General features: G+C 56.4%; 56 protein-coding genes (2 of these 56 only partly in view). 21 read left to right on the top strand and 35 right to left on the bottom strand.

Features of this window, described 5'->3' with window-relative positions; genetic code table 11:
• From CLOEV_RS13500 to CLOEV_RS13515, 4 genes are all read left to right on the top strand, one after another.
• Positions 1–258 carry the final stretch of a sodium-dependent transporter gene (locus CLOEV_RS13500; protein WP_034444358.1) on the top strand. The gene continues 1,041 nt to the left of window position 1, outside the view, so only the last 258 of its 1,299 coding nucleotides appear in the window; its start codon lies beyond the left edge, outside the window; its stop codon occupies positions 256–258.
• 119 nt (positions 259–377) lie between these two features.
• A complete protein-coding gene (locus CLOEV_RS13505) occupies positions 378–2,666 on the top strand; it encodes a xanthine dehydrogenase family protein molybdopterin-binding subunit (RefSeq protein ID WP_034444359.1) in 2,289 nt (762 codons plus the stop codon).
• Positions 2,650–3,144: a (2Fe-2S)-binding protein gene (locus tag CLOEV_RS13510; RefSeq protein WP_008709528.1), complete on the top strand. Its 495-nt coding sequence runs from the start codon at positions 2,650–2,652 to the stop codon at positions 3,142–3,144. Before CLOEV_RS13505 ends, CLOEV_RS13510 begins: the two co-directional genes overlap by 17 nt.
• On the top strand, positions 3,137–3,991 hold the full coding sequence (locus CLOEV_RS13515) for an FAD binding domain-containing protein (RefSeq protein ID WP_051485105.1): 855 nt from the start codon (positions 3,137–3,139) through the stop codon (positions 3,989–3,991). The genes CLOEV_RS13510 and CLOEV_RS13515 overlap by 8 nt, the downstream gene beginning before the upstream one ends.
• A 104-nt stretch (positions 3,992–4,095) precedes the next feature.
• Here CLOEV_RS13515 and CLOEV_RS13520 read toward each other — a convergent pair whose 3' ends face one another.
• Positions 4,096–4,956, bottom strand: coding sequence for an isocitrate lyase/PEP mutase family protein (locus CLOEV_RS13520; protein ID WP_051485106.1), 861 nt, complete (start codon positions 4,954–4,956; stop codon positions 4,096–4,098).
• A gap of 408 nt (positions 4,957–5,364) precedes the next feature.
• Between CLOEV_RS13520 and CLOEV_RS16210 the strand changes: the two genes are divergently transcribed.
• Entirely contained in the window at positions 5,365–7,485 is a 2,121-nt protein-coding gene (locus tag CLOEV_RS16210) for a S8 family serine peptidase (protein WP_051485107.1), read from the top strand.
• Between the two features lie 105 nt (positions 7,486–7,590).
• Here the strand turns inward: CLOEV_RS16210 and CLOEV_RS16215 are convergent, their stop codons facing one another.
• The 19 genes from CLOEV_RS16215 to CLOEV_RS13620 form a co-directional block, all read right to left on the bottom strand.
• A complete protein-coding gene (locus CLOEV_RS16215) occupies positions 7,591–8,274 on the bottom strand; it encodes a GntR family transcriptional regulator (protein WP_051485108.1) in 684 nt (227 codons plus the stop codon).
• 243 nt (positions 8,275–8,517) lie between these two features.
• On the bottom strand, positions 8,518–9,804 hold the full coding sequence (locus CLOEV_RS13540; RefSeq protein ID WP_008709521.1) for a TRAP transporter large permease: 1,287 nt from the start codon (positions 9,802–9,804) through the stop codon (positions 8,518–8,520).
• A gap of 1 nt (position 9,805) precedes the next feature.
• Positions 9,806–10,273 carry a TRAP transporter small permease gene (locus CLOEV_RS13545; protein ID WP_034444365.1) on the bottom strand — a complete coding sequence of 156 codons (468 nt, stop codon included), beginning with the start codon at positions 10,271–10,273 and terminating at the stop codon, positions 9,806–9,808.
• A gap of 574 nt (positions 10,274–10,847) precedes the next feature.
• A complete protein-coding gene (locus CLOEV_RS13550; protein ID WP_051485109.1) occupies positions 10,848–11,774 on the bottom strand; it encodes a shikimate dehydrogenase in 927 nt (308 codons plus the stop codon).
• Between the two features lie 1,184 nt (positions 11,775–12,958).
• On the bottom strand, positions 12,959–13,864 hold the full coding sequence (locus CLOEV_RS13555; protein WP_034444368.1) for a DMT family transporter: 906 nt from the start codon (positions 13,862–13,864) through the stop codon (positions 12,959–12,961).
• Positions 13,865–13,877: 13 nt separating this feature from the next.
• Positions 13,878–14,786, bottom strand: a complete 909-nt coding sequence (locus CLOEV_RS13560; RefSeq protein ID WP_034444370.1) for a LysR substrate-binding domain-containing protein — start codon at positions 14,784–14,786, stop codon at positions 13,878–13,880.
• A gap of 74 nt (positions 14,787–14,860) precedes the next feature.
• The gene (locus tag CLOEV_RS13565) at positions 14,861–15,859 is read right to left on the bottom strand and encodes a tripartite tricarboxylate transporter substrate binding protein (RefSeq protein WP_034444372.1); all 999 of its coding nucleotides are present in this window, start codon (positions 15,857–15,859) and stop codon (positions 14,861–14,863) included.
• Positions 15,860–15,915: 56 nt separating this feature from the next.
• Positions 15,916–16,821 (bottom strand): shikimate dehydrogenase, encoded by a 906-nt coding sequence (locus CLOEV_RS13570; protein ID WP_051485110.1) that lies wholly within the window; start codon positions 16,819–16,821, stop codon positions 15,916–15,918.
• Between the two features lie 3 nt (positions 16,822–16,824).
• Positions 16,825–18,318 (bottom strand): tripartite tricarboxylate transporter permease, encoded by a 1,494-nt coding sequence (locus tag CLOEV_RS13575; protein WP_034444374.1) that lies wholly within the window; start codon positions 18,316–18,318, stop codon positions 16,825–16,827.
• Positions 18,319–18,331: 13 nt separating this feature from the next.
• Complete coding sequence (locus CLOEV_RS13580) at positions 18,332–18,874, bottom strand: tripartite tricarboxylate transporter TctB family protein (protein ID WP_034444376.1); 543 nt, start codon at positions 18,872–18,874, stop codon at positions 18,332–18,334.
• Positions 18,875–18,968: 94 nt separating this feature from the next.
• Positions 18,969–19,967 carry a tripartite tricarboxylate transporter substrate binding protein gene (locus CLOEV_RS13585; protein ID WP_008709509.1) on the bottom strand — a complete coding sequence of 333 codons (999 nt, stop codon included), beginning with the start codon at positions 19,965–19,967 and terminating at the stop codon, positions 18,969–18,971.
• A gap of 669 nt (positions 19,968–20,636) precedes the next feature.
• On the bottom strand, positions 20,637–20,828 hold the full coding sequence (locus tag CLOEV_RS16955) for a hypothetical protein (RefSeq protein ID WP_156938435.1): 192 nt from the start codon (positions 20,826–20,828) through the stop codon (positions 20,637–20,639).
• A 36-nt stretch (positions 20,829–20,864) separates the two neighbouring features.
• Positions 20,865–21,362, bottom strand: coding sequence for a type III toxin-antitoxin system ToxN/AbiQ family toxin (locus tag CLOEV_RS16220; protein WP_008709507.1), 498 nt, complete (start codon positions 21,360–21,362; stop codon positions 20,865–20,867).
• 290 nt (positions 21,363–21,652) lie between these two features.
• Positions 21,653–22,840, bottom strand: a complete 1,188-nt coding sequence (locus CLOEV_RS13595; protein WP_034444378.1) for a Gfo/Idh/MocA family protein — start codon at positions 22,838–22,840, stop codon at positions 21,653–21,655.
• Between the two features lie 112 nt (positions 22,841–22,952).
• Positions 22,953–24,392 (bottom strand): aldehyde dehydrogenase family protein, encoded by a 1,440-nt coding sequence (locus CLOEV_RS13600; RefSeq protein ID WP_034444379.1) that lies wholly within the window; start codon positions 24,390–24,392, stop codon positions 22,953–22,955.
• Positions 24,393–24,583: 191 nt separating this feature from the next.
• Positions 24,584–26,416 (bottom strand): thiamine pyrophosphate-binding protein, encoded by a 1,833-nt coding sequence (locus CLOEV_RS13605; protein WP_034444382.1) that lies wholly within the window; start codon positions 26,414–26,416, stop codon positions 24,584–24,586.
• Positions 26,417–26,420: 4 nt separating this feature from the next.
• A complete protein-coding gene (gene aroD / locus CLOEV_RS13610) occupies positions 26,421–27,218 on the bottom strand; it encodes a type I 3-dehydroquinate dehydratase (protein WP_051485111.1) in 798 nt (265 codons plus the stop codon).
• Between the two features lie 220 nt (positions 27,219–27,438).
• A complete protein-coding gene (locus CLOEV_RS13615) occupies positions 27,439–28,392 on the bottom strand; it encodes an AEC family transporter (protein ID WP_034444385.1) in 954 nt (317 codons plus the stop codon).
• Positions 28,393–28,439: 47 nt separating this feature from the next.
• Positions 28,440–29,120 (bottom strand): GntR family transcriptional regulator, encoded by a 681-nt coding sequence (locus CLOEV_RS13620; RefSeq protein ID WP_034444387.1) that lies wholly within the window; start codon positions 29,118–29,120, stop codon positions 28,440–28,442.
• A gap of 147 nt (positions 29,121–29,267) precedes the next feature.
• Between CLOEV_RS13620 and CLOEV_RS13625 the strand changes: the two genes are divergently transcribed.
• Entirely contained in the window at positions 29,268–29,558 is a 291-nt protein-coding gene (locus tag CLOEV_RS13625; RefSeq protein ID WP_051485112.1) for a hypothetical protein, read from the top strand.
• Positions 29,559–29,618: 60 nt separating this feature from the next.
• Here CLOEV_RS13625 and CLOEV_RS13630 read toward each other — a convergent pair whose 3' ends face one another.
• The 9 genes from CLOEV_RS13630 to CLOEV_RS13670 all read right to left on the bottom strand — a co-directional run bounded on the left by CLOEV_RS13630 (position 29,619) and on the right by CLOEV_RS13670 (position 37,605).
• A complete protein-coding gene (locus tag CLOEV_RS13630; protein ID WP_156938436.1) occupies positions 29,619–30,860 on the bottom strand; it encodes an MFS transporter in 1,242 nt (413 codons plus the stop codon).
• Complete coding sequence (locus CLOEV_RS13635) at positions 30,857–31,690, bottom strand: sugar phosphate isomerase/epimerase family protein (RefSeq protein ID WP_034444390.1); 834 nt, start codon at positions 31,688–31,690, stop codon at positions 30,857–30,859. Before CLOEV_RS13635 ends, CLOEV_RS13630 begins: the two co-directional genes overlap by 4 nt.
• 37 nt (positions 31,691–31,727) lie before the next feature.
• Positions 31,728–32,357 carry a hypothetical protein gene (locus CLOEV_RS16225; protein WP_051485113.1) on the bottom strand — a complete coding sequence of 210 codons (630 nt, stop codon included), beginning with the start codon at positions 32,355–32,357 and terminating at the stop codon, positions 31,728–31,730.
• 19 nt (positions 32,358–32,376) lie between these two features.
• Positions 32,377–33,666, bottom strand: coding sequence for a TRAP transporter large permease (locus CLOEV_RS13645; protein ID WP_034444392.1), 1,290 nt, complete (start codon positions 33,664–33,666; stop codon positions 32,377–32,379).
• On the bottom strand, positions 33,666–34,163 hold the full coding sequence (locus CLOEV_RS13650) for a TRAP transporter small permease (RefSeq protein ID WP_034444394.1): 498 nt from the start codon (positions 34,161–34,163) through the stop codon (positions 33,666–33,668). Before CLOEV_RS13650 ends, CLOEV_RS13645 begins: the two co-directional genes overlap by 1 nt.
• An 80-nt stretch (positions 34,164–34,243) precedes the next feature.
• Positions 34,244–35,281: a TRAP transporter substrate-binding protein gene (locus tag CLOEV_RS13655; protein WP_051485114.1), complete on the bottom strand. Its 1,038-nt coding sequence runs from the start codon at positions 35,279–35,281 to the stop codon at positions 34,244–34,246.
• Positions 35,282–35,366: 85 nt separating this feature from the next.
• Positions 35,367–35,825 (bottom strand): VOC family protein, encoded by a 459-nt coding sequence (locus tag CLOEV_RS16230; RefSeq protein ID WP_051485115.1) that lies wholly within the window; start codon positions 35,823–35,825, stop codon positions 35,367–35,369.
• A gap of 55 nt (positions 35,826–35,880) precedes the next feature.
• A complete protein-coding gene (locus tag CLOEV_RS13665) occupies positions 35,881–36,699 on the bottom strand; it encodes a sugar phosphate isomerase/epimerase family protein (RefSeq protein WP_034444396.1) in 819 nt (272 codons plus the stop codon).
• 15 nt (positions 36,700–36,714) lie between these two features.
• Complete coding sequence (locus CLOEV_RS13670; RefSeq protein ID WP_051485116.1) at positions 36,715–37,605, bottom strand: shikimate dehydrogenase family protein; 891 nt, start codon at positions 37,603–37,605, stop codon at positions 36,715–36,717.
• Positions 37,606–38,116: 511 nt separating this feature from the next.
• Between CLOEV_RS13670 and CLOEV_RS13675 the strand changes: the two genes are divergently transcribed.
• The 5 genes from CLOEV_RS13675 to pruA all read left to right on the top strand — a co-directional run bounded on the left by CLOEV_RS13675 (position 38,117) and on the right by pruA (position 42,991).
• Complete coding sequence (locus CLOEV_RS13675; RefSeq protein ID WP_034444398.1) at positions 38,117–38,815, top strand: molybdenum ABC transporter ATP-binding protein; 699 nt, start codon at positions 38,117–38,119, stop codon at positions 38,813–38,815.
• Positions 38,816–38,834: 19 nt separating this feature from the next.
• Positions 38,835–39,563 carry a molybdate ABC transporter substrate-binding protein gene (modA, locus tag CLOEV_RS13680; protein WP_034444400.1) on the top strand — a complete coding sequence of 243 codons (729 nt, stop codon included), beginning with the start codon at positions 38,835–38,837 and terminating at the stop codon, positions 39,561–39,563.
• Positions 39,564–39,605: 42 nt separating this feature from the next.
• Complete coding sequence (locus tag CLOEV_RS13685; protein ID WP_008709498.1) at positions 39,606–40,256, top strand: molybdate ABC transporter permease subunit; 651 nt, start codon at positions 39,606–39,608, stop codon at positions 40,254–40,256.
• A gap of 2 nt (positions 40,257–40,258) precedes the next feature.
• The gene (modD, locus tag CLOEV_RS13690; protein ID WP_034444405.1) at positions 40,259–41,095 is read left to right on the top strand and encodes a ModD protein; all 837 of its coding nucleotides are present in this window, start codon (positions 40,259–40,261) and stop codon (positions 41,093–41,095) included.
• Positions 41,096–41,359: 264 nt separating this feature from the next.
• Entirely contained in the window at positions 41,360–42,991 is a 1,632-nt protein-coding gene (gene pruA, locus CLOEV_RS13695) for an L-glutamate gamma-semialdehyde dehydrogenase (RefSeq protein ID WP_008709495.1), read from the top strand.
• Between the two features lie 162 nt (positions 42,992–43,153).
• Here the strand turns inward: pruA and CLOEV_RS16235 are convergent, their stop codons facing one another.
• From CLOEV_RS16235 to CLOEV_RS13715, 4 genes are all read right to left on the bottom strand, one after another.
• Positions 43,154–43,768, bottom strand: coding sequence for a M23 family metallopeptidase (locus CLOEV_RS16235; RefSeq protein ID WP_008709494.1), 615 nt, complete (start codon positions 43,766–43,768; stop codon positions 43,154–43,156).
• The gene (locus CLOEV_RS13705) at positions 43,765–44,532 is read right to left on the bottom strand and encodes an alpha/beta hydrolase (RefSeq protein ID WP_008709493.1); all 768 of its coding nucleotides are present in this window, start codon (positions 44,530–44,532) and stop codon (positions 43,765–43,767) included. Before CLOEV_RS13705 ends, CLOEV_RS16235 begins: the two co-directional genes overlap by 4 nt.
• A 159-nt stretch (positions 44,533–44,691) precedes the next feature.
• Positions 44,692–45,612, bottom strand: coding sequence for a phosphate butyryltransferase (locus CLOEV_RS13710; RefSeq protein WP_008709492.1), 921 nt, complete (start codon positions 45,610–45,612; stop codon positions 44,692–44,694).
• A gap of 116 nt (positions 45,613–45,728) precedes the next feature.
• Positions 45,729–46,349, bottom strand: a complete 621-nt coding sequence (locus CLOEV_RS13715) for a DUF502 domain-containing protein (protein WP_008709491.1) — start codon at positions 46,347–46,349, stop codon at positions 45,729–45,731.
• A gap of 80 nt (positions 46,350–46,429) precedes the next feature.
• On the opposite strand from CLOEV_RS13715, the gene CLOEV_RS13720 reads away from it, so the two are divergent.
• The 10 genes from CLOEV_RS13720 (at position 46,430) to CLOEV_RS13760 (ending at position 56,006) form a co-directional block, all read left to right on the top strand.
• Positions 46,430–47,089 carry a lysophospholipid acyltransferase family protein gene (locus CLOEV_RS13720; protein ID WP_008709490.1) on the top strand — a complete coding sequence of 220 codons (660 nt, stop codon included), beginning with the start codon at positions 46,430–46,432 and terminating at the stop codon, positions 47,087–47,089.
• A 175-nt stretch (positions 47,090–47,264) separates the two neighbouring features.
• Entirely contained in the window at positions 47,265–47,528 is a 264-nt protein-coding gene (locus CLOEV_RS13725; protein WP_008709489.1) for a TM1266 family iron-only hydrogenase system putative regulator, read from the top strand.
• 24 nt (positions 47,529–47,552) lie between these two features.
• Positions 47,553–48,476, top strand: coding sequence for an ABC transporter substrate-binding protein (locus CLOEV_RS13730; protein WP_034444411.1), 924 nt, complete (start codon positions 47,553–47,555; stop codon positions 48,474–48,476).
• Position 48,477: 1 nt separating this feature from the next.
• Positions 48,478–49,704 carry a [FeFe] hydrogenase H-cluster maturation GTPase HydF gene (gene hydF, locus CLOEV_RS13735; protein WP_034444414.1) on the top strand — a complete coding sequence of 409 codons (1,227 nt, stop codon included), beginning with the start codon at positions 48,478–48,480 and terminating at the stop codon, positions 49,702–49,704.
• 314 nt (positions 49,705–50,018) lie between these two features.
• Positions 50,019–50,624 carry a helix-turn-helix transcriptional regulator gene (locus CLOEV_RS13740; protein WP_084482432.1) on the top strand — a complete coding sequence of 202 codons (606 nt, stop codon included), beginning with the start codon at positions 50,019–50,021 and terminating at the stop codon, positions 50,622–50,624.
• A 125-nt stretch (positions 50,625–50,749) separates the two neighbouring features.
• Positions 50,750–51,130: a RidA family protein gene (locus CLOEV_RS13745; protein WP_034444416.1), complete on the top strand. Its 381-nt coding sequence runs from the start codon at positions 50,750–50,752 to the stop codon at positions 51,128–51,130.
• Between the two features lie 25 nt (positions 51,131–51,155).
• Positions 51,156–52,133, top strand: coding sequence for a pyridoxal-phosphate dependent enzyme (locus CLOEV_RS13750; RefSeq protein WP_245591164.1), 978 nt, complete (start codon positions 51,156–51,158; stop codon positions 52,131–52,133).
• Between the two features lie 42 nt (positions 52,134–52,175).
• Entirely contained in the window at positions 52,176–53,633 is a 1,458-nt protein-coding gene (locus CLOEV_RS13755; protein ID WP_034444420.1) for a Na+/H+ antiporter NhaC family protein, read from the top strand.
• Between the two features lie 136 nt (positions 53,634–53,769).
• Complete coding sequence (locus CLOEV_RS16600; protein WP_084482434.1) at positions 53,770–53,907, top strand: GTP-binding protein; 138 nt, start codon at positions 53,770–53,772, stop codon at positions 53,905–53,907.
• A 179-nt stretch (positions 53,908–54,086) separates the two neighbouring features.
• A complete protein-coding gene (locus CLOEV_RS13760; protein WP_034446056.1) occupies positions 54,087–56,006 on the top strand; it encodes a sensor domain-containing diguanylate cyclase in 1,920 nt (639 codons plus the stop codon).
• Positions 56,007–56,191: 185 nt separating this feature from the next.
• On the opposite strand, the gene CLOEV_RS17200 is transcribed toward CLOEV_RS13760, so the two are convergent.
• Positions 56,192–56,626: a hypothetical protein gene (locus tag CLOEV_RS17200; protein ID WP_218915526.1), complete on the bottom strand. Its 435-nt coding sequence runs from the start codon at positions 56,624–56,626 to the stop codon at positions 56,192–56,194.
• Positions 56,627–56,688: 62 nt separating this feature from the next.
• Positions 56,689–56,712, bottom strand: partial view of a BRO-N domain-containing protein gene (locus CLOEV_RS17205; protein WP_218915527.1) — the 3' end only. The gene runs 378 nt beyond the window's last position; the window shows 24 of its 402 coding nt (coding positions 379–402); the start codon falls outside the window, past its right edge; its stop codon occupies positions 56,689–56,691.

Consider the following 56,712-nt stretch of genomic DNA (forward strand, 5'->3'; position numbering starts at 1 on the left):
CCGGTAATGGCGGCCCTGATCTGGCTGAACGCCGTTTCTACGGTCTCCTTCGACCGGTTCGATTGGGTGACGTCCTATATCTTCCTCAACGGCGGCGCGCTGATAAGCTCCATATTCTTCGGCTGGGTCTGGGGACCGGAAAAGGCGCTCAACGCCGCCGGCATCACGAAGCACAGGGAGCTTTGGGCGTTCGCGCTGAAATATGTAGTTCCCGCGGCGCTGCTCATTATCAATATCACAAGCTTCTGCACGCTGTAAAGCGACAGCCGTCCGTTCCCATACAGAATGGGCGCGGCGGAACGGACGGCTTTTTCTCCACGATATCCAGTTATGCCCTTATCGAATCACATCAATCCGGCAGAGACGGGGGATCAGACATGAATAAAGATAAATATGATTTTGTAGGTGAATCATTCTGCATAAACGACGCGGCCGCGAAGGCGACCGGCGCGATGAAATTCGCCTCGGATATGAACCTCTACAGAGAGCTCCATCTGAAATTGATTTTAAGCGGCGTCGGCCACGCGCTGATAAAGAATATAGACACTTCCGAGGCCGAGAGGGTCGCAGGCTACCGGGCCTGCCTCAGCTATAAGGATTACCGCGGGAAGAGGTTCAACAGCTACCGGACTTTCCCCGAGCAGCCGGACTGCCCGGAGGACAGATATATCTTTGCCGAGCGGGCGCGCTTCGTCGGAGACATCGTCGCCGTCGTCGCCTGTGAGACTAAGGCGGCGGCGGAAAGGGCGGCGAGGCTGGTAAAGGTCGAATATGAAGAGCTGCCGGTGATGCCCTCCCCCGCCGAGAGCCTGCGGGAGGGCGCCTTCCCGATCCATGAGGGCGGCAACCTGATCGAGGAGTTTGAAAAGGTCCGCGAGGGAAAGCAATTCGCCGCGGGCGAGGAAGAGGCATTCAGCGTCACGACCCGCATCAGGACACAGAAGATGAACCATGTCGCCATGGAGACGCACTCCTATCTGGCCGACTGGAACGCGCAGGAGGGGATCACGATCTGGACCCCCTCGCAGGGCATCTACGGCATCCGTACCGTAGTCGCCGAGATGCTCGGGCTTCCCTATTCCAAGGTCCGCGTCGTCAAGGTCCCGATGGGAGGCTCCTTCGGCGGCAAACAGGAATTTATATATGAGCCGCTCGCGGCTTTCGCGGCGAGAAAGCTGGAACGCCCCGTCAAGCTCCACCTGACGCGGCGCGAGAGCATGATCGCGACGATAAACAGGACGGACTGCGACACGGAGATAACGACCTCCTTCGACGCCGGCGGGCGGATACGCTCCTGCCGCGTCGACAATCTGATCGATTCGGGGGCCTATTGCAGCTCCGGCCTTGATTTCGCGCACGCGGTGAGCGGCAAGGTCCCGCGCCTTTACCGCTGCCCCGTTTACGAGCATCACGGAAGAGTCTGCTATTCTAACTCCCCCATCGCGGGCGGGATGCGCGGCTGGGGCAGCCCCGAAATCATGACGGCGCTGGAACTCCACATGGATAACGCCGCGCGCAGGCTCGGGACGGACCCCGTCGAACTGCGGCTCAAAAACGTCGTCGAGGCGGGCGACGTCGATATCAGCAGCGGCATCTCGCTCGGCAACGCGCAGATAAAAAGATGCCTTCGGGAGGGCGCGGAGGCCTTTCACTGGAAGGAACGCTTCGCCGCGCCGCACGGAGCGGGCCGCTTCCGCCGCGGCGTGGGGATCGCCTGCGGAGCGCATAAGAACGGCATCTTCTCCGGCTCGCCGGATCTCAGCGGCATGACGCTGAGTATGAACGAGGACGGCACCGTCAACCTCCGCACCTCCGTCCACGACGTCGGCTGCGGCACGGTGCGCTCGATGCAGATCATCCTCGCCGAGGTGCTGCGCATGGACCCCGAGCTCATCTTCGTCACGGAGGGCGACACCAAATTTACGCCCTATGACTGCGGCACCTACGGCAGCAGGACCACCTACGTCGCCGGCGCCTGCGCGAAGGAGACCGCGGAGAAATTCAAAAAACTGCTCCTCGAGACCGCCTCAAAACTGCTCGGCGTCCCCGCGCCGGGGCTGGAACTGCGGGACGGCCGCGTGGCCGGCGAAGGCGTTTCGCCCGGCGGCATCGGCTACAGAGAGATCGCGACAAGGGCGATCAACGAACTGAGCACGGAGATGATCGTCACAAACTCCTATAAAAGCGACTCCAACCCCGGCTCCTACGCGGTGAATTTCGCGGAGGCGGAGGTCGACACCCTCACGGGGCTCGTGCGCGTCACCGATTTTCTCTCCGTCAACGACATCGGCCAGGCGATCAACAGGCAGATGGTATACAACCAGATCAGCGGCGGCGTGCAGATGGCGGCCGGTTTCGCCCTCTGCGAGGACCTGGGGATAAATTCAAAGGGCGTCCCCACGAAGGACTCCCTCAAAAAATACAATACCCTCAACGCGGCCGACATGCCCGCCGTCAAAACCATCCTCGTCGAGGAGGGCGGCGACAAGGGGCCCTTCGGGGCGAAAAGTATCGGCGAGATTTCCACCGTGCCGGGTGCGGCCGCCATCGTAAACGCGGTCAACAACGCGCTGGGCACGGCGATAACGGAGCTTCCGCTCACTCCGGAACGGATAGTGGAAGCCTTTGGACGGAGAGGAGCGGCGAGCGATGCTGATCGAATTTGAACTGAACGGCAAAAAATGCAAAACGGAGGCGGACCCTTCAACGAGGCTGATCGATTTCCTGCGCGAGGAGATGGGGCTCACCGGCGCGAAAGAGGGCTGCGGCGAGGGCGAATGCGGCACATGCACTGTCATCGTCGACAGGAAGGCCGTCCACTCCTGCCTGATGCTGACCGGGCAGATAGACGGCAGGTCGGTGCTGACCGTGGAAGGGCTCGCGGGAGAGAACGGCGAACTCTCGCCGTTACAGGCGGCATTCATCAAACACGGCGCGATACAGTGCGGCTACTGCACCCCCGGGATGCTGATGTCCGCCGCGGCGCTGCTATATGAGAACCCCGACCCGACGGAAGATGAGATAAGGACCGCCATCGCGGGAAACCTCTGCCGCTGCGGCGACTACAGCGCTATCGCGAAGGCCGTCAAAGAGGCGGCCGAGGTCCTTCGGAGGGCGAAAGAGGAGGCCATCAGCCATGAATGACATCACGATGTATTCGCCGCGCAATTTGGACGAGCTCGTGCCGGCGCTGGCCGCGGCGACAGGGCTAAGCAAAATTATCGCCGGCGGCACCGACCTCACGATCGCCATGCACGAGGGCGAGGTCTGCCCAGACATCCTCATCGACGTCAGCCGCACGGAAGAGATGCGCCGGATCTCGGAAAGCGGCGGCAAGATCGTCATCGGTGCCGCCGTGACCTTTACCGAGGCGGAGAACGACCCGACGATAAAAAAATATTTTCCCTCGATAGCGAGGGCGGCATCCGGCGTGGGCTCAAAACAGATACGCAACCGCGGAACGATCGGCGGCAACCTCGCGAACGCCTCGCCGGCGGGCGATATGCTGCCGCCGCTGACGGCGCTTGACGCAAGGGTCGTGACCGTAAATTCAAAAAACGAAATAAAACGCAGGACCGTAAACGACATCGTCGCACCCGGCAGCCCGCAAAAACTTAAATTCGACGAGGCCGTCGTCTCTATAGAGCTTCCCGCGCCGCGCGGAGAAAGCGTGAACACCTTCGCGAAACTGGGCTCGCGCCGGGCCGTCTCCATCGCCCGTCTGAGCGTCGCGCTCAACGCCGGATTCAGCGGCGGCCTATTGACCGCCCCGATCGTGATACTCGGCGCGCTCGGCCGCGCCCCGGTCGACGCAAAGCGCGCCGCAGCCGCGATCGAGGGCGTCCCGCTTACGGACGAAACTGCGGAGCGCTTCGCCGAAGCGATGGCGGAAGAGGTGGACCTGGCGATCCCCGGCCGTTACTCACAGCCGTATAAGCGCGAGGCGATCAAGGGGCTGGCGCTGGACCTGCTCTCACAGCTTCCGCGCTGACGGCGCGGAGCGCGCGGGCGGAGCGGCGGGCATGTGTCTCTCCGCTCCACCCGCTTTACCTTTAATTTAAGCTTCGTCTCCCGCCGCGCCGCCGTTGTCGCAGTCTACTCGCCGCGCAGGAATTCTCCCTCCCACTCTTTGAACTTATCGCCGCCCACCAGCTTCACATAATCGGCGAAGGATATCATATCCGTCTCGGGATTGTCCTCAGTGCCGTATTTTTTAAGCGCGCGCAGAGCCTTAAGCGAAGCCTGCACGCCCGCGAAGAGCGAGGTCATCGGATAGGTGACGATCTTGTAGCCCATGCCGAGGATGTCATGCGCGGAAAGCCCCCGCGTCGCCTCCTGCCCCGGGATGACGCCGAAATGCAGCGGCGCGGCCACCCTTGCGGGGAGCGCCTCCAGCTCCTTCCTTGTCTTGGGAAAGATCTTTATCATATCGGCTCCGGCCTCGATGTAGGCGACGGCGCGTTCCACCGCTTCGTCAAAGCGCGCGTCGGTGCGCGCGATGATCGCAAAGTCCTTATCGCAGCGCGCCATCACCGCGGCTCTGATTTTGCCGACCATCTCGTCGGCGGAAATAACGCGCGGCTCGCGGATGAAGGGGCAGTTGGGGGGCAGCACCTGATCTTCGATGAAGAGCCCCGCCATGTCGGCCTTTTCAAAATCGCGCACCGAGCGGATGACGTTGATCGCGTTGCCGTATCCGCCCTCGGCGTCCGCGAGCAGCGGGATATTCACCGCGTCGGCCATCTTGCCGCAGGCGTCGACCATCTCGTTAAAGGCGAGCATGCCGTTGTCGGGAACGCCGAGGATCGTTCCGTGCATTCCGTAGCCCGTGGTACCGGCGAGCTTGAAGCCCGCCGCTTCGATCATCTTCGCGGAGAGCGCGTCATAGGCGCAGGGCGCTATCAGCGGTTCGCTGCCGGCGAGAAGTTCTCTGAATCTTTTTCTCATAAATTTCATCTTAAGCACATCCTTTTGCAAGGCTAATTTTCCGCTTAATGAAATTAATAACTGTAATACGGAATATAAATACAATAGTCATTTTGACACGGAATGTCAAGCTCTTTTCAGGAGCCTTGATCTCTAAGTTTTCGATCGGGAGCGCGCAGAATAGGCCGGACTGCATACGGCCTGTACAAAGCGGCCCGAACATGACATAATTCTCATGGTATCAGCGTACTAACGATCAAAACAGCTTTTCGCGATATCAACCTAAAGGATAGGAGGACGGCCAAATATTTCACCTTGCATCTGATGACTGCCGTTTTGTTTAATGCTGTGTTGTGCGGCGGCCGGGCCCGGAAACAAATTTGAGAAGCTGGTCCGCACTTGCGCGGACAAATCGATGAATAGGAGACGGATAACGGAATGAAGCGCACAACAAAATATATTTACCTGATATTAACGATATTCCTGCTCGCTTCGGCGGCCTTCGCGTACTCTGCGAACGCCGCGAAGGCCCCAAAGTACGTTGAGGGCGAGGCCCTTGTAGTGATGAAGAGCTCGGCTGTGGCAAGCGCCGCCGGCAACACGGCGCGGACCGCGCAGGCGTGCTCCTCGGCGGCCGCCTCTTTGGCCGCTTCGGTGAACGCTTCGTCGGTGCAGACCTTTGACGCGCTCTCCGCGAGCTCCGGCAAGCTCTTCGCCCATCTGCGCTCGGATACGAAGACGGCGGACGAACTGATCTCGGCGCTGAAAAAGAACCCGAACGTCATCGCCGCATCCAAAAACTATATCTCAAAGGCCGTGAAAGAGCCTAACGACCCGATGTGGAGAGATCAGTGGGGGCAGAAAAGGATCAAGGCCCCGGAGGCGTGGGAGACTACGACCGGTTCCGGCGACGTCGTGGCCGCGGTCATCGATACGGGCGTCACCTACGACCACCCGGACCTCAAAGATAACATGTGGAGGGACGAAGGCGGGGACCGCCGCTACGGCATGATGTTCCACGACAACGGCAGCGCGACGGTCATCACCGGAACCGGCGGCACGGCCAACGCCGCTATGACGGACTGGGAGCGCGTAGGCGACGTTAGCGGCCACGGCACCCACGTGGCCGGAATAATCGGAGCGGTCGGCGGCAACAACACCGGCGTGGCGGGAGTAAACTGGAAGGTCAAAATACTCACCGTCGGCGTATTCTCGTATATCCCGTCCTGGGACGATACCGGCGCGTACGACAGCGACACAATGAACGGATTGAATTACATCGCCGGCCTCAAAAGGAGCGGAGTCAATATCGTGGCCGCGAACATGTCGCTTGGCGGCGCCAGAGAGCTTCAGAGCGACAACAGCGCGTACGGACAGGCGATAAAGGCCGCGAGCAAGGCCGGAGACAAAGGCATACTCATCTGCATGGCCGCCGGCAATGACGGCTATAACCTGGACGAGTTAACGGACGATTACGGCAACGAAATGAGGAACTATCCGTCATCCTACAAGTTCGCCGCCACGCTGTCGGTCGGGGCCACAGCCTCCGATGACAAAATTGCTATATGGTCCCCCCAAGGGTCAAATTACAGTCCCAGCGGCAAGTGGGTGGACGCCTTCGCCCCCGGCTCCGAGATATTGAGCACGTGCCGCACTACTCCCTTAAGCGAATATCCCGCAGGTAATCAGACCTATAATTACGCGGGATATACCTCGATCAGCGGGACGTCAATGGCCACGCCAATGGTTACTGGCGCGGCGGCGATGCTGAGCGCGGCGTATCCGACAAAGTCAGCCGCGGACATCAAAGCCCTGCTCATAAACAACGCGACTGACGTATGCAAATCAGGCTTCAGCAGATATGGACAGATAGACCTCGCGGAGGCGATGAAAGCCGGCAGCGCGGACGTAGTGTCAGTCGAATCCATCGCCCTGAGTCAGGCGGCCTCATCCGGCAGCTCTGCCGGCAAGGCGGCGGCCACGGGGCTGTCGAGCACGCTCTATGTGGACAACACGCTGGATATTCAGTGCACGATCACGCCCGACAACGCGACGAACCAGATCCTGGAGTGGGAGAGCTCAAAAGAGGGCGTGGCCACGGTGGACGCGGACGGCATGGTCACCGCGCACTCCGGCGGGACCACGGTCATCACCGCACGGGCCACGGACGGGAGCAAAATTGGATCTAATCCGTACTCCGTCACGGTAATACCGGTCGAGTCCGTCGCTCTGAACAAATCCGCGCTCAGCCTCGCAAAAGGCGCGTCTGAAACCCTGACGGCGACGGCCAAGCCGGACAATCCGTCCGGCTACAGGGTCGGATGGTGGAGCAGCGACGAGGAAATAGCGACGGTGGACACGGGAGGCGTAGTGACCGCGGTCGCGGCGGGAACGGCCGCTATTACGGCATATGTGGGCGACAAGAGCGCCACGTGCGACGTTACGGTAACAAACGGCGGCTCCGGCGGCGGGGGCGGCGGCGGATGCAGCGCCGGCTTCCCGGGGCTTGCGCTGCTCTTCGCGGCGGCGCTTCCGGCCATTTACATAAAGCGCCGTTAAAAACGACTGCGAAAAAAATGAACTCCCGGCTTAGCCGGGAGTTTTCTTGTCGGGATATTAAGGAAAAGGCTTTTTTCGTACCGGCGTGAATAATTCCAAAGCGCCTCAGCGCTGGATGACGGTGCCGCCCTTTTGTTTGAAAAGATCGACGATGATCGAGAAGTGTCCGTCTATGCACTCGAGCGCCCGCACGTGGTCCGCGTTCCACAACGCGTCGATAAGCGCCTTATGTTCCGCGAGGATGACGTCGGTGTCGCGCCTCGGATAGACGGCGTGCATCACGAGACGCGTCATATCCTCGCTTATCTTCTGCCATAAGGTGTTAAGAATGGATAGGCCCATGAAATGGACGATGGTGGTGTGGAACTCCATGTCATGCTTCATAAAGTCTATCGGCGAGCCCTTCGCCTCCGCCATCTCCTGATAGACGGCGGAAAGCTGTCCGGCCAGCAGCTGCGGCTTGCCTTCGCTGATTATCTTTTTTATCGCGAACGGCTCTATCATCTCGCGCAGCGTGAAAAGTTCCATGATCTTGGAGATGGTGATTTCGGAGACGACGGCACGGCGGCGCTCCTCCCAGTCGACCCAGCCCTCCTGAGAGAGCCGTTTGAGCGCCTCACGCACGGGCGTGCGGCTCACCCCGAACTCCTCGGCGATCGAGCGCTCCATGAGGATGCTTCCAGGCAGGAACTCGCCGTTGATGATCTTGTCTTTGATCGCCTCATAAACCGCGCTTGAAAGATTCTGTTCTTTTTTGGCGGTCTTTTCGCCAGGAAGTACGTTTGCCATTCTCAAAAACACCCTCGCCATCTAAATTTCTTGACCACGGCCAACCGTTATATATCAAAACCAGGCCGCCATATTTACAGCCGCCTGGAATACCGTCTGCTAGAATATCTTATCATATTTCCAAATACTTATACAGTTTCAGAACGCGCGTTTGCCCGGCTGATTATTGACGATCCCAGGCAAACGCGCTCAAAAGGCTCCCGTTGAAACTCCGGCAGAAAAGGCTCTGAGCGCGGCGGCTCCTTAAAGCAGGGCGAGGCTTATCTCGGGTATAAAGGTGATCAGGACCAGCGCGAAGAGGAAGGCGACGATGAAGGGCACGGCCTTTCTGGCTATCTTGACCACCGAGATGCCGGTCAGCGAACTGGCCACGAAAAGGTTGACGCCCATCGGCGGCGTCACAAAACCGATCGCGAGGTTGACGACCATGATGATGCCGAAGTGCACCGGATCGACACCGACGCTTTTCACAAGCGGCAGCAGTATCGGGGTGAGAATGAGGATCGCCGGCGAGGTGTCTATCACCATGCCCACACCGAGCAGGAATATGTTGATGACGATGAGCACGCCGACCTTGCTGCTGACGAAGCTGGTTATCATCATCGCGATCTCCTGCGGAGCCTGCATGATGGTGAGCACGCGGCCGAAAGCCATCGCTCCCGCGAGGATGAAGGTGATCGGCGCGTAGGTCACGACCGCCTCTTTGAAGGTATCGATAACGTCGCGCAGGTTCATCGTCTTATAGACGAAGCAGCAGATGATCAGCGCGTAGACGACCGAAGCGCAGGCGGCCTCCGTGGGAGTGGTAACGCCGCCGTAGATGCCTCCGAGAATGATCACCGGCGTCATCAGAGCCCAAAAGCTGTTCTTAAAGATGTTCCACAGGCCGTCCTTGCGCAGGTTTTGGCAGTAGGCCGCGAGCTTTTCCTTATCCTCGCCGTGCGTTTTGCAGTAATACCAGGCATAGACCATCAGGCAGAAGCCTATCAGCAGCCCGGGAAGGATGCCCGCGATGAACATCGCTCCCACGGAGACGCCGGAGGAGAGGCCGTAGAGGATGAAGGGGATCGAGGGCGGGATGATGACCCCGAGGCCGCCGGAGGTGGCGACGAGCGCGGTGACAAAGGTCTTGTCATAGCCGAGGCCGACCAGCAGCGGGATCGACATCGCGCCGATCGCGGCTACCGTGGCGGGGCCGGAACCGGAGATCGCGCCGTAAAACAGGCAGGTCGTCACGACCGCGCAGGGAAGGCCGCCGGTCTTGTCGCCCGCGAAGTAGGAGAACATATTGAAAAGCTTGTCGGAAACCCCGCCGCGCGCCATGATGATGCCGGAGAGCACGAAGAGCGGCACGGCGATAAAAGGAGTGGAGTCGACGCCGCCGACCATCTGCCGCACGATGAATTCGATCTTGGCGGGAAAGGCCGGGTTGAGGAAGTGCGGGACCATCGCCGATATGCCCATGGTGATCCCGACCGGTACAGTGAGCGCAAGACAGACGGCGAATACGGCGAATACATAACCAAGCATTTTATTTTCCTCCTTTAATATTGATCAAAAACTGCTGGGCGCTGCGGAAGATCGCCAGCGAGAAGCCGACCACCGAAGAGCCGTAGATCACCCACATCGGCACAAGCAGGGCGGGGCTCGTCTGCCCGTTGTTCATCAGCGTCCTGGTGACGTTGACCGCGCCATAGAGCCAATAGGCCATGACGATGATGACGAAAAGGTTGACGCCGGCCAGCAGCATATTGCGCTGCTTTTCCGTAATGGACGTGAGCAGGATGTCTATGCGTATGGAGCTTTGGCGCCTGATGCAGAGCCCGATGCTGAGGAACGCCGACCAGATGAAGAAAAATCTGGTGATCTCCTCCGCCCACGTTGGAGAGTCATTGAACACATATCTCATGACTACCGAATAGGATATGATGACCGTGATAAGAAGCAGAAGCACAGCCATAAGAAATTCCTCAAGATGATCGTCAAGCCAGCGCAGCATTGATACTTCCTCCTTTTGATTTCTCCGCACAGCGGAGGTTTTGTTATTTCAAATTTCTGTTTAGTGGAAACATTAACTGATTATCGGAAACGATTTCAGGATACTGTATATTTTAAGCAAAGTCAATATATTTATCTATAAAGAATATATTTTTATAAGAAAAATACATAGAATCCTTGAATATTTAAGTCGCCGCAAAAAAAGCCTCCGTGAGGGCCTAACGGTGCTTGGTCAGGTGAGTTTTTAAGAGTTTTTACCGATGTGATTTTTACAATGACGAAAAAATCGTCAAAGAATAGCGGGACAAGGGCGGCTTTTCGGCCGCGATAGGGCGGGAAAGGGCGGCTGTACTTAGATACAAATATCTTAAATCATCATAATTAAGATTCTTTTCCGCCCTAAAAATTCCGCTATTTGTTCTCTATTATCAACGACCGCAGGGAATACGCCGGCGCTGACCTGATTGCGATATTTACACTGACATAAAATATCATCGGCCGCCGCGGAAAGGGAGCGGCCAATGTGACTGCATGATGCTTATGGAAATATGGCCGCCGTTCTCCGGCATGGCCGTTTAAGCCGCCCTGTCCGGCTCTGCGCCGTCACCCGGCCTCTTTTGCAGCCCCGCGAGGAATTTTTCGCAGCTCTCGGCCATCGTATCGACCGGCGGCTCCTCTCCGGTCCAGATACGCACGGCCTCGGCTCCCTGATAAACCAACATCCACAGCCCGTCCAGCGTCCGGCAGCCGCGCGCGGAGGCTTCGCGCAGCAGACGCGTTTCGCGCGGGTTATAGACGACGTCGCAGACCAAGTGGCGCGGCTGAAGCAGAGCGGCATCAAGGGCTGCCGCGTCGATGTCGGGCCACATCCCCAAAGAGGTCGTGTTCACGACGAAATCAACGCTGTCAAGCGCCAGTCTGATGTTCCGGCCGTCAAGCGCCGCCGCTTCCGCAAGCCCGCAGCGGCGCGAATTCAAATCCGCGGCAAGCCGTCCGGCCTTTTCCGCCGTCCTATTGGCGATATAAAACTTTTCACAGCCGGCAGCCGCCAACGCCGAGGCCACGCCGCGCGCCGCGCCGCCGGCCCCGACGATGAGGCACCTCTTCCCCTGCGGCTCAAATCCCGCCCTTTCCCTCAGCGCGCGTACAAAGCCGGTCCCGTCGGTGTTGTAACCGATCCTGCGGTCCCCCTTGAAGAGCACCGTGTTCACCGCGCCGGCCCCGGCCGCCGAAGGGTCCAGTTCGTCCAGCAGCTCCATGACCTTTACCTTATACGGTATCGTCACATTGCAGCCCATATAGCCCATCGCCGCCATCGCCCCGACCACCGCCGCCATGTCTCCGGGTTCTACCGAAACCGGAAGGTATATGGCGTCAAGCCCCATGGCGGCGTACGCGCCGTTATGCATCCGCGGCGAAGCCGAATGACCGAGCGGCCAGCCGATGAGCGCCGCTATCCTCGTATCAACTGAAACTGGTATTTCTCTCTTCTGATATGTCATTATACGATCTCCCCTATCCTGCGTAAGTTAAGCCAAATGTTGAAAAACGGATATTCACGGCAGCGCAAGCGATCCTCCGGCAAACAAAAAGACCGCCGCCCCTGCGGGCGGCGGTCTTGAAGTATTTTCTTGATCTTTATCCGGTCAGAATCACTTCGCGAAAAACGCCAAACACCCCGAGGCATCAAACGAGCGGGGAAAAGTAAAAAACCAGTAAAAGTAAAAGTTTTTATTCAACAACGCTTTTCCCATAACGTGAGCCCTCTCTTTCGCGGACGTGACCGTCCCTGATTTTCGTGAGGTGAATGATACCGCGCCTTTCTGTTTATGTCAAGCCGGCGCGCGGCGGTCCAGAAGCGTCGATTCATATGTACCGCCGCTCATCGCCACTCGCCTATCCGCGCCAAAGTTGCATATTATCGAGGCACCTGCGAATAGGTCAAGCAACGTGCCGTTGGACAGCATCCGGCTGCGGCTGAGGGCGTACTTGAAAAAGTTATCCAGCCTGTCAACCGTCAGCTTGCTGTCACAGCAGTTGTATTTGACTACTTCGCTTACACCTTTGCAACAAACATTATGAAAAATAGAATGAGCGCGAAGATCATCATTGTTATTACCGCCGCAATTAGGATCAGTATTACTCTTCTCATGATTTATTATTCTCTCTCGTTGAATTTTAATAACTCGTACAAGCGGTTTCTTTCTCAATCCCAGAAAAACAGGCATAGAGTGATCAAAAAACAGATCAGGGATAACATGATAAGGAACAGAGGCATACTTTTCAGCCTTATTTTCGCAGGCATAAAATCAACTCCTTCCGAGGCAAGAGATACCTCACAACCTATTTTTATAATTATTTACTAATAAATAACAATAACATTTAGGGCGATTTTTCACAAAAATCTTTTATTTCTTAAAAAGAAATTTCATTTATCACTTATTCCCGTAAGGAAAACATCGGCGTGGTTTACCCTCACCGTTGGATCACGCAAAAGATGCCGCGCGGGACGGCACGAAAAGTATATTTATAGGAAATTCAGACGCCGAGAGCCCCGCGTCGGGAATGACGCGGGGCTCTCGGTCCGGCCGCTATGATGTTTTATCTATCGTGCGGATATTACCGCGTTTACGAATGTCTCACAAAAATCTTTAGACGCCCGCCGCCGGTCTTTCACGGCGCGCCGTTACCCTGCTCTATTTTTCCGCATCGTAGCGCAGGCGACCGCGGCCATTATAATCGCGCAGCCCGCCAGTTCGCAGCCGGTCGGATATAGACCGAGGACGAGCGGAGTTATGATGAGCGCAAAGACCAGTTCGAGCGTGCAGATGAGGCTGACCAGCGAGGCAGAGATGAATTTCAGCGCGTTGAACATGAAGCCGAACCCCAAAAGGCCGGCGCCCAGCGCGGAATACTGCATCAGGGCGAACACCGCCCCGTCGACCGCCTTGAGATCGGACCATCCCATCAGCGCCGATTTCCCGGCGATGAGCATCGCGCCGCCGAACAAATGTATGTAAAAGAGCTGGATCAGCGGATTGGTCGCGCCGCCCTTCAGTATTCTCCGTGAGACGAGCGTCTGTCCCGAGAGGCCGATCAGCGAGGCGGCGGCCCACAGCAGGCCTGCCGGTGAGACGGAGAGCATTCCTCCCTCCGTGCCCATGAAGCCGACATAGAGGCCGCCGATTATCATGAAGCCCGCGGCGATCTGCGTTAGGGAGGGTTGTTCGCGGGTTATGAAGTAGGAGCCGGCCATCGTCACAAGCGGAAAGGTATAATGGATCATAAGGGCCTGGGGGACGGTAAGATAAAAGCAGGAGACCATGAAGCCGCAGGCGTTCATGACGACGGTCAGGAAACCAAGCAGTATATATATACGCATAAGGCGGCGATCTATCCTGTACCAGCCCGCGCCGAGGCTGTGCCGGAGCCACGCGGACATCAGCAGCACGACGAGCACCGCGCGGTAACACATCACGGAGACCATGCTTACCCCCTGATTCCCGATAAACTTCGCAAGCGGGCTCATGCCGCCCCAGAGCACGGCGGTGCCGAGAGCCATCAGCACGCCGCGCGTATAGTTGTTTTTCATTTCTTCACCCTTCTTATCTTTTGAATTCCGCGATGAGCCCCTGTTTTGAGCACAGTTTTATGTGATTCATGAAGCGGATCGCCGCCGGAGGCAGATACCTGTTCACATTATGGGCCATGTAGAGCGTGCAGTTCGCGTGGACTCCGTCGATCCTCAGGGTCCTGACGCTAAGTTTTTTCAGGGCGTCGGTGACCGCGACGAAGGCCACCCCGAATCCGGCGGAGACGAGGGAAAATATCGCCTCTTCATCGGGCGCCTCGTAGGCCACCTTCGGAGACACTCCGGCGCCCTTCAGTATCTTCTCCACGAGCCTCCTTAGCCCCGATTCCTCGTCATAAAGTATGTAGGGATAGGGGGCTATCTCCTGAAGGCATATGCTCTCCCTCTCCGCGAGAGCGTGGTCCGCGGGGACGATGACGGCCATCTCCTGTTTGAAAAGGGGAAACAGCGCCAAATCGGGCAGCTCCTTCTCGGTGGTGCAGAAACCGATGTCGAAGAGCCCATCTTTGAGGCCGTCTATTATCTTCGGAGAGTTCAGCTGTTTGAAGTTGAAGACTATCTTCTCGTTCTCTTTCCGGCACAAAAAATCGCGCGCGAGCCGCGGTACGAAGCCGTAGCTCCACGGTGGATTGTAGGCGACGTTGATGTCGCCCTCCGTCTCGCTCGCCAGCCGCTTCATCTTTATGTTGATCGCGGTGAGCGATTCGAGCATCGGCGTTATCTGCTCATAGTAGAGGCGGCCGTATTTTGTAAGGGCGATGCTGCGCTTTTCGCGCTTAAAAAGAGGCACGCCGAGCTCGGTCTCCAAGTTGGAGATCGAGATGCTGATAGTAGACTGCGAGATCAGCAGCTCTTCCGAGGCCCTTCGGAAGCTCAGCAGACGGGCGACGGCACAGAAATATGTCAGCTGCTGCAGCGTCATGACGGACACGCTCCCCCCTTGAGACAGTACGGAGGCGGCCTCATGAGATGAGAAGCCGCCTCCGTTATTATAGCCTATTTATGAGCGGGACGCGGGATGCCGAATTTCTCGGGCGATTCCTTCGCGCCGCCGGCGTCATAGAGCAGCCAAGAGCTGACGGACTGGTTCTGGTTGATGTATTTGCGCGCCGCGTCGCCCGTGAGGCCCAGCTTCACGCCGCCCATCGTCTTCGCGAATTCGTCGAACTTCGGATCCTTGTAAGCCTTGAGGTATGCCTTCTGAAGCGTGTCATAGGCCGCTTTCGGCGTACCTTTCTTTACAAATACCCCGAAGAAAGCTCCCCAGGGAAGGTAGGGCTTATATTCCTTGGCGTAGAACTCCGTGATCGCGGGGACCTGCTTCACCGCCTGCACGCGCTCCGGCGAGATCACCGCGAGGGCGCGTACGTTGCCGGCGTTGATGAAGTTCGCGCAGGAAAGGAGTCCGACCGCGACGGCGTCTATATGCTTGCCCATGATCGCCGTCACCGCGGGACCTTCGCCGTCGAACTGTATCTGCGGGAATTTCACGCCGTGCACCTTCTCGATCATCGTCGTCGCGACGAAGGGCAGGCCTCCGGGGCCGGTGGAGCCCATTTTGACCGTCTTGCCGGACTTCGCGGCGTCGATAAGCTCTTTAAAGGTTTTGTAGGGAGAATCCTTCGGGACGACGACCACGCCGACGTTGGCCATCATCAGCAGCACGGGGTCAAAATCGGCATAGTCTATCTTCGCGAGCCCCGTGACCTTGTAAAGGTTCGGGTTCTCCGCGCCGAAGAGCAGCGTGTAGCCGTCGGCGGGAAGGTTGTTGACAAAGGTCGTGGCTATCGCGCCCGTCGCCCCGGTCTTATTCTGCATGATGACCGTCTTTCCGAGCTCTTTGCCCGCTATCGGCGTTATCGCGCGCGCGACGTTGTCCATCGCTCCTCCCGCGCCCCACATAATGATCCCCTGGATGTTCTTCTCAGGATAGGCCGCGAAGGCCGCCTGCGCCATGAGTGCCGCGAACAGCACCGTCAATAATAACTTTTTCATTCTGGTATTACTTCCTTTCTATAGCTTTACAGGTGGTATATTATACAACTATTATTTCAATTATGCTTTTGCAAACCTTCGAGAAAACGTTCGCAGCCCGCGGCCATCACGTCGACCGGAGGTTCGAGCCCAGTCCAGATGCGGACGGCCTCCGCCCCCTGGTAGACGAGCATCCACATGCCGTCAAGCGTCCGGCAGCCAAGCGCGGCGGCTTCGCGCAGAAGGCGCGTTTCACGCGGGCTGTAGACGACGTCGCAGACAAAGTGCCGGGGTGACAGCAGCGAGGTGTCAAAGGCCACCGTCTCCTCGTTCGGGCGCATTCCGAGGCGCGTCGCGTGGACGACGAAGTCAGCCTCCGCGAGAGCCTCTCCGACATTTTTTTCGTCAAGGACCAGCGGAGCGGTCGTACCGTGGCGCAGCGCGTTCATATCATCCGCGAGACGCTCCGCCATCTCATATTCCTCCGCCCTGTTGGCGATAAAGAATTTCGCGGCCCCAGCTATCGCGAGAGCGGAGGCGACGCCGCGCGCCGCGCCGCCCGCGCCGATCATCAGGCACCTTTTGCCGGCCGGGTCAAAACCGCCCTTCTCCTTCAAAGCGTGGACGAAGCCGGTGCCGTCGGTATTGTAACCAACCTTGCGCCCCTCTTTGAAGAGCACGGTGTTCACCGCCCCCGACTCCGCCGCCGAGGGGTGCAGCTCGTCCATGAGCTCCTTCACGACGACCTTGTGGGGAATGGTGACGTTGCAGCCCATGAAGCCCATCGTCTCCATCGCCCCCACCGCCTCTTCGACGTTCCGCGGCTCCACGGGCAGCGGAAGATAGAGAGCGTCAAGCCCCATCGCGGCATAGGCGTCGTTGTGCATCTCCGCGGAGGCCGAATGGCCGAGAGGCCACCCAATGAGCGCGGCGAGTTTCGTATTTACGGAAATCGGCAGCTCCCTGTTTCTATAGGGGCTCATGGCTCATGCGATCCCGCGCCATTTCTTGTATGTTTTCGTCTGCGTGAAGATCATCAGGAAGATGAAGACGCAGAGCGTCAGGCTTATCGGGCTCGTGACGAATCCCTCGAGGAACGGCACAAGTTCGTTCTCCGCCCCCTGCATCGCCCTCCTGTAGTTCGCGTCGAGCATCGGACCAAGGATTATTCCCAGCACCATCGGGCCCGTCGCGTACCCGTACAGGCGCATGAAGTAGCCCAGCACGCCGAATCCTATCATGTAGAAGATGTCCACCACGCTGTTCTGGATCGCGTAGGTACCTATCACGGAGAGGATTATCACTATCGGCATGATTATGCTTTTGGGGATCTCTATTATTTTCGCAAAGGGCTTGACGCTGAGCAGGCCCAGGACGAAGAGCGCCACGTTCGCCACGACTAGAAGGCTCACTATCATCCAGAAGAGGTGCGGCGTCTCTATCATCAGCATCGGTCCCGGCTTGAGGCCGTGGATGAAGAGCCCGCCAATGATGATCGCCGTGATCGCGTCTCCAGGGATGCCCAGGGTCAGCATCGGGATGAAGGCCCCGCCTATGGCTCCCTTGTTGGCCGTCTCAGGGGCGACTATGCCTTCGTAAGCTCCCTGCCCGAAGGGCGTCTCGGGATTGCGCGTGGTGCGTTTGGCCTGGTCGTAGGCAAGCAGCGCCGCCACGTCCCCTCCGGTTCCAGGAAGCGCGCCGATGAATACTCCGAGCAGCGCGGAGCGCAGGCCGAGCGGTAGGAATTTAAGGAAGGTGGAGAGGTCGGGCACGATTTTGCTGAGGTTCTGTTTCGGCGGGTTTTCACCGCCTCCTCTGAACTGGGTCAGCGCCTCGGAGATGCCGAAGAGTCCGATCATCGCCGTGACGAAGCTGATGCCAGCCATGAGGTTGAGGTTCCCGAAGGTGTAACGCAGTTCGCCCGTCGACGGGTCCATGCCCACCATGCTGATGAGGATGCCTATGGTTCCCGCCATGATGCCTTTGATGGGATCTCCTCCGCCGATGCTGCCGATAAGGAGGATGCCCATCAGCGCGAGCAGGAAGAAGTCACGCGGCGAGAATTTGAGCGCGAAGTTGGCGATTATCGGCGCGGCGCAGGCCAGCACTGCCACTCCAACCATTCCCGCAAAGAGCGAGACTGTCGTGCAGAGGCCGATCGCTTTGCCGGCTTCGCCGCGCTGCGCAAGCGGGTAGCCCTCCATTCCCGTGGCGATCGCCGCAGGCGCTCCAGGGATGTTGAGCAGGATCGCCGTTATCGCTCCGCCGTAGACCGCTCCCACAAATACTCCGCACATGAGCGCGAGCGCGTTGTTGAGCTCCCACGAGAAGGTGAAGGAGATGAGCAGGGAGACCGCCATCGTGCCGGAGAGGCCAGGGATCGCTCCCACCCAGATGCCGGCGAAGACTCCGGCCCAGACCAGGGCCATCACCTGCCAGTCCATGAAGGGAATCAAAAAGTATTGAAGATTCTGTAACATATCGGTATACCCCCTACGGAAGGATCACAAGGAAGACGTAACGGAAGATCGCGACGAGCACCGCCATCGCGGCCGCCGAGATGACGAACGACTGCCAGATATATTTGCCGCGGTGCAGGTAGATCATGCCGGCCACCATAAAGACATAGGAGGAGGGGATGAAGTGCAGGCGCGGGAGCGCTATGCAGTAGGCCAGCAGAAGTGCGAGGATGACGATGACGTCTCTGGGGAGAAGGTATCTGAATACGCTGGGAGAGTCGGCCGCCGGCGCCTCTTTTTTGCATGATTTATAGATACATATCGCTCCGCAGATTATGATTATGGTCGAGGCCAGCTTCGGAAATACCGAGGGCGAGGAGAGGTTTTCGCTGGTCATGCCAAGCGCGAAGTAATACCCCAAAACTCCGAATACTGTCGCGATTATCGCAAAGGCCGTCTCTCCTGGCTTTCTGTGCCTCTCCGGCACGTAGCTTGAGAGATCGCGCGCCTCTTCATTATCTATCTCCGCAACTGCCTCGAGATCCTTAACTGCCTGATTCTCTTCGGGATTGCTCATTTGATCATTAAACCTCCGTCTTTTGATACTCTATTCCTAAAAAAGCCGCCCTGCAGCGAAACCGCGCCGTAAGGCGGCCCTATAAGGTCGGATCTTATTTAGGCTGCGTGATGTTGAATTCCTTGGGAGATTTTTTCGCTCCGCCGGCGTTAAAGATGAGCCAGCTCGCCGTCGATTCAAACTTCTTCGTGAAATTCGCCGCCTTCTGCCCGGTAAGTCCCATCTTGAAGCCGCCGGAGTTCGTCACGAACTCGGTGAAGCGCGCCTCGTTATAGGCCTTTGTAAAGGCGTCCGTGAGCTTCGCCACGACATCCTTCGGCGTACCCTTCTTCACGAACACTCCGTAGAAAGGTCCCCAGGGAAGATACTGCTTGTATTCGGGGTAGATCTCCGTGATCGCCGGAACGTCGGGAAGCTGCGGGACGCGCTCTGTGCGCAGCACCGCGAGACCGCGCAGGCGGCCGGCTTTGATGTACTCGACCGAGGTCGAGAGCGCAAGCGGCATCACATCGGCGTGTCCGCCCATCACCGCCGTCGCTCCGGGGCCGTCGCCGTCAAACTGGATCATGTTGAACTGGATATTGTGCAGGTTCTTCATCATCGCGCCCGCGACATAGGGAAGCCCGCCCGTGCCGGAGGTGCCCATCTTGATCTTGCTGTTCTTCTTCGCCGCCTCGACAAGGTCCTTCATCGTCTTGTAGGGCGTCTCGGGATTGACGCAGATGACGACCGCGCCCTCTACGGGGATGATGATGGGTTCAAAATCGTTGAAGCTGAGCGGGGAAAGTCCGAGCACCCTGTAGGTGGCGGGATTTTCCGCCGCGTAAAGCAGCGTGTAGCCGTCCGCGGGCATGTTAGCGACCATCGTCGTGGCGACCGCACCGGTAGCTCCCGTCTTATTCTGCAGGATGATCGTCTTGCCGAGATGCTTCTCCGCAAGCGGGGTTATGGCGCGAGACACGCCGTCACAGCCGCCGCCTGCACCCCACATGATGATGCCCTGAATGTTTTTCTCAGGGTAGGCCGCAAGCACCGACGTCGCCATACACATTACGATGAAAAGAGAAAGACCCAACGCTTTGAAATTCTTCATTACAAATGTACCCTCCTTGAATATGTTTTTGAAAAAACAGCCACAGCGCAACAGTGGGAGAAATATAAAAACTCCGGTGGCGTCGCTGTAAGGCAGATGCCTTCAATAATAGTTTCCATTTCATGGAAAAATCATCCGTTATTAGAAATTATCCATACAATACTTTGAAAGATTTCTTTTGTCAAGTTTCCGTTCTTTGAACGTTATTCTCGAATACTAGGAAAATATGCATAATTTTCAACTTAATATACTAAATATTATTTTAAGAAATACAATTTTAGTATCATTTTATCCTAACTTTGCATTGATATAATTCAGAAAGTCGACTTTATACCTGACATTAATAAATATTAAACATCAATAGTATTGATCGAATGATTTGGTAATTGATATACTCACTTTTTCTCATCCTGCCGGTTTATTTATCATTAGATTTTATTAATCATGATCGGTCACAAACGCTGCATAAAAGGCTATTTTAGAGAAAAAATCCGAAATATCGTTTGATAAAATCTATCAATACATATATTTTTTATACGGTGGAAACCACACATAACCGTCTATTTTGGCGGACACCGCTGCGTCATGACGGACGCACTCCGCATTAAAAATGGTACGGAGGCGGGATCACCCACTTGGTATAAAACCTCCGTAGTTTTTGTTTCGCTTCTAGCAACGCGCCTTGCCGGCCGTCCAGACGCTTGAAAGGAGGTGCCGGCAGTCCAGTTCTCCGGCTGCGACGGCGATATTCGGTTCGTATTCGCTGACGTCGACATCGTCAAGAATGCGGGCCAGCTCGATGTCGTGTATTTTTACGCCCGTATCCCTCATCGCCTGTTTAGCCTGGCGAAGCAGTTGCATATCCTCCGACAGATCGTAATTCGGCTCTCCGGGACGTCAGCGAAACTCCAGGCTTTTTTCTTCAAGCAGGGCAAAGTCGCAGCAGCGTGCTTTGAGGTTTTGCGAGGCAAGGTCTTTTGTGATTATCGTGTGCAGGCGCACCGCGCGGCGGACGATCATGGATTCATGGGCGTTGCACCAGTCAAGCTGGTTGTTCAGCAACTCTTTATAGTTTCGCGCGGCCCTGTCGTCCGAGACTGATATTTTCATATCGACAGGCAGCAGAGAGGGAAAATCAATGGGGATCATGTTATTTAAATTTATTGCTCCCCATACGCCCTCGTTGATTTTTAAAAAATCCGGAGCGCTGGCGATGAGCAGGTGCTTCGGTTTAGGCGAGCTTAGAGGCGCGAAATATTTAAAAAAGCGCACTTCAAATAGGATCCCGATGAATGGCCTCCCCTCTTTGCCGCTTCCTATCCATGGGACTCTTGTATCAAACTGCCGCAGATAAGCGCAGTAGCGCACTCCGGCGTTATAGAACTTCAGGCTCATCCATATCACCCTATAAAAAGAGAGGGGATAAACCCCTCTCTGCTTTTTCAGCTCCCACTTGCGGTAGGGTCCACCAACTTTTTCAGCTCCCACTTGCGGTAGGGTCCACCAACTTTTTCAGCTCCCACTTGCGGTAGGGTCCACCAACTTTTTATATTTTTATACTACCATAACGCGGCCTTTTGTCAATGTCCGCCCGGGAACGCATGGTAAGGCCGCCAAGAGCGCGCCGCCGATGGCGCTGCCTAACGAGCCCGCTCCGAGAATTACCGTCCGCATCCCGCGCACCGCTAGAGCCCGCGGAACGGAAGTTTCCGTCCCTCTTCCGCCGAGAGGTAGGCGGCGTACATCAGCTGCGCCGTCTCGCAGGCGATGTCGATATTGGAAAGCGGCTCGCGGCCGAGGGCGACGCATTCCATGAAGTCCTGGAACTCCTGGATCTGTCCGCGGAACCACTCCTCTTCGAGCATGACGTACTGATAGCCGCGTTTCGTCTCGACGTTGCCGGTGACGTAGATATCCTTCAGCGTCTCGTCGTTCGCGGCGTAGGAGACGAGCGAATTGTTCTGGCAGATGTTGCAGTACATGTTGCCGCCCGTGGTGTTGACTTCGACGGTGTTGCGGATGCCGCCCGGTATCGCGTCGGAGGCGAAGACCGTCGCCTTCGTGCCGTCGCCGAAGGTCAGCTGCATCATGCCGGTGTCTTCCACGTCCCTGGGCTGCGCTACGATCGCGCCGCGCTCCGCGCCGGAGAGGTTTTTCAGCGCCGTGCCGACGTCGCCGTAAACGTCGTGGACGGAATATGCCTCGCCGCGCGCCGCCGTCTCTGTGCGTTTGAGGAAGAGCACCGCCGAAAGCGGATGACAGCCCTGACGGATCAGCGCGCCGCCGCCGGAATTTTTCCATTCGTCGGCGAGCCGCGTATGCGCGCCGCTGTGGCTCTCGTCTGCCTTCATGAGCATGATCTTATCCTTTGAGGCGCGCAGTATCTCGGCTGTCTTAGCCACCGCGGGGGCGTATATCCAGTTCTCCGCGTACATGAAGAGCAGGCCGCTCTTTTTTACCGCCTCACGCAGCCGTTCGAGGCGCGCCGTCACGACGTCGTACATCTGCCTCCGGCCCACCTCGCCGACCAACTGCGGATCGCCGGGTTCACCAAAGTATCCCGTCAGCGGTTTTTCACATATCACATGCTTGCCCGCCGCGAGCGCCTCTTCGATCATCGTATGGTGCATGTTCGTCGGCGTGCAGAGGTCTACAACATTGATAGTATCGTCTCTGAGAAGCTCTTTAAAATCCGCGCAGATACGCGGGATGCCGTATTTGGCCGCGACAGCTTCGGCAAGCTCGCGGTTAGGTTCGCAGAGGACGCTCACCTGCGCGTCGACGCCATAGGCGCGGTTGATGCCGTAGGCGTGGAACTTCCCCGCGAAACCGGCTCCGCAGAGCCCCACGCGGACCTTCTTATTCTCTGACATTTCTTATTTACCTCCGTTGAATAAAGACTCCTATATAAAATAATGGCGGTCTTCATAAAAGAAAACCGTCATTATTATCGCTGATAATATTATATCCGGCACAGGATATCCCTTAGAACTTGATGACTTCGCCCTGTTCTTTTGTAACCGAGGGATCGAAGAACTCTCCGAAGAGGACGTCCTCTGCGGGCTGGTCCTTCATGATCGGGCGCGCCACCCAGGTGCTGTTCATGTAGTGTTTGAGCGCGATGTTCTCGGAGACCTGGTTGCCGCCCCAGGTGCCGCAGCCCATGCTCGAAGTCATCGGCATACCGTTTTCGGCGGAACCGGCGTTGGCCTTCGACTGCGGCTGGCGCACCATCACGCGGGTGACGGGGGCGCGCAGCGCGAGGCGCTGGATGTGGTCCTCGTCGAAGCTGTAGATGCCGCAGGAGTGTCCGCGGCCGCCGACCTTGTATATCTCATCCATCATCTTGAGCGCGTTCTCAAACTCGCCCTCGTACTTATAGATGGTGAGCAGGGTGGTGAGCTTCTCACCGGAGAACTTGAATTCTTTGCCGATGCCCTCGCTGTGAACCATGACGAACTTGCGGTCCGCCGGGATCTCGAAGCCGGCCTTGCGGCAGAGCTCCTGCGGCGATACGGCGACGGTGGCGACGATGCGGTGTCCCTCTTCGTCCCACATCGCCTTCTTGAGCAGGGCGCGCTCTTCGTCGGTCGCGAGGTAGCCGCCCTCGGCGATGAGAGCCTTGACTGTTTCGTCGTAGATGGCGTCGCTGATGATGATGTTGCCGTCAGCCGAGCAGCCGGAGCCGAAATCGGAGGTCTTGCTGATGCGGGTATTGCGCGCCGCCTCGGCGGGGATCGCCGTTTCGTCGTAGATCATCGTCGCGTTGCCCGCGCCGGAGCAGTAGGCGGGTTTGCCTGAGCTGTGGGCCGCCTTGGTCATCGCGGGACCGCCGGTGGCCATGATCAGGTCGCAGCGTCTCATCGTCTCGGCGACGAGGTCCATGTTGACCTCATCCACACACTGGAGGAAGTCGGGATTCTCGCCGATGGAGACGAGCGCGTCGCGCATGATCTGCACGACCTTGTTGGTGGTCTTCACGGTACGGGGATGGGGGGAGAATACGACGACGTCGCGCGCCTTGAGCGCGTAGATGGCGGTGACGATCGGGGTCAGCTCGGGGTTGGTCATCGGGATCAGCGAGGTGATGATGCCGGCCGGCTTCGCGTAGCGAGTGATGCCCTTCTCGGGGATCGTCTCGATCGCGCCGACGCTCTTCTGACGCAGCGCGTCGCGGAGCACGCCGAGGATCTTGTGGCGCTTGCCGAAACGGCCGTTTCTGTCGCCCGCGCCCGCTTCGTCCACGCCCATCCAGCAGATCTCCTGGAAGGTCTTGGGGTTGCCCGCCGCCCAGGCGACACAGCGGACCATGCGATCCACCTGCTCCTGCGTATAATTTTCGATCACTTTTTCCGCCGCTCTCGCCTTCGCGAATATTTCGTCAAGTTTTGCCAGCTGTTCAGGGGTTACTTCATGCTTCGCCATAATAAAACACATCTCCTTAAAAGATTTTTTATTATTTTTCCGTTATACGGAATACATAACTGTTTATCGGAAACAAGTATAAGATAAACCTCTTTTATCTACTTGTCAAGTACCGTATATCAGAATTTATTTCCATTATACGAAATTCAGAAAAATCCGCCCCGTTTGACAGGGGCGGAAATATACTCGACCTACTTTTTCGTCTTCTGCTCACGCAGCTCGGCCATGTACCAGGGCGTGGTATCTTCCCACTGCCACTGTCTCCAGGGCTTTTCTTCGCCGCGCTTGCGGTAGATGTCGTTGATGTTCCAGCAGCCCCAGGTGACGACGGGAGCGTTCTCCATGCGCACATCGATTACGCATGGCTTGTTGGAGGCAAGCGCCTCTTCAAGCATCGGCTTGAACTCTTCGGCCTTCGTCACCTTGTAGCCCTTGATGCCGTAGGCTTCGCCGATCGCCGCGAAATCCGGGCTGTACTGCTCGCCGTTTTTCTTCTTAAAGAGGGTGCCGAACTGGTGGTCATAGTGCTGACGCTCAAGTCCCGCGATCGTGCCGAAGGCGCAGTTGTTCATGACGACCCAGACGACCGCGACCTCGTCCATCGCGCCCGTCGCGAAGGGAGATACGTTCGTGCCCATGCCGCCGTCGCCGATGAGCGCGACGACCTTCTTATCGGGGTTCGCAACCTTGACGCCGATCGCCGCCGAGGGGCCGTAGCCCATCGTGCAGAGGCCGCCGGGGGCGACGAAGGTGCCGGGCTCGTAGATCTCAAACTGCTGCCCGACGCCGTTCTTGTTCCAGCCTACGTCCGCCACCACATACCCGTCCTTGGGCAGCGCCTCGCGGAGGTCCTTGAGGATGCGTTCCGGACGCATCGGGTACTGGGCGGAGTTCTGCGCCTCGACGAGCGTAGCCTTGTAGGCCGCCTTCGATTCGGCGATCGCCTTGACGATCTCGGGGCGTTTGACGCCGTTCGGATACTTCTTCTTCGCCGCCGCGAGGATCGCCTCAAGGGCCTCCTTCGCGTCGCAGATCGCGCCGACGGCGGTCGGGAAGTTGCGCCCGATCTCCTCCTGATTGATGTCTATATGGATAAGCTTTGTCGGCGGCACGTCGAAGGTCTCTCCCTGATACCATGAGCTGCAGTCGGCCTCGGAGAGGCGCGTGCCCACCGCCATCATCACGTCGGCCTTCATCGCCGTGGTGTTGTTGAATTCAGTGCCCCAGAAACCGGTCATGCCTACCGCGAGCGGGCTGTCGTCAGGGATGGAGCCCTTGCCCATCAGCGTGTAAAGGACAGGGATCTCAAGATGCTCCGCAAGCTCCGTCAGAGCCTTCGCGCCGCCGGATGAGATCACACCGCCGCCGGGATAGAGGATCGGGGCCTTGGCTTCGGCGAGCATCGTCGCGACCTCTTCCGCCGCGGCTTCGCTTAGCCCGGGCTTCGGAAGTTCGGGGAAGTTGTGCATACGCTGCTCAAAGAAGCGCGTGTCGATCTCCATCGAGAAGATATCCATCGGGATCGAGACGAGCACGGGGCCGGGGCGTCCGGTCACGGCAAGACGGAATGCCTTGTCCATCACCTCGGGGAGCAGTTCCGGACGGTCGACGCGCCAGGCGCGCTTCACGAATGGACGGTAAATCTCATACTGGCTCGCGTCGGCGTGCATGTTGACCTCCTGATGGGGGTGACGGCCGAAATAGCATGAGGGCACGTCGCCCGCGATGACGACCATCGGGATCGAGTTGAGGCCGGCCTCGGCGACGCCGGTGGTGGCGTTCGTCAGTCCGGGGCCAAGGTGCGTCATGACGACGCCAGGGACCTTGCAGTCTTTGCCGCGCGCGTAGCCGTCGGCGGCATGCGCCGCGATCTGCTCGTGGCGGACTGAGATATAACGAATTTTGCTCTCCTTGAGCGCGTCAAGGAAACCTATCACTGTGTGGCCGCAGAGACCGAAGATATTTTCGACGCCGCGTGCCTCAAGAAACTTGACCAGCTGAAATGCTACCAGATCTTTTGCCATTTTATTACGCCTCCGTATGTGTGGGATGGATTACGCTGAAACACTGACGAAGCTCCGCGACGGGGATCTGTCCCGGGGCCGATGACTGCGACCCCACCGCAAAGGTGAGATCCGATCCGAAGAGGCCGCCTACGAGGCGCGTCACCGCGCCGGTCGGGCCCATAGACATAGTGATGATGGGAATGCAGGGGAACTGGCGGCGCACCTCGAGCGTCGCGGAGAGAACGTTGAGGACGTCCTCCTCCTTCTGCGGCATCGCCGCGAGCTTAGCCACCTGCGCGCCCGCCGCGATCTGCTGCTTGAGTATCGAGACCAGCTCGTCGCGGGCCGGGGTCTTTTTAAAATCATGGAAAGAGACGATCAGCGAGGTCTGCGTGCCTTCAAGCGTTTCGAGGACCTTTTTTATCTTCTCTTCGCCGTATATCAGCTCCACATCGATAAAATCAACGAGCCCCTCCTTCACCGCGGCCTCATAGATACCGAACTTGGCCTCGTCGCTCACCTTCTTGAAGCCGCCCTCCCAGTCGCCGCGGCAGGTAAGGATGACCGGAGTCTCGCCGACGACGGCGCGCACCTCTTTTATCATCTCTGCCGAAGCCGTGACATCCTCGACAAAGTCCCACGCGTCGATCCTGAGCTCGATAATATCCGGGGCGATCGAGGGAACATTCTTCGCCTCGGCGATCATCCTTTCGTGATCCTTTCCCACCAGCGGGATACAGACCATCGGCTTATCGCCGCCAAGAAGACCGTTCCGCGCCTGGATCGGGTGCCTCGGCTGCAATCGTTTTACCTGCTTCATAAAAAAGCCCTCCTGTTTTATCATATTCTTTTCGTTATGCGGAAACCGCGACTATTCTAAGGAAACGCATATACATTAACCCGATATTCCAAAATTGTCAAGATACCATTTGACAGATTTTCTTTCTGTTCTGTGGAATTAATAATAATGGCACATTTGTAAATGATGACGCTGAATTTATTTTTCAGAAAAGAAAGATCAGATGTTATGCGACAAAAAATTACACGCCGAGAAAGGCAATCCACACCGGGATGGTGACTGCGGATAGGAGCATCGTTATCACAGTCAGCTCGGCGGCGTGATCGCCGTCAAGGCCGATACCGCGCGCCAGGACGAAGAGTGTCGCCGCGGTCGGCGTCGCCGTCACAAGCACGGAGACGTTTTTCAGCGACAGCTCAACTCCCGCTGCGGTAAGGCAGAAATAGAGCATCGCGGGATGAACGAAAAGACGCGCGGCGATTTCTCGCCAGCAGGAAAGGAGCGCGCCGCGTGCGTTTTTCACATCGATTGAAGCGCCGAGGACGAGAAGCGACATCCCGGTGGCGGCGCTGCTCACCATGTGAAGCGCCTTGTCAAGGCTGTCGGGGAGGCTCTCCAGCCCAGCGAATACCAGCAGCATCCCGCATAGCGGCGCTACTACCATGGGGTTTTTTATGATCCTCAGACATGTGTTTTTCAGAAAAACTTTCAGGCTGTCCCTGCCCGCGAGAATGATTTCGCTGGAAAGCGGCGACAGCAGATTGTAAAGCGGTATCGCGACTGCGGCATAGAGTGAGAGCAGCACGACGAAGGGCGGGCCGAATACCGACTCCACAATAGGAAGCCCCACGTAGATGGTATTGGGTCTCACAGAGGCCGCCGCTGTCAGCGCCATCTTACGCGCGTCACGTTCTTTAAATATAAAACGTTCAGTAATATAGGCGAGGAGCGCGGTAGCGAGCGCGGCGGCGACAATGGCCCCTACGAACGGAAGATGCCCCCTAAGGCCACCCTCTATATGGAAGGCGTTGCGGAAGAGCAGCGCTGGGGAAATTATCCAGAAGAGGAACTTGGATATAGCCGCGATGTCGGATTTTGTTATGAATCCCCTGACGGAGAGGATATTTCCGGCAGTCAGCAATATCGCCAGCGGCGATATAAGGATGAAGCCTCTCAGCAGTTGGCTAAAGGCCATAGATTGTTACGGACAGTTTCTGCATGGTTTCGTTTTTGCTCTTCGCGTCAGTTTTCTTTTTTTGCGGTGTGCTTCAACTGATAAACCTTCAGTATCTGCGCGCAGTGTTCGCTGATACATTCGAGCGCCTCGCCGACGTCGCCGTTCCAGAAGGCGTTTATGAGGCGGCGGTGCTCGGCGACGATCAGGTCGGCGTCCCTTTTCGGATAGATCGACTGGACGTCGAGGCGCATCATGTCGTCGTAGATCTTGGACCAGAGCGGCGCCAGCTTCGTGATCCCGAGCTTGTCCACGATCGCGCTGTGAAATTCCATATCCTTCTTCATAAACTCGGTGGGCGAATCCTTGAGCTTTTCCATTTCGTTCGTTATCGGGACGAGCGAACCGGCAAGCACCTGCGGCTCGCCCGATTCTATTATGCTCTTGATCGCGAAATGCTCTATCATGTCCCTCAATTTAAAAAGCTCGATGACGTCGGACTCCTTTATCTCGGAGACCACCGCCTTGCGGCGCTCCTCCCAGACGATCCAGCCTTCCTGCAGCAGGAGTTTCAGCGCCTCGCGCACCGGCGTGCGGCTGATCTTAAAATCCTCGGCGAGCGTCCTCTCCATCATAACGCTTCCGGGCAGAAGTTCGCCGTTGATTATCCTCTGCTTGAGCGTCTCATAAACCATTGAGGAAAGGCTCTGGTCTTTTTTATGTTCATCCTGATGCTTTGCGGCGTCCATGATCGGCGGCTCCCATCTTTGAATATTTTTGACATTCCAAATGATAGTTAAACATTTTCCAACTAGACAAAAAATACCTTAATATGTATAATATACCCATATTCTACACACTATACTTACATCTGTCAAATTCCGGAGGCCAGAAAAATGATCACGATTTACGGCAGCGACCAGTGTCCCAAGACGGTAAAGATCCTCGAACTCTGCAAAGAGCGCGGGATCGAGGCGAACTACAGAAATTTTGAGAAAGAACTGAAAAGCATCTGGGAGTTCGTCGTCATACGCGACGAAGATTCAAACTTCGACAAGACGAAAAAAAGCAAAAGGCTCGGCATCCCAGCCATCGTCTGTGAAAACGGCCACACCTTCGACGGCGGCGAGGAGCCCTTCGACGCGGAGGCCGTCATGCGCGTGATCGCGGAAAACGCGAAGGACTGACGATAATTTCCCCCAAAAAAGAGCCTCGGCAGAACGCCGTGGCTCTTTTTGCATTCTGTTTTATTTATAAAAGGCCCGGACCTTCGTTATCTGGTAAAAACTCCAGCCCTGAATGAGCAAAATAACGCCAAAACCGAGAAGAAAACCTTCTTCTTTATAATATCCGGCCGCTCCGGCGGAAAAGAGATCGAGCACCGCGCCCGTGCCCCACTGGAAAACTATCACGCCGAGGTAGATGAGCATGTTTATCACTCCGATGATCCCAGCGTTTTTATCAAGCGGCGCGAGGGCGCGCACCGCGTTTCCCGTAAAGACGTAGCCCGCGCCGTTGAAAAAACCTATCGCGAAGCCCGCCGCTCCGAAAACGGCGGCGGCGTCTCCGAAACGCGGCGCGGCCATCCACAAAAGCCAGCTTAGCTGATTCAGCACACAGCACCAGAGAAAGGCCCTTTTTTCATGGCGGGGCGGACAGCGTTTGAAGAAGAAACCGCCCGCCGCCGGACCGACGACGAGCCCGACGCTTATCAGCGTGGCGCAGAGGCGCGCCGAGGAAAGCTCCGCGCCGGCCGCGCTCTGTATCCAGCTGACCGCCCACAGCCCCTGCAGCGCGGCGATGGCCGCGGCTGTCGAAGCCCAGGTGAGCATGACGACGCGCAGCGGAAAGAGCCGCCACGATGTTTTGGCCGTCGCGACAAGCTCCGAGACCACCTCCTTGACGGCGAGCCGCCGCGTTCCTGCGGAGAAGGCAAGGCGCGGATCGCGCTCTTTGAAGGCCAGCAGGATGGCGCCCAGCAGAAGCGCCGCGAAGGCAAGGGCGAAGAATACGCCGCGCGGCCCGGCAAGGTCGAGGCACCAGCCCAGCGGGGCGACCGCCGCCACCGTCCCCGAATGCCCGACCACAAGGCACATTCCCACCAGCGCCGGATAATTTTCCCGGGAAAAGGCGTAGGCGCAGTACATCAGAAGCGCCGTGAAGGCGCTCGCCATCCCCAGGCCGCAGAGAGCGCGCCCCGCGCCGATGGCGAGGGCCGAGGCGGAGGCTCCCATCGTAAAACAGCCGGCGGCGGCCAGCAGCAGCGACGCTCCGCAGCAGACGAAGGGCCCCCTATTGTCCACCAGTACGCCCCAAACTCCGTAACTCGCGCCGTAGGTGTAGAAAAAGAGGCTCGAAAGAAAGGCGACGGCGGCCGCGGAGAGTCCCATCGACACGGCGAGCGGCGGCAGGACGACCACGCCCGAGACGCGCATCAGGTTGCTCATGAAATAGGCCGCCAGCAGCACGGCAAGGAAGAAATACTTCATCTCACCGCGCACCGCGCCGGGCAAAAGATATTACTCAAGTACGCTATCCCATCGCGCGCTACGCTGTCCTCGTCGGGCACGGGACGGCATTCTATCGTCACCCAGCCGTCGTAGTCGATCGAGCGCAGCGCCGCCGCCGCCGCGCGGAAGTTGAAATGCCGGTCGTCGGGCAGCAGCCGCCCGCAGTCCGAGACGTGGAAAAGGCTCATCCGCTCCTTTGCCAGCCGCAGCGCCGCCGCGACATCCCCCTCCTCGCTGATCATGTGATAGGTGTCGGCGTTGTAAAAGAGACGCTTTGAGCGGAACTTTTCGATGAAGCGCAGCGTCTCCGCCGTCGAATTATAGAGGTCGCCGTCGCGCCGGTTGATCTGCTCGAAGCAGATGCGCCCGTCGATCTCGTCGGCGTATTCGATTATTTTGTACATGCTTTCGGAGAGGCGCGATTCGTACTGCTCCGCGGTGTCGTCGGCCTCCATGCGGCCGCGCAGAAAACCTATCAATATCTGGCTGTCCAGCTCGCGCGCAAAATCCAGCTGGCGTTTGAGCCGTTCCACCGTCTTCGCGCGTACCGAGGAATCCTTCGCGCTCATATTGTGTCCCTCGAAGAGGTAACTGAGGCCGGTCGTCACAGCGGAGGCGCGCATCCCGTAACGTTCCAGGCTCCTGCGCACCGCCGCGTAGTCGTAATCGAGCGGGTTCTGTATCTGCAGCTCGATCGCCTCGTACCCGAACGCGGCGGCGCGCCGCGCGCACTCCTCATAGCTGCCGCGCAAAGGGAACGGGAAGTCTGCAGGCAGCGGAATATCCACTGCTATTATGCTGAATCTCATTATTCTCAACTCTTTTTGTCTTAGTTTATTGTAAAAATCAGCGGTCGATCTCGATCGGCATATATACGCAGTCGGTGATGCTGTGATATTGGTGCCACGGATAATAGCCGGTCTCGTCGTAAAACTTGTCGTGGACTATGCCCGGGGCCATGATGACCTCCTGGTAGAAGGTCTCGTCGCTGTTTTCGGTGAACTTCTGCATCTTGCCGAAGCCGAGTATCTGCGCGTGTACCTCGTCAAAATCGGGCGTGTGCGTCTGATGCTTCCCCGACGGCGCCATCGGTTCGGCGTAACAGAAATTTATCCTCCTGCCGCCGACCGTTATCTGCGGCGATTTGTAATAGGGAATGCCGCGATGGCGCTCGAAGCCCGAGACGTCGAAGAGCGACGGCCATGTGCTTTTCATAGATGCCCAGAACTCCGGCTTTCCAGCGTCTTTGTCGTAATCCCTGACGACGAGCGCCTGCTTTATCCGCATGACGGCAACGTTCTGCACTACCGTGCCCTTCAGCGGAAGGAGCGGGATCGTCTTTACAAAGATATTCTCTCCCCCGTTCACCGAGAAGTTAAAGACGAGGCTCTTTTCCTTTATAAAATATTCCGCTTCGTTTTCGACATATTCGACGTCAAAGAACGGACGCGCGAAATCGAGTTTTGTTATGCTCATTTTAAGACACTTCCTTTCGTTAATTGCCAATCAGGCAGAGTGTGACCTGCGGGACATAGGTTATGATTATAAGCGCGACGGCGAATACCGCGAGCAGAGGCACCGCTTTTCTCGCGACGGTCATGGCGGAAAGCTTCGTCATCGCCGCGGCCACAAAGAGATTCATGCCCACGGGCGGCGTCACGAAGCCTATGGCGAGGTTCACGACCATCAGCACGCCGAAGTGCACCGGATTTATTCCCGCCATCATGATCACGGGCAGGAAGATCGGCGTCATGATGAGGATCGACGCTCCGGTGTCTATAAGCATTCCTATCACAAGCAGGATCGCGTTTATTACGACCAGCAGCAGAATCTTGTTTTCCACGAGTCCCCCGAGGGTTTCCGCCACGAGCTGCGGGACATGAAGAACGGCCAAAACCTTCGCGAAGGCCGCCGCCGCGCCGATTATCAGCACACAGGGAACGAGAGTCCGCGACGTCTGTACAAGAATTGGAACGATATCCCTGTATGTGACCGTCTTATAGACGAAGAGGCTGATAAAGAGCGAGTACAGCACCGACACGAGAGCCGCCTCCGTAGGCGTTACGATCCCTCCGTAGATGCCGCCGAGAACGATGATCGGCGTCATCAGCGCCCAGGAGCTGTGGCGCAGTATCTTCCAAAGTCCCTGCGCGCGCAGTTTGTCGACTGATGCGTTGATCTTTTCCTTATCCTCTCCGTGCTTCTTGCAGTAGAACCAGGCGTATCCCATTAGCATCGCACCAATAAGTATCCCGGGCATCACGCCGCCGACAAACATGTCGCCGACCGAGACGCTGCTGCTGTTTGAATACATTATGAATGGGATGCTCGGCGGGATTATCACGCCGAGGCCGCCGGCGACGGCGACGAGTGCGGCGCAGAAGCTAAGCTCATAGCCAAGGCTCACGAGAAGCGGGATCGTCATCATCCCTACCGCCGCGGTGGTGGCGGGGCCGGAGCCGGAGATCGCGCCGTAGAAGAGACAGGTGACGACGACAGCGCAGGGCAGGCCGCCCGTGCATTTGCCGATAAAGAACGAAAAGACGTCGAAGAGCAGCTTCGATATCTGGCCGTAGCCCATGATTATCCCCGAAAGCATAAAGAGCGGGATCGCAAGCTGCGTCGTCACGTCAAGCCCGGACACCATCGCCATGACTATATACTCAAGGTCGACGATAAATTTCGGGTCCAGAAAGCTTGGTATCGAAGAGGCGATTATCAGTGTGATGCCAATAGGCACGCCCACTAAAAGCAGCGCGATGAATCCGACCGTAAGCAAAAGCATTACTTCGTACCTCCTCTATTTTCAGAACCACAGGCAAGCATCCTGATAGTAACATATCCGAGCTGTGCCAATCTGATCATCGACAGGACTATCGAAAAAACGATCGTCCAGTATATGAGGTCAAGCGAATATGGCAGTGTCGTCGCCGCCGTGTGCCCCATCCGTTCCGCCAGAATCGTGGAAGGACGGATCAGGATCGTAAAATATACGAGCATCACGCCGTAAGACACAAGCGAGAGGATCATTTTAGCGCGCTCTGAGATAAACTCCATCACCACGTCGAGTTTTATCGCGATATTCTCCTTTATTGAAAGGCTGATCCCCAGAAATGTTATGCAGACGAAGACGTGACGGCACAACTCCTCCGACCATGAAAGGAATGAGGAGAAAAAGACGCTCAGCGTTATCTGCGCCGTCATTACGACGACGAGAACCGCGATGCCAAGGGATATCAGCGATACCTCAAAATACTTGTCCAGCCAGTGCAGCAGTTTCATTATCCGACCCCCATAATCTTTATTGATTCCGGGCCGCCCATGGACGGGCGGCCGTTGAACACCGTAAAATTATTGTCCGTTTAGTCTTTTATGCCGCATGTTTTAAGATATGCTTCAAGCAATTTCGGATCGACCTGCTTTGCGGCGCGCTCCCTGGCTCCCTTGAGCGTGGCTTTGCGAAGCTGGTCCCTGAGGCCGGGAATTTTGTCAAAGTCAATAAACTTCATGCCGCGCTCTTTGACAAGCTTGTCGCGGAAGCCCTCTTCCGACTTATCGGAATATTCGCATATCATCTTTGCCGTCTCATTGGCCGCCTCCGCTATTATCTTCTGCGCCTCGGGCTGCAGCGACTTCCATGTCGCCTGTCCCGTAAAGAATATTATATTGTGGAAGATATGGTTGCTGTTGGTCACATACTTCTGGACCTCGTAAAGCTTCTTGTCATAGACCTGGCTGTACGGATTCTCCTGCCCCTGAAGCATTCCCTGCTGCAGCGCAAGGTATACCTCTGAGGCGTTGAGTGGCGTCGCCTTCACGCCCAAAGCTTCGAAGAAGGCGATATGGTTTTTGTTTTCCATCGTGCGCAGCTTCATACCCTTGAAATCGCCGATGCTCTTGATCTCCTTATTAGTCGAGATGATGCGGAAGTTGGAATCTGTCGTCGAGAGCAGATGATATCCGGCCTTCTCATATTCCCTGCCTATCACCGCGAGCCACTGAGGGTCGGCCAGAGCCTTCCTCGCGGATTTGACGTCCTTGAAGGTAAACGGGATGTCATAGACGGCAAGCGCGGGGATGACGTTGACGACCATCGCGGGAACCGTGACCATGAAGTCCACCTTGCCGACCTTCATCGTTGAAAGGCAGTCGATATCCGTGCCGAGAATATTCTGTCCGAATACGTCGACCTTAAGCTTCCCGCCGCTCTTTTTCTCGACCAGTTCCTTAAAATTGTTGGCAAAACGCGCGTTCGTACAGTCGAGAGGCCCCGCATAGTGAAAGACCATCGTTCTCGGCTTGATTTCCGCCGCGGCGGCCGCGCCTCCGAAAATACCGCCGAATACCATCGAAATGACGGCTGTCGCCGTTAAGATCACGCCATAAATATTCCTCTTCATAAATCCATACCCCTTTACAATTTTATTTTTTCAATCGTTTATGCCGATTGACGTTTCCGTTCGTTTTATACCGCGGCGGGGAAGGTTACTCCGGCTTCTTCGTCACGACTTCGATGAAGGTCCCCATCTCTTTGCGGCAGTCGTAGTAGGCAAACTGCGTCAGCGCCCCGATACCGTTGAATGTCGGATCGCCGTATCTGCTCTTCATATAGGCGTTCAATTCGTCGAACGGGATATCGTCGGTGTCAAAACAGAGATGGTGAAGCCCCTCGCCGCACTCTTGCAGAAAATCATAATAGATGCTCTGGTCGTCGAGCGGCTGCATCAGCTCGATCTGCACACCGTTAAAATCCGCCACGGCCATGCTCGATTCGATTCGATGGGGACGCCCGTTCTTAAATACCGGGCCGCATGTGCCGCGTGAGGAACTCAGGAAAAATTTCCGGAACTCCCCCGCGCCAAGGCCGACCCAATGCTCAATTGCCTTGTCGATATCCGTCACCACCATGCCTACCTGCTTCAATCTTTTTGCCGCTATCTTCATGATATTCACCTCAAGTTGTAAGTTTTTAATCTATATGACGCCGTCCAAAACCGCGCTATGCGATGCCGTGCTCCGCAAAATATTTCTTGGAGCGGCTAAGCACCCGTCTTACATGCTCCTCCGCCCCAAGCCGCTTCGTGCGTTCCGCGTGCGGTATCTCAAGGCCCAAGACAGTCTCCGGCGGCAGCGCCGCCGCGTACTCCGCGACGGGCAGCGCGCCTTCGCCCGGATAGAGCCTTTCATTGCCGGCCGTGTACGCAAGGCCTCGCGGGTCGATCTCGGCGGGCGCGTCGCAGATGTGGGCCACCGGGGCGATCAGTTCGCGCGGGCAGGCGGCGACCTCCTCCGGCGTAACGCCGGAACGGAAGGTGTGGAGCAGGTCGAAGGCGACGCGCGTGTTCTTCCTGCCAGTCTTTTTTATGAGCGCGAGGGATTCTTTCAGATCCTTAACGTCGGACCAGGTTACAAATTCCAAATTGACCGACATCTCAAACTCGGCGGCGAGATCGCAGAGCCCGGCAAACTTTTCTTCGTAGAACGAGACGTTCCCCGTCCAGATATTCGTCGTCAGGTTCCTCACACCGAGGCACGCCGCCGCCTCAAGGTCGGGCGCGAACTCGCGGATATCCTTTATAGAATCGTTGATTTTTATCAACTCGATATCGATGATGGGAACGCCAGTCTCCTTCACCGCCCGCTCCGTAAGCGCGAAAAGTTCCCTGTCGGAAGCGATGTCGTGGACCAGCTCCGCCGGCGCGCCGCGGTTGATCGTCCGCGGACTCACATAGTCGTAGCCCGCGGCGGCCGCGTTATATATCATCTCCGGCAGCGTCCAGCACATTCTTGTCAGATGTACGAGCGAATACTTTCTCATCCCTTTTCTTCGCTCTTATGATTTGAGCCGGCCCTGCGCGCGCAGGAAATTCATCTCGGCGAGATACATGAAATCGGCCGGGGCCTCAATGCCGAACCAGAGGCGCATCTGCTCTATCGCGCCGTTGATATTCATCCAAAGGCCCGAAAGCGTCGCGCAGCCGCGCGCCTTCGCCTCGGCAAGCAGCTTCGTCTCCGCGGGAACGTAGACAACGTCGCAGACCGTGTGCGCGGGCGAAAGCCACTCCGTATTGAAAAGTACCGCGTCCGACTTAGGGTACATCCCGACCTTTGTCGCATGGACGACGACGTCGTAGTCGGCGAGATTTTTCTCTATCGTTTCGTCATTCATATAATCAACGGTGCAGCGGCCCGGATAGAAGATCTCTATTCTGCTTTGCAGCTTCTCCGCGAGCGCGAAGTCCTCTTTGATGTTGAGCACCTTCAGGTCCTTCGCGCCGCTCTTTGCGAGGGCCGCCGCCACCGCGCTCGCCGCGCCGCCCGCGCCGAGAATGAGGAACTTATGCTCGGCGATGTTCATACCGCAGCGCGTCTCAAAAGCCTTGACACAACCGGAGCCGTCCGTGTTGTACCCGATGAGCCGTCCCTCCCCGTCGACGACGATAGTGTTGACGACCTCCGTACAGCGCGACGATTCGTCAAGGCCGTCCAGGTACTTGTAGACGACAGTTTTGAAGGGCATCGTCACGGAGGCGCCGCCGAAATGGAACCGCTTGAGATTCCTCACGACATGCTCGAGGTCCTCCATTTCAATTTCGTACGGCGCGTAAAAACAGTCCATGCCCAGCGCCTGATAGACGCTGTTGTGCAGATATGCCGCCGCGCTCTGCCCCAGCGGATTGCCGAAAAGCCCGATAAATTTTGTGTTGACTGTCGAATTGAACATTTTTAGATCACTTCTCTCTTTTGGATTTGCTGTTTCTGTTTCACTAAAATTATTTTTAGGCCTTTTCGTCATGATTTAGATATCCGCAGGCTTTATTTCCACCTGCTTAACGCGCTTTGCCGGTTTCTTCATGCCACACCACTCCTTATATAAAAATTTCTAATATATATAACGCACACTTATTTATATAAAATATTTATTAATCTTAATAGGTATACCTTAATTAATATGGTGTGGATTGTCAAGCACCAGAATGGTACTTTAAAAAGTGCCATACGGGGGCGATGCTCCGCCGGGAGAAAACAAAGTGCTGTCGGAGTTTGCGCCGGGCAAACGTGTCAACGAAGATCAGGACATAGACGCTCCGATGGCCGCCGGCGCGGCCGGCTTTGCCGTTTGCAGCGGCGTGTGCTTTGGCAGAACGCAGCGCGCGGCGGCGGTCCTGAAGAGGCGCGCCTTTTCTGCTATAATGCAACACAGTTAAGTTGCGTTTTTATTTGAGGTGGGGCGGATGTTGGAGATCGATGTCGTAAAAAGGCTCGGCGGCTTTTCGCTCGAGGTGAGGGCCAATATCGCTGAGGCGGGGATCACGGCGCTCGTCGGGCCGTCAGGCGCGGGAAAGAGCACGGCGGCAAAGCTCATGGCGGGGTTGCTCGCGCCCGACCGAGGCAGGATCGCCTTTAACGGGACTGTATTCTTCGATTCCGCCGCCGGCGTGAACATTCCCGCCGAGCGGCGCGGGATCGGTTTCGTCTTTCAGGAGCACCGACTCTTCCCCCACATGTCGGTGATGAGGAATCTCGCCTACGGCTCTTTTGCCGGAGGCAGGCGGACGAAGGCGGATCTCCTGCGGACGGCGGAGATTTTCGGCATTTCGGCGCTGCTCGACCGCCGCCCCGACACGCTCTCGGGCGGCGAGAGCCAGCGCGTTTCGCTGGCGCGCGCGATATTGGCGGCGGAAAATTTCATTATTATGGACGAGCCGCTTTCGTCGCTCGACGAGGCGCGCAGGGACGACCTTATGGGCTATATCGAGAGGATACCGGGACATTTCGGCCTCCCGATAATTTATATAACGCACAGCAGGGAGGAGGTAATGCGGCTCGCGAAAAATGTGATTTTGATCGAAGAGGGCCGGGTGAAGGGGCGCGGAAGCCCCGCTGGATTGATGGGGAGAGGCGGCAGTGCCTCTCGCGAATGTCAGGAATAATGAAAGGATGGATTTATCGATGAAAAGGTTACTTACGGCGCTGCTCGTCCTGCTGGTTTTCTGCGCGGAGGCGCGCGCCGCAACGCCCGCCGTCACCACGGGAGCAGGCTATATGAAGATGGTCCAGGAGTTGGCGGCGGCCTATAAGAGCGATACCGGCAAACAGGTGCAGGAGGTATACGGCGGCAATATCGGCCAGATGCTCGCGCAGATCGAGGCCGGCAACGGCGTGAATGTCGTGATAAGCGACAAGGGAGCGCTGAAAACCGCGAAGTCTGACGTGAGGATCGCGAAGATGCAGCCGCTTGGAGCGACTGTGCTGGTCCTGGCCTGGCGCAAGGGGATAGAACTCTCTTCGCCGAACGATCTGACGGGCGATAAGGTGAAGTCGGTCGCCTATCCCGATCCGAAGGCGGCGATCTACGGCCGCGCCGCCGCGAAGTATCTTGAAACAACCGGCCTCGGGGCGAAGATAGCGCCGAAGGTATCGCAGGTCTCGACCGTACCGCAGGTCTTTTCTTATCTGGTATCGGGCGAGATGGACGCGGGCTTCGTGAACCGCGTCGTCGCGCGCGCGGGCAAGGATAAGATCGGCGGCTCGCTGGAGATCCCCTCGGGCTATCCGCCGATCGAGATGGTGGCCGCCGTCGTTGAAGGGGCGGAGAACGACCCGGCCGTCGCCGATTTTCTTAAATTCCTCGGCGGTAACAGGGCGGGAGCCATAATGAAGAAGCACGGCGTGCAGTAGCGGGGAGAGATCCGCATCAAAGGGCTTTTTTCCCCCGCTCTCTTGTTTTCCATAAGGCTGACGCTGACGAGCTGCGGCGCGGCGCTGGCGCTCTTTCTCGCGCTGGGGCTGCCCGCGGCGTACTGGTTCAGCCGTTCGCGTTCGCCGGGCGCGAAGGCGGCGGCCTTTTTTATCACGCTGCCGCTCGTCTTCCCGCCGATCGCGCTCGGCTATATGCTGCTTCTGCTGCTCGGACGCAACGGCCCTCTGGGGGCTCCGTTCGAGCATTATCTGGGACTGCGGCTGGTCTTTTCGACCGGAGCGGTGATTTTGAGCGCCTTTGTCGCGGGGCTGCCGCTCTTTGTGCGCCCCGTGCAGGCGGCATTCCAAAGCCCGGGGATAATGAAGCTCGAAGAGGCTTCCCGCGTGCTGGGCTGCGGCCCCGTCAAGACGTTTTTCTTCGTGACGATGCCGCTCGCAAAGCGGAGCATCCTCTCGGGACTGTTGCTCGCGGTGGCGCGCGCCTCGGGAGAGGTCGGCGTCACGATGATGCTCGGCGGCAATATCGCCGGGCGCACAAACACGCTGTCGCTGGAGATTTTCAACAGCGTCTCGCGCGGCGATTTCGACGAGGCGACCAGCCTCTGCCTGCTGCTGGGCTCGGTCAGCATGGCGATCTATTTTATTCTGGACAGACTGCAAAAGGAGAGCTGACGATGTTTTATATTTCCGACGGTTATATCGACGGGCTGATAGGCGAGGACCTGCAGCTCATGGACCTCACGACGATGTCGATGGGTATCGAGGAGGCGCCGGGACTGGTCGAATGTTTCCCCAAAAGGGAGTGCGTGCTGGCCGGAGTCGAGGAGGCGGCGCGGATCTTTGAGAGGTGCGGCGCGCGGGCCGAAGTGCTGAAACCATCCGGCACGCGCGCGGAGGCGCGCGGGATATGCCTCCGCGCGCGCGGCACGGCTGGGCGCCTCCACGCCTGTTATAAGCTCGCGCAGAACGTGATGGAATATTCCTCCGGCATCGCTACGCGCACGGCGGAGATGAGCGCGGCGGCGCGCGCCGTAAATCCCGCCGTCCACGTCGCGGTGACGCGCAAGCACTTCCCCGGCGCCAAGGCGCTCTCGCTCAAGGCCGCGCTCGCCGGCGGAGCCTCGCTGCACCGCCTCGGCCTCTCGGATTCGATACTGGCCTTCGACCAGCACCGGATCTTTGCCGACGATTTCATCGCGCTGATCCCGAAAATGGCGGCGGCCTTCCCCGAAAAGAAGATCGAGGCGGAGGCGGAGAGCCCCGAGGAGGCGATGGGCTATCTGCGTGCCGGCATCGATATGGTGCAGTGCGAACGCTTCGCGCCGGCGGAGCTTGCTGCCTTCGTTAAAGAGGCAAAGGCGGAGTTTCCGCGGGCGGTCATCGCCGCCGCCGGCGGCATAAACGCCGCGAACGCCGCCGAGTACGCCGCGACGGGCGTCGACGTACTCGTGACCTCCTGGGTCTATTTCGGCAAGCCGGAGGATATCAAGATGAAGTTTTCGCGCGCGTAGGCCGGGCGAAACAAATATAGAGAAACCTATACGGATAATGGACGCCGCGCCGTAAACCCCGGGAGGGGCAGGCGCAGGCGTCCTGTTTTATCCGCGAAGCCAATATGACGGATTCCAAAACTGGTGTTTTTTTCCTTATTAATCACTAAAATGACCGATTTTGTTCATTTTTACTTTATTATGATATTTGAATCGTGGGATATATCGTGATATTATATTTATGCAACATGGTTGCGTTTAATATTTTTCAAAAGGAGACACCAAATGAACAACGCTCTATTCAAATTTGCAAGGCCGGAAAATGAACCCTCACTGAGCTATGCCCCCGGATGTCCCGAAAGAGAGCTGCTCAAAGAGGCTATCAGGCAAATCGAATCCGAGGTCGCCGAGATACCCCTCGTCATAAACGGCGAATTTATTTACACCGGCAACACCGGCAAGGTCGTGATGCCGCACGACCACGCGCATAAGCTGGCCGTCTATCACAAGGCGGGAGCGGAAGAGATGGAGCGCGCGATCGCGGCGGCGACCGCCGCCCACAAGAGCTGGAGCGACATGCCCTGGACGGAACGGGCCTCCATCGCGCTGAAGATAGGCGAGCTGATAGACAAAAAGTATCGCTATATATTGAACGCCGCCACGATGATGGGGCAGAGCAAGAGCGTATGGCAGGCCGAGATCGAGGCGGCGAGCGAAACGATAGATTATTTCCGTTTCGGCGTCCATTGCATGAACGAGCTCTACGGCGACCAGCCGGCCTCCGAGGAGGGCGTCATCAACCGGCTTGAGTATCGCCCGCTCGAGGGTTTTGTCTACGCCATTTCACCGTTCAACTTTACGGCGCTGGCGGCGAACCTGCCGATGGCCCCCGTGATGATGGGCAACACCGTCGTCTGGAAGCCTGCGACGACCTCGCTGCTCTCAAGCTGGTATCTGATGAAGATATTCATGGAGGCTGGCGTCCCCGCCGGCGTGCTGAACTTCATGCCCGGCCCCGGTTCCGTCGGCAGCAAGGTGGTGCTGAACAGCAAGGATCTCGCCGGCATCCACTTCACCGGCTCGACGCAGGTCTTCAACAGCCTCTGGAAGGGCGTCGCCGAGAATCTCTCGACCTACCGTTCATACCCGCGGCTGGTCGGCGAGACCGGCGGCAAGGATTTCCTGTTCATCCACTCCTCGGCCGATATAAAGGCGGCCTCCACGGCTTTGATCAGGGGCTCTTTTGAATATCAGGGACAGAAGTGCTCGGCGACGTCGCGCGCCTATGTGCCCGCGAGCCGCTGGGGAGAGCTTCTGGCCGAGTTCAAGGCGATGATGCCGGAGGTGCGCATGGGCGACCCGCGCGATTTCCGCAACCTGGTCAACGCCGTGATCGACGAGGCCTCTTTCGACAACTGCATGGAGTATATCGAGTATGCGAAAAATTCCCCCGAAGCGGAGATACTCTTCGGCGGCGCCGGCGACAAGAGCGTCGGCTATTTCGTGCAGCCGACGGTGATCAAGACGACGAATCCGCGCTTCCGTTCGATGGAGGAGGAAATATTCGGCCCCATCCTCACCATCTACGTCTACGACGACGATAAATATATCGAGACCCTCAACCTCTGCGATGAGACTTCCCCCTACGCGCTGACCGGCGCGGTTTTCGCAACCGACCGCGACGCGATAAACAAGGCGGAGAGCATCCTTAGATACGCGGCGGGGAACTTCTATATCAACGACAAGACGACCGCCGCCAGCATCGGCCTCCAGCCCTTCGGCGGCGCGAGAGCCTCGGGAACGAACGACAAGGCCGGCAGCAAACTCAACCTGATCCGCTGGTGCTCGCCGAGAACGGTCAAAGAAAATCTCCTGCCCCCGCATGATTTTAAGTACCCCTACATGCTGGAGGAATAGAAAAGCGGCCGGAACGGCATGTTCCGCCGGTTAAAAACGCTTATACCGCTCTCCCAACTGGATAACGCCGTATCTGAGCAATGCGGCGACATGAAAAAGCCGGCGCGCCCACGCCGGCTTTTTTATATTGTCATAGGAAAATGTTTGATATTTGCGCGCGTTTCAGCGTTTTGGCGGCGTGCCGTCTTTGGGCAGATACTTCAGCGGGTCCAGCGGCGTACCCTTCGCGTTGCGCACCTCAAAGTGAAGGTGGTTCGCCGTCGCGCGGCCCGTCCGCCCCACTTTGGCGATCACGTCTCCCTGCTTGACCCGCTGCCCGACCTTGACGTCGTTGGAGGAATTATGCGAATAGAGGGTCCATAGCTTGCCGTCGTGGTTTATGACGACGACTTTGCCGTATCCGCGGAAGCCCGCCCCTCCGTTTGAAACGACCTCGACGATGCCGTCAAGCACGGCGCGTATCGGGGTGCCCTTCGGGGCGAGAAGGTCCACGCCGGAATGGTTTGGCCTCCGGCGGCTGAATCCGCGGCTGAAGGCGCCGCCTTCGAGCGGCCATTTCATGTTTTTTATAAAATCAGGCGCTCCGCCCGAAATCATCTCTTCTTTGTCCCACTCGACATCTCCCGGCGAGGCAAGCTTTCTTATCGCCGTCTCAAGCGGGTCCTCCTGAAACTCCTGGTAGTCGACCCCGTCTGCGTAAAGCGGCGCGGGGGCGAACAGCATCAACAGAAGCGGCAGCGCGCGGAGAACGGCGCGCGCCTTTGGGAACAACTTCATTGACCAGTCAACATGGAGAGCATCTCATCCATGATCTTTGAATCATGTCTGCCGTTGCGCATTTTCATCGAATGGTCAGCTCCTTCTATCACGAGATATTTTTTATTTTCTTCGGGTATGTTTATCGCCGCGAGCAGCGACCGGCAGGCGGCGTCGGAGAAGATACCGTCGTTCGTGCCGCGGAAGGCCACCGCCTCTTTCGCCCTGACGTCGTCAAGCATGTCGGGATCGATGGTCTCCCGCAGCGTCGAGAGGATCGGCAGCGACATCATCGTGCGTTCCGCCTCGGGCATCGAAACGAGCCCCGTGCCGCTGACGATGACCTTTTCGATCGGGGCCCCGCTGCCGCAGGCAAGCGCCAGCGCGATTATGCCGCCGAGCGAAAAACCCCAGATCCACAGCTTCGCGGGAGACAGGGACTCCACATGGCAAAGCGCGGCGGCGCAGTCGTCCAGTTCATTCTTAAAGTTTTTGCCGCGGAAAGCGTCCATCGCCCAGCCCGCGATATTGTCGTTGTAGTCTTCGCGGTCCACCGGCCGCCTGCTCGTCTCGCAGAGCCAGGGAGTGAATCCCCGCTCCGCCAGTATGCAGGCAAGATGGCGGAATTTATTGTGCGCCGACAGGTTTGCGCTGCTGTGGACGCCGTGGAGCAACAGCACATGCGTGCCGTTTTCCGTCTCGGGATAGAGGCGGCTCAGCTTCACTTCCCGGGTGCCGAAGCTGCCGGGCAGGATGGTCACTTCATTTTTGAATCTGTCTGCCATTATTTTTATTGTGCGGGAATTTTCGCCAAAGGCCGAATGATCAGCAGGGATCAGAGATGCCAGTTGCCTGAATAGCTTTGGGTCCGCCGCGCGCGGCCGCGTAACGATACGGCGCGGGAGCGGCAAACCCAAAGTTAAGACGCAAATGACGTTATATCTCTATTTTCCCTGATGTGCGGCAAGCGCGCAGGCCGAGGCGATCGAAAGGAGCTTCGCTTCCGCGGAGTCGGCGCGGCTCGTGAGCACCACCGGGGCTTTGGCTCCGAGGACTATGCCCGCCGTCTTGTTTTCCGCGAAGTAGACGATGGCCTTGGCAAGCATGTTGCCGGACTCGATCGTCGGGACGTGGAGGATGTCGGCATATCCGGCGACGTCTGATTTGATCCCCTTGTGGTGCGCCGATTCGGGCGAGACGGCGTTGTCGAGCGCGAGGGGGCCGTCGATGAGGCAGCCCTTGATCTGGCCGCGGCGGTTCATCTGCGTAAGGATCGCCGCGTCAATGGTCGGCGGCATGTCGGGGTTGACAACTTCGACCGCGGCTAGGGCGGCGACCTTCGGGCAGGCGACGCCGAAGGCGTGGGCGAGCTCGACGACGTTTTTGACGATGTCGATCTTTACCTTAAGTTCGGGATACATGTTGAAGGCCGGGTCCGAGATAAAGAATACGCGGTCATAGCCCTTCACCTGATGGATGTAGACGTGCGAGAGCGTCTTGCCGCTGCGAAGCCCCTTCTCTTTGTTGAGGACTCCGCGCAGGAAGTTGGCGGTGGCGACCATGCCCTTCATAACGATCTGCGCCTGGCCGCTGGAGACGAGTTCAACGGCTTTGAGGGCCGAGGCGGCCTCTCCGCCCTTTTCGTCGATGACTTCATAGTTGGCGAGGTCCACGCCGAGTTTGTCGGCGACTTCTTTGATTTTATCGGCGTTGCCGACGAGGAATGCGTTCGCGATTCCGGCCTTGCGGGCGTTCTCCACCGCTTCCATCACTTCCGTGTCTTCGGCGCAGGCGACGCTGATCTTTTTCGGTCCGACTTCCTTGGCGTATTCCAAAAGCTGATCGAGATTACGAATCTGTTCCATCTGTAAAAAACCTCCCTGAATTTGCGGCCCGGTGTTGGAGCCAGAGCTTACTAAAGATATGTGATTCATTATACACTTAAATTTTTTATTTGTAGAATCTTTTAGCGCAATTAACCTTACGATTTTACGCCGAGCGATATTATTTTCGTGAAGGCCTTCTCGGGGGTCATATCCAAATATTCGACCTCCTCTTCGGGGAAAAAGAAGACCAGCCCCGTCGTGGGGTTGGGCGAGGTAGGGACGAAGACCGTCAGCTGCGCCGTGCCGTCCGCCAGCACCTCGCGCCGCGAGACGAAGCCGATGATGTAGCCGCCGGCCACAGGGACCTTCGCCGTGCCGAGGTAGCTGTTTTCACCGCCGCGCGCCGTGAAGGTCTGAAGGATGTCGCGGAAGGTCGTATACCAGCCGCCGACCACGGGGATCTTCGTGATGATGAATTGTTCCAGCAGGTTCAGGATCGACCTTTCGCGGCGGCGCAGCTTCCTGCCGATGTAGATGAGGAGGAAGACGAGGAAGACGCTGATCGCCACCGTCGTCCTGCGCGACTGGGTGATGCCGAAGATCACGGAGCCGATAGATTCAAAGAAGTATATCAGATAATAGAAGAGGAAGATGAAGAGCGCGAGCGGCAGAAAGGCCACACAGCCAAGAAAAAAGTCGCGCCCCAGCCTGCCCATAAAACTCACATTGCCTTTATCAGGTTTTTTTGCCGTGTCGTTATTTTTATCCGGATCCATTACAATCACTGCTCCTAGGCTTGTCAATTACGCCCGCTCTGCGTTATTCTATCGTCAGAAAAACAGAGGGAGGCGTCCGCGTGAAAACTCAAAGAAACTGGGTCTATTGCATAACGCGTTTTTTAGTGTCTATATATTTTACACTCTACCACAGATTGTCGATATACGGGAAGGATAAAATCCCGCGGGACCGCACGGTCATCGTCGCGCCGAACCACGCGAGTTACCTTGATCCGCCGCTGGTCGGCTATGCCTTCTACCCGGAATATCTGAAATTCGTTGCCTGGGCGAAGTTGTTTTCCTTTCCGCTCTTCGGAGCTTTCCTGCGCGCGATGGGTTCCGTGCCCGTCTCGCCGGACAACAAAAACAGCTCCGCCGCGCTGCTGCGCCTCGTGATGGGCTTTCTTGAAGAGGGCTACAACGTCTTCATCTGCCCCGAGGGACACCGGACCGAGGACGGGCGTCTGCAGCCGCTCGAGGGCGGCGTCGCGATCATGTCGCTCAAGACTGGGACTCCCGTGATCCCGACATACGTCTCCGGCACCTACCGCGCGCTGTCGCCGCGGATGAAATTCCCGCGTCCCCGCAAGCTGACGGTGACCTTCGGCGATCCGATCGATCCCGCCTCGCTGCCGGAAGGGCTGACGGAGAAGGAAAAACGCCGCTGTATCCTCGACAAGATAGAGGAATTTTACAAGGCGGAGGATGCGAAGGATAAGGAGAAGTATCCGCTGGACTAGCTTGTTTTTGCGCCGGTTTGATTTATAATATTGGAAATGTTTCAATTTATAGAGAAGGCTTCCGCTCCCGGGGAAATGTTCCGCGGGAGGGGAAAGGACGGCCGCATTCGATTACAGAAAGAGCCCTTTCCCGTGGGAGAGAGGCTCTTTTATTTTTTAAGGCGGAGGTGATGTGATGGACGGGGAAAAGAGAGAGGAAAACAGGATCGGCGTCGCAGCGATCATCGTCGAGGACCCGGAGAGCGTCCGCGAGGTGAACGAAGCGCTGCATAATTTCAGCGGCCTCATCGTTGGGCGGCTGGGGATACCTTACAGGGAGCGCGGGGTGAACGTCATTTCGGTGGTATTCGACGGCGTGCCGGACCAGATAAGCGCGCTGACGGGGAAGCTCGGCAAAATCAAATCGGTGACGGTCAAGGCCGTCATGTCAAAAAAATAGTTCAGCAGAAGGAGCAGATAAGTTATGAAAAGGATGATAATGGCATTTCTCGCGACACTGGCCTTCGCGGCCGCCGCCGGCGCCGCGGACTACCCCGCGAAGCTAGCCGTCACCTACGTAAAAGCGCCGCTCAACGTTCCCTCGATCGTCGCAAAGTACAACAAGACCTTTGAGGCGGCCTATCCCGGCGTGGCGCTCACATTTCCCGAACTCACGGAGGGGCCGAAACAGACCGCCGCGCTCGCGGCGGGAGAGATAGGCATCGCCAGCTGCCTCGGCTCCACTTCGGCGCTGCTCGCCGCCTCCGAGGGACTCGACATCAGGATCGTCGGCGTCTACTCGCGCGCGCCGAAGGCTTTCATGATCGTTGTCAAAGATCCCGCGATAAAATCTGTGCGCGACCTTAAAGGCAAAAAGGTCGCCGGGCCCAAAGGAACGATCCTTCACCAGCTGCTCGCCGCCGCCCTTGAAAAAGAGGGAATGAGCGTAAAGGACGTCCAGTTCGTGCAGATGGACCTCCCCTCCGGCGCTAACGCCCTGTCAAACGGCAGCGTAGACGCCGCCCTGCTGGCGGGACCGGCGGCCTACAACACGCTGGCCTCCGGCGCGCGGATGCTCAGGAACGGCGAGGGGCTGGTCGACGCGACGATCGTGATCGCGACTACCGAAAAGTTCATGAAGCAATACCCCAAGGCCGTAGAGACCTTCATGGCCGCCCATAAGAAAAGTATCGAATGGATGAAGAAAAACCCCCAGGCGGCGAAAGAGATGACGCAAAAGGAGACCGGGCTGCCGATGGCCGGCGTCGAAGCGATGTACCCGTGGTATGACTTCGACCCGCGGATACGCAAGGCCGACATCGAGGAGCTGGTGCGCACGCAGCAGTTCATGCTCGACAACGGCCTTCAGCGCAAGAAGATCGACGACGTCAGGAAGCTGGTAAAGTAAGATGGCGCTCATGGAGACGCCGCGTTCAAACCGGCTGCATATCGCCTTCTACGGCAGGCGCAACGCGGGCAAATCAAGCCTTATAAATATGGTTACGGCCCAGCGGACGGCGCTCGTTTCAGAACACGCAGGCACGACGACCGACCCCGTGATAAAGAGCATGGAACTGCTGCCGCTAGGCCCGATCGCCGTCATCGACACCGCCGGCCTCGACGACACGGGCGAGCTGGGAGCGCTGCGCATCGAGCGTTCCAAAGAGATGATGGACCGCACGGACCTCGCGCTGCTGGTGATAGCCGCGGATGAAACGGCGGACCTATCGTTTGAGAAAGAGTGGCTGGAAGAGCTGCACGCGCGCAAGACCACCGTCATCGGCGTCATGAACCAGATCGACAGACTGGACGCGGCGGAGATCGAACCGCGCCGCGCCGCGCTGGAGGCCGCGCTCGGCATCCCCTTCACCGCGGTCTCGGCGACAGACAAGGGTTACCGCGCCGCGCTGCTCTCGGCGATCGTCAAGAACGCGCCGACGGACTTTGAGAGCCCGACGCTCACCGGCGATCTATTCAAACCCGGCGAGGCCGTCGTGCTCGTCGCGCCGCAGGATATCCAGGCCCCCAAGGGACGCCTGATACTGCCGCAGGTACAGGTGATACGAGACATCCTCGACAACAAAGGCATGGCGCTCACCTGCACCGCCGACCAGCTTCCCGGGATGCTCGCCGCGCTCAGAGAGCCGCCGGCGCTCGTGATAACCGACTCGCAGGTCTTCGCGCGCGTCAACGCGCTGCTGCCGCGCACGGTACCGCTCACCTCATTTTCGATAATAATGGCGCGCAGCAAAGGCGAGCTTTCGGCCTTCGTCGAAGGGGCGAAGGCGATCGAAAAACTCAAACCGACGGACAAGGTGCTGATCGCCGAGGCCTGCACCCACGCGCCGCTCAACGAAGACATCGGCCGCGAAAAACTGCCGCGCTGGCTCCGCGAAAGGGCGGGCGGGAGTTTGACGGCGGAGATAGCCACCGGCCTCGACTTTCCGAAGAATCTCAAAGAATACGCCCTCATCCTCCACTGCGGCGGCTGCATGTTCACGCGCAAACAGCTGATGAGCCGCATCATCGAGGCGCAGGAGGCCGGCGTGCCAATCACCAACTACGGCGTCGCCATCGCGCAGCTGAACGGCATTCTGGAACGGGTCACGGAGATGTTCGCTCACAAGCCAGCGTAGGCAAGTGCAAAACAAAAAGAACGATTGGCGAGGAAGATTATTGAATAAATCTTTCTCGTTTTTTTGTAAAACTGCTTTTTCTTATCATTTCCAACCTTTAACACATGATCATAAAATATAATTCAATTATTAATCCATATTTATAAATAAAACCCTGCAATATTTTATAATAATGCCACATTGTGATAGACAAAAAATTGGTAGACAAAAAATTATTTTTATGCTAAATTTATGTCGGTACATAAATACTATGAAATGGGGTAATTACCATATTCCTATATAAAGAAGATATCAAGTCTGCACTGAGGCCCTTCGTGCCTATCGTCGATACTATAGCCTCTCAGTTTGGAATAAATTGCGAGGTAGTACTACATGACCTTAGTATGCCACAAACATCCCTGGTGGCAATTTCCGGGGAGATAACAAAAAGGGCTTTGGGCGCTCCTATAACAAACTATGTGATAGACTTGTTGAAAAAACATGGCGACGGCGTCTTGGATTCGTATATTTATCCGTCCACTACAAAGGATGGCAAGAACCTAAAATCATCGACAACGTTTATACGTGATCGTAAAAAACATATAATCGGCTGTCTATGTATAAACTATTGCCTGGATAATATCTCCGCAGCCATCCATTCACTTGAGGAGCTAATGGCTATTCCCGAATCCGCAAACGCGACAAAAGAGGAATATACCAACGACATCAATGAGATGGTGGGAAATATCATAGAAACAGCACTCGGTAAAGTAAATAAACCTATAGCTCAAATGGAGAGATCAGAGAAGATCAATTTTGTAAAAGAGTTGGATGCCAGAGGATTATTTCTCGTAAAAGGCAGCGTCGAAATGGTCGCAGCCAAACTCGATATATCAAAATATACCCTTTATACCTATATAGATGAAATTAAAAAAGCATAAGTTTAAGGATTGAGCGCAACAAAATAGGTTCAGACACACATAGTTGCTGAGACAGGGTCAGCGCGCGGCTCTGACAGCGGAACAAGACGTAAAAATCTATACGGATAATATGGAGGATAACACTTATGAAAACGGTAATAAAAACCCCAACAGCACCAGAAGCTATCGGCCCGTATTCACAGGCGATATTGGCAGGCAATTTGATTTTTACATCAGGACAGCTGCCCATCACACCGGCATCGGGCGCTCTGGTGGAAAATGATATCACCGCCCAGACTAATCAGGCAATAAAAAATCTCGAGGCAGTCCTCCTCGCAGCGGGGGCTTCTCTGTCTAGCGTGGTAAAGACATCCGTTTTTATTGCGGATATGACGCTTTTCCCCGTCGTCAATGAAGTATACTCAAAATATTTTGCCGAAAATGCGCCAGCAAGATCATGCGTGGAAGTTTCAGCTCTGCCTAAAGGGGCATTGATTGAAATTGAAGCGGTCGCAGTGAGGCAATAGGTCATGTAAAATGCAAACTTTAAAAATGCCAAGAGTCCGGCTACTAAACAGCCCGACGGCGCTTGAACCACTGGTAAGGATTCAGGAAGAGATAGGGTGCGGTCCGGTCTATATAAAGAGAGACGACTGTATGCCGCTAGGCCTGGGAGGCAATAAAGTCCGGAGCCTCGAATTTTGGATGGGGGAAGCTATAGATAAAAAATCCAACGTAATCGTGGTTGCGGGCGCACCCGTCTCCAACCAATGCCGCCTTGCCGCGGCAGCCGCCGCAAAGCTGGGTATAAAATGTTTGATACTGCACAGCTCTGACCCTATAGATTTACCGTCCGGAAATCTTCTCCTGAATTATCTGCTGGGAGCTGAGATCCGTTTTATTGGAAAGGTCGATGAGGATAAAAGAAATCAGATCGCAGAAGATGTAATGACGCAGCTCAAAAAGGACGGGCACACTCCATATTTAATCGGAGACCCCACCGTCGGTGCAGCAGGGTATATACAGGGCGCGTTTGAACTCTACGAGCAATCACAGAAATACGATGTTGGGCTCAAACATATCTTTATACCAGGATCCATGGGAACTACTGAGGCAGGTTTTTTAATTGGGAACACGCTGCTGTCTTCTCCGTTTACGGTACACATAATAAGCGTAGAATACAAGAGGCAAGTTCTCTCGAACATAATTCAGAACATCTATAAAAAAGCGTCCGAATACTTGAAGCTGGACACTCCGCCTGACTCTTGGAGGGAGCACACCGTAATTTACGACGATTATCTGGGAAATGGATATGACGTTCCAACAAAAGAGTCAACGGAAGCCATAAAAACAGCGGCATCGCTGGAAGGGTTTTTTCTGGAAAATACTTACACAAGCAAAACATTCGCCGGAATGCTTGACCTGCTCAGAAAAAAAACCTTTAAGCAAAATGAAGTTTCATGTTTCATCCATACAGGCGGCGTGCCCGCACTATTCTCTCAACAAAACTATTTAAAAGAACTATTTTAAAAATACCATAATAATCTATATAATTTAAGGAGGTATACGACTATGGCAGCCTTGTTAAAGCTTACGCCTATTCTTGCTCTCGTTGCGATGCTTTTAAATGGAATGGATATACTGATAGCTGCTCCGATTGCCACCGTATTCGCTGCCGTTTTGGCAATTGTCTTGGACCACAAGGGTGTTCAAGAAACAATAGATGCCGCTGTTGAAAACGCCAAAGGGCTGATGATGATATTTTTTCTGCTGATGGTAGCCTATGCCATGGGAGAGGTTTTCATGGCGACAGGGGTAGGGGCCTCGATAATAAACATTACAATGAACCTTGGCGTAACAGGAAAAACTGTCGCAACGGTAGCATTGATTCTGACATCGGTTCTGTCTGCGGCAACCGGCACATCATGGGGAACCTTTGCTGCGTGCATTCCAGTTTTCGCATGGCTCAGCCACATAACAGGCGGAAGTCCCATCCTTACTGTCGCCGCCATTGCCGGAGGTTCGTGTTTTGGCGATAATATCGGGCTCATTTCCGATACGACCGTTTTAAGCTCTGGCATTCAAGATGTCGAGGTCATTGACAGAGTTCGCCATCAGGTAGTATGGTCGCTTCTCTGCCTCCTTGTGGCGGCACTGTGTTTCTATTTTATGTCAAGCGCCATGGGACTTTCAAATACTCCGTCCGATGCGACAAAGGCAGTATCTGCAATTCCCCCGGAAATATGGGATGTTCTAAAAACTAAACGGCCTTCCGCGGTAGCTCTTTTGGAACAAGTTAAAAACGGTGTTCCTATGTATATGATAGTACCGCTTATTCTTGTCATCGGAATGGCCGTATACGGAATTTCAACACTGCCGTGCCTTTTCGTTGGATTGTTCTCTGCCTTGTTGTTCGGTTTGATGGCCGGGACAATTCCATCAATATCATCATATCTGGCTCTTGTCACAAAAGGCTTCGCCGATGCGGGGTCATGGTCTGTCGCAATGTCAATGTGGACCGGCGCATTTGGCGGTATAATGAAACTGATGAATGCTTTCGAGCCAATCTCAAAATTAATTCTGCTCACCGCGCATAATGTCAGAACCCTGATATTCAACAACGGCATTCTCTGCCTCTTATGCAATGCCGCTCTGGGAGATTGTACAGGGCAAATTGTGACGGTAGGCCCAGTCATAAAAGAAATGGTCGAAGAAAACGTACAGGGAAGCGAAAAAGATCTCTACACACTTCGCCTGCGCAATGCAACCATGTCCGATGCGTTCGGAGTTCTTGGATCCCAACTTATCCCGTGGCACGGCTACATGATTTTCTTTACAGGGCTTGCAATGGCAGTTTATCCCTTGTATAACTTCACGCCTATGGCGATAATTTCCTATAACTTTTACCCTATGATAGCTTGCGTATCAATGATGGTGCTAACTATCACAGGATGGGATAGGTACATACCGCTATTTAAATTGCCCTCGGAACCAGAGGTCCAATTAAAAAAGAATATTGCCAAACAATGATAATGATTAGCTGTTCGCCGCACCATCTGTCAATTTAAATGGCCGATATGACACAAACACTTTTTTATCAAGTTGTTTGTGTCATATCATATAGAACAATTACAATCCGACACATACCACCACGTAATACAGCTGCATGTTCACGCGCAAACAGCTGATGAGCCGCATCATCGAGGCGCAGGAGGCCGGCGTGCCGATCACCAACTACGGCGTCGCCATCGCGCAGCTGAACGGCATTCTGGAACGGGTCACGGAGATGTTCGCTAAGCGGTGACGCCAGGCGCCGAGGCCGTTCCATGAAAAGGGCGTGAGATGCCTCACTCCCGCCCTTTTCAGCATGTTCGCCTGGTATCCATATATATACGTAGTGTATAATGGCCCAAATCAAGCGGAACTGCCTGTTTGTAAAGAATGCCGGATCACGCCGCCGCCGAAGGGAACATGGGATATCGTATGAAGAAGCATCTGCTGCTCCGCACAAACCTGATAATCTGCACCCTGTTGCTCTCCGGTTTCGTGATCGTATCGCTGATCGGCTATCACTCCAATACCGGGGCGATGAAAAAAAGCCTTGAGCATGTCTCAACTCTCACGGCGGAGAGTATCTATTACCAGATCAACTCCTTCTTTTCCAGGCCGCTGAACGTGTCGCTGACGATGTCCAACGACAGCCTGCTGAAGCTGCTCCTCACCAGGGAGGGCGACCATCTCGGCGATAGAAAATATCTCGCCCAGCTGCAAAATTACCTCCACGCCTACCAGAAACAATATGGCTATGATTCGGTCTTTTTGATTTCGACACGCACGCACCGCTACTACCACTTCAACGGCCTGGACAGGGTGCTGACGCCGGACAATCGGGAAAACACATGGTACTACAACTTCCTTAAAGATAAGTCCGATTATTACCTGAACGTGGACAACGACGAGGCGGCCGGAGACGAGATCACCGTCTTCGTAAATTGTAAGATCAAAGACAGCGACGGCGCGATCATGGGCGTCGTCGGCGTCGGCATGCGCGTGCGCAACCTGCAGGAACTGCTGCGCTCCTATGACCGGCAGTACGGCCTCAACGCCATGTTGGTCGACGAAGAGGGCACGATCCAGATATCCTCGGAAGAGACCGGCGATAACAGAGCCAGCCTCTTTGACTCGCCTCATTACGCCGCCTCCCGCGGCAGCGTTCTCGGAGAAAAAAAGAAACCGCAGATATTATGGACCAAAGACGGCAGTAACGAGATCTTTGTGGCGGCTCGCTATATACCGGAACTGAAATGGCATCTGCTGGTCGAGAAGGACGCGGGGCAGATACACCGGCGGTTCGTGCGGCAGTTCCTGCTCGGGTTTGTCGTGACCATGCTGATCACAGGGCTGATACTATACATCATCAACTGGCTCATTATCCGTTATAACAAAAAGATACTTGAGCTGACCGTCTCACAGGAGCTTGAATATCAAAACCTGCTGCGCGAGGCCACAGAGGGTCTGTATGAAAATGTCTTCGAGCTGAATATCACCAAAGACTGCGCCAACGGCGACAGCACCAGACGTTATTTTGAAAGCCTGGGGAGGGACGGAGATGTTTCCTACAGCGCGGCGCTCAAGGTAATCGCGCAAAACCAGATCAAAGAAGAGTTCGCGCAGGGTTATCTCGCCGCTTTCACGCCGGAAAATGTGATAAACGCCTATCAAAGCGGGCGTTCGGAACTCTTCTATGATTTTATGATCACCGATGGCGGGGAGAGCTGGCGCTGGATGCGCATCAGGGCGAAGATTTTCTACTGGGACTCCGACAAGTCCGTGCACATGATCGCCTACCGTCAGGATATCACCGCGGAAAAGGAGCGCGAGGCGGGAATGCTGAGAATGGCGCAGAACGACCCGCTTACGGGGATACTCAACAAATCCGCCACAAAGGCGCACATCTGTAAGATACTGGAAGAGACGGACCCTGCCGCCGCCCATGCGCTGCTGATGATCGATGTCGACCATTTCAAGCAGATCAACGACAGCTACGGGCACGCCGTCGGCGACGGCGTATTGCGGGAGATCGCCGCGAAGCTGAGATTTCATTTCCGCGAGGATGACGTATGCGGCAGAATAGGCGGCGACGAATTCATGGTGTTCCTGAAAGATATCTCCGGTGAAGAATGGCTGAATGACAAACTGGAACGCCTCGTGACATACCTGCACAACGACATAACTATTGACGGCCGCGCTTACAAGGTCTCGTCCAGCATCGGCGCCGCCCTCTATCCCGAAGCCGGAAACGATTTCGACTCGCTCTACCGCAACGCGGACGCCGCCCTCTACCTGAGCAAGGAACACGGGAGAGACCGCTTCACGATCTACCATCTCCCGCGGGAGGAATAAAATGATGTTTTTGTACGTGCCAGCATGACAACTGCATCAAAGGACATAAACCCCCTGTCACTTCACAGGAACATAGAGCCGGAATCTTTGATTTTGTGTGCTTTGCTTAACTTCATGCGAACGCCGGCGTATTTTCTTTTACTTTCATGACCTGAGAAGAAGCCGCTCGCTACGTTATGGAACTCTCAGCCGCCCCTTTTATCGCCGTTTTCTTCAGATACGGCTCTCTCCGGCAATGCTGCCGCATCCACTACGATATCAGTGACAAGCTGCCTGAAATCGGGCGCTTTCTGAGCGGTGACGGCGGGCATTCCGGTTCTCTCTTCAAGCGCTTGTCTTGCAATTCCGGCAACTTCGCCGCCTTTCGCCGCTACCCGCTGATTTTCAGAAAAACCCTGCGGCCGCTCCGCTTTGGAGACATCGGTCGTTGAGGTTTCCGCAAGCATGTTCAGAACGATCTCAGTCGTCGTCATGTTATCGCGCAGGTTTTCTTTCTTTAGTCCTTTCAGGCGCTTGTATTGCTTTGTGGACATTCCCGACCATGCACTGGTAATCTCGTCGGTAAGGATTGCGTATTCCAGATCTTTCTGGACACCGCGCTCATGCCATTCATCAGTCAACTCTTTACGCACCTGGATCGATTGCAGCCGTTGATTGATCCATTCCCGCGTATAACCTTTCTTTACATAGGTTTCAAGGGCACGGC

This window comes from Cloacibacillus evryensis DSM 19522 (assembly GCF_000585335.1).
GTDB lineage: Bacteria > Synergistota > Synergistia > Synergistales > Synergistaceae > Cloacibacillus > Cloacibacillus evryensis.

What these genes read in the sequence shown, in the direction of transcription:
- CLOEV_RS13550 (WP_051485109.1), bottom strand. Translation starts at nt 11,774, where the DNA reads ATGACATATCAGAAGAGAGAAATACCAGTTTCAGTTGATACGAGGATA.
- CLOEV_RS13580 (WP_034444376.1), bottom strand. Translation starts at nt 18,874, where the DNA reads ATGAGCAATCCCGAAGAGAATCAGGCAGTTAAGGATCTCGAGGCAGTT.
- CLOEV_RS13670 (WP_051485116.1), bottom strand. Translation starts at nt 37,605, where the DNA reads ATGTTCAATTCGACAGTCAACACAAAATTTATCGGGCTTTTCGGCAAT.
- CLOEV_RS16215 (WP_051485108.1), bottom strand. Translation starts at nt 8,274, where the DNA reads ATGGCAAACGTACTTCCTGGCGAAAAGACCGCCAAAAAAGAACAGAAT.
- CLOEV_RS13655 (WP_051485114.1), bottom strand. Translation starts at nt 35,281, where the DNA reads ATGAAGAGGAATATTTATGGCGTGATCTTAACGGCGACAGCCGTCATT.
- CLOEV_RS13600 (WP_034444379.1), bottom strand. Translation starts at nt 24,392, where the DNA reads ATGGCGAAGCATGAAGTAACCCCTGAACAGCTGGCAAAACTTGACGAA.
- CLOEV_RS13565 (WP_034444372.1), bottom strand. Translation starts at nt 15,859, where the DNA reads ATGAAAAAGTTATTATTGACGGTGCTGTTCGCGGCACTCATGGCGCAG.
- CLOEV_RS13635 (WP_034444390.1), bottom strand. Translation starts at nt 31,690, where the DNA reads ATGAGATTCAGCATAATAGCAGTGGATATTCCGCTGCCTGCAGACTTC.
- CLOEV_RS16230 (WP_051485115.1), bottom strand. Translation starts at nt 35,825, where the DNA reads ATGAAGATAGCGGCAAAAAGATTGAAGCAGGTAGGCATGGTGGTGACG.
- CLOEV_RS13585 (WP_008709509.1), bottom strand. Translation starts at nt 19,967, where the DNA reads ATGAAGAATTTCAAAGCGTTGGGTCTTTCTCTTTTCATCGTAATGTGT.
- CLOEV_RS13715 (WP_008709491.1), bottom strand. Translation starts at nt 46,349, where the DNA reads ATGGATCCGGATAAAAATAACGACACGGCAAAAAAACCTGATAAAGGC.
- CLOEV_RS13540 (WP_008709521.1), bottom strand. Translation starts at nt 9,804, where the DNA reads ATGCTTGGTTATGTATTCGCCGTATTCGCCGTCTGTCTTGCGCTCACT.
- CLOEV_RS13755 (WP_034444420.1), top strand. Translation starts at nt 52,176, where the DNA reads ATGGCAGCCTTGTTAAAGCTTACGCCTATTCTTGCTCTCGTTGCGATG.
- CLOEV_RS13555 (WP_034444368.1), bottom strand. Translation starts at nt 13,864, where the DNA reads ATGAAAAACAACTATACGCGCGGCGTGCTGATGGCTCTCGGCACCGCC.
- CLOEV_RS16220 (WP_008709507.1), bottom strand. Translation starts at nt 21,362, where the DNA reads ATGAGCCTGAAGTTCTATAACGCCGGAGTGCGCTACTGCGCTTATCTG.
- aroD (WP_051485111.1), bottom strand. Translation starts at nt 27,218, where the DNA reads ATGAAGCAGGTAAAACGATTGCAGCCGAGGCACCCGATCCAGGCGCGG.
- CLOEV_RS13545 (WP_034444365.1), bottom strand. Translation starts at nt 10,273, where the DNA reads ATGCTGCGCTGGCTTGACGATCATCTTGAGGAATTTCTTATGGCTGTG.
- CLOEV_RS13575 (WP_034444374.1), bottom strand. Translation starts at nt 18,318, where the DNA reads ATGTTACAGAATCTTCAATACTTTTTGATTCCCTTCATGGACTGGCAG.
- modA (WP_034444400.1), top strand. Translation starts at nt 38,835, where the DNA reads ATGAAAAGGTTACTTACGGCGCTGCTCGTCCTGCTGGTTTTCTGCGCG.
- CLOEV_RS13625 (WP_051485112.1), top strand. Translation starts at nt 29,268, where the DNA reads ATGATCACGATTTACGGCAGCGACCAGTGTCCCAAGACGGTAAAGATC.
- pruA (WP_008709495.1), top strand. Translation starts at nt 41,360, where the DNA reads ATGAACAACGCTCTATTCAAATTTGCAAGGCCGGAAAATGAACCCTCA.
- CLOEV_RS13510 (WP_008709528.1), top strand. Translation starts at nt 2,650, where the DNA reads ATGCTGATCGAATTTGAACTGAACGGCAAAAAATGCAAAACGGAGGCG.
- CLOEV_RS16955 (WP_156938435.1), bottom strand. Translation starts at nt 20,828, where the DNA reads ATGCAACTGCTTCGCCAGGCTAAACAGGCGATGAGGGATACGGGCGTA.
- CLOEV_RS16600 (WP_084482434.1), top strand. Translation starts at nt 53,770, where the DNA reads ATGTTCACGCGCAAACAGCTGATGAGCCGCATCATCGAGGCGCAGGAG.
- CLOEV_RS13760 (WP_034446056.1), top strand. Translation starts at nt 54,087, where the DNA reads ATGAAGAAGCATCTGCTGCTCCGCACAAACCTGATAATCTGCACCCTG.
- CLOEV_RS13520 (WP_051485106.1), bottom strand. Translation starts at nt 4,956, where the DNA reads ATGAAATTTATGAGAAAAAGATTCAGAGAACTTCTCGCCGGCAGCGAA.
- CLOEV_RS13750 (WP_245591164.1), top strand. Translation starts at nt 51,156, where the DNA reads ATGCCAAGAGTCCGGCTACTAAACAGCCCGACGGCGCTTGAACCACTG.
- CLOEV_RS13730 (WP_034444411.1), top strand. Translation starts at nt 47,553, where the DNA reads ATGAAAAGGATGATAATGGCATTTCTCGCGACACTGGCCTTCGCGGCC.
- CLOEV_RS13710 (WP_008709492.1), bottom strand. Translation starts at nt 45,612, where the DNA reads ATGGAACAGATTCGTAATCTCGATCAGCTTTTGGAATACGCCAAGGAA.
- hydF (WP_034444414.1), top strand. Translation starts at nt 48,478, where the DNA reads ATGGCGCTCATGGAGACGCCGCGTTCAAACCGGCTGCATATCGCCTTC.
- CLOEV_RS13675 (WP_034444398.1), top strand. Translation starts at nt 38,117, where the DNA reads ATGTTGGAGATCGATGTCGTAAAAAGGCTCGGCGGCTTTTCGCTCGAG.
- CLOEV_RS13665 (WP_034444396.1), bottom strand. Translation starts at nt 36,699, where the DNA reads ATGAGAAAGTATTCGCTCGTACATCTGACAAGAATGTGCTGGACGCTG.
- CLOEV_RS13615 (WP_034444385.1), bottom strand. Translation starts at nt 28,392, where the DNA reads ATGGCCTTTAGCCAACTGCTGAGAGGCTTCATCCTTATATCGCCGCTG.
- CLOEV_RS13645 (WP_034444392.1), bottom strand. Translation starts at nt 33,666, where the DNA reads ATGCTTTTGCTTACGGTCGGATTCATCGCGCTGCTTTTAGTGGGCGTG.
- CLOEV_RS13725 (WP_008709489.1), top strand. Translation starts at nt 47,265, where the DNA reads ATGGACGGGGAAAAGAGAGAGGAAAACAGGATCGGCGTCGCAGCGATC.
- CLOEV_RS13560 (WP_034444370.1), bottom strand. Translation starts at nt 14,786, where the DNA reads ATGACGCTGCAGCAGCTGACATATTTCTGTGCCGTCGCCCGTCTGCTG.
- modD (WP_034444405.1), top strand. Translation starts at nt 40,259, where the DNA reads ATGTTTTATATTTCCGACGGTTATATCGACGGGCTGATAGGCGAGGAC.
- CLOEV_RS13505 (WP_034444359.1), top strand. Translation starts at nt 378, where the DNA reads ATGAATAAAGATAAATATGATTTTGTAGGTGAATCATTCTGCATAAAC.
- CLOEV_RS16235 (WP_008709494.1), bottom strand. Translation starts at nt 43,768, where the DNA reads ATGAAGTTGTTCCCAAAGGCGCGCGCCGTTCTCCGCGCGCTGCCGCTT.
- CLOEV_RS13605 (WP_034444382.1), bottom strand. Translation starts at nt 26,416, where the DNA reads ATGGCAAAAGATCTGGTAGCATTTCAGCTGGTCAAGTTTCTTGAGGCA.
- CLOEV_RS13515 (WP_051485105.1), top strand. Translation starts at nt 3,137, where the DNA reads ATGAATGACATCACGATGTATTCGCCGCGCAATTTGGACGAGCTCGTG.
- CLOEV_RS13650 (WP_034444394.1), bottom strand. Translation starts at nt 34,163, where the DNA reads ATGAAACTGCTGCACTGGCTGGACAAGTATTTTGAGGTATCGCTGATA.
- CLOEV_RS13705 (WP_008709493.1), bottom strand. Translation starts at nt 44,532, where the DNA reads ATGGCAGACAGATTCAAAAATGAAGTGACCATCCTGCCCGGCAGCTTC.
- CLOEV_RS16210 (WP_051485107.1), top strand. Translation starts at nt 5,365, where the DNA reads ATGAAGCGCACAACAAAATATATTTACCTGATATTAACGATATTCCTG.
- CLOEV_RS13595 (WP_034444378.1), bottom strand. Translation starts at nt 22,840, where the DNA reads ATGTCAGAGAATAAGAAGGTCCGCGTGGGGCTCTGCGGAGCCGGTTTC.
- CLOEV_RS13620 (WP_034444387.1), bottom strand. Translation starts at nt 29,120, where the DNA reads ATGGACGCCGCAAAGCATCAGGATGAACATAAAAAAGACCAGAGCCTT.
- CLOEV_RS13630 (WP_156938436.1), bottom strand. Translation starts at nt 30,860, where the DNA reads ATGAAGTATTTCTTCCTTGCCGTGCTGCTGGCGGCCTATTTCATGAGC.
- CLOEV_RS13570 (WP_051485110.1), bottom strand. Translation starts at nt 16,821, where the DNA reads ATGAGCCCCTATAGAAACAGGGAGCTGCCGATTTCCGTAAATACGAAA.
- CLOEV_RS16225 (WP_051485113.1), bottom strand. Translation starts at nt 32,357, where the DNA reads ATGAGCATAACAAAACTCGATTTCGCGCGTCCGTTCTTTGACGTCGAA.
- CLOEV_RS13745 (WP_034444416.1), top strand. Translation starts at nt 50,750, where the DNA reads ATGAAAACGGTAATAAAAACCCCAACAGCACCAGAAGCTATCGGCCCG.